The following is a 55,812-nucleotide window of genomic DNA, read 5'->3' on the forward strand; positions in this document are numbered from 1 at the left end:
TTTTCAGCGCGCAAGCGTTCCGTGCTTTCCTGAGCTGCCGCAGAGATGAGGGCTGCCGCTTCTTGGCCCGTTGCCGCGTAGCGATCAACGATCGGGCGAGCCTGTTCGTCGATGAGGCGCGACAGCTCGGTGGAGCGTCCGGCAAGCATCGAATTCAGCTCGCGGGTGCGCTCGTCAAGCGAGGTGCGAATGGAGGAGCCACGGGCTTCCAACGCCTTGTCGACATCGGCAAGCGTCGAGCCGATTTCACGGGCTCGCTCTTCCAGAGAGCTGCGGATCGCTGTGCTGCGCTCGTCGAGCGCGCGCTCGACCTGGGCCATGGAGGCAGCAATCTGCTCGCTGCCGCCGGCAAGCGTGTTGCGAATAGCTGCGCCGCGGGCTTCCAGCGACTGTTCCGCGGAAGACAGGGCTTGCGAAATCGTATTGACCTGATTGCTGACGAGGCCCTCGGCTTCGGCGACCTTGTTGACGATCGCATTACCGGCTTCCGAGAAGGTCTGGGCGACGGCGGCAGCCTGGCTTGCCAACCGGTTCTGCGTTTCCGAGACGCGGTTGACGAGATCGTTGGAACGCTCGGTCATTGCGCGGGCAAAGGCATCGCTGTGGTTGCCGAGGTTTTCGGCGAATTGCTGGCCGGTGTTGGCGAGCAGCTCGGCCGTGCGCGTCGCCTCCGTGTCCATGCCTTGCGCGGCGTCGGCAACGGCCGTGCGCAGCGTGGTGGCCAGATTGGCGGCCTTGCCTTCGATCGTGCGATTGACGGCTTCGAGGCCGACATTGAGGGCACGGTCCATGGTTGAAAGGCGCTCTTCGATGCGGGCGGATGCCTGGCTGCCGCTGTCGTCGATCTTCGCGGCGCCGCTCGCCAGCGTATCGGAGAGGCGGTTGCCGGCAGCGTCGACCTGGGCGGCAACGCCTGTAACACCTTCATTGATGCGGTTTTCAAGAGCCGACAGGCTAGCTTCGACCCGCGAGCCGGTCTCGGCAAAGCGGTTCGTCATACCGTCGATCGACTGGTTGAGGTTCGACGAGAAGGTTTCGGCCGAGCGCGCGATGTCGCCTGCAGCCTGCTGGATACGGCCGGCAATATCGCCTGCACCGCTATTCAGCCGCTCTTCCAACATCCTTGCGCTCGTGTCGATGGTCTGGCGCAGGGAAGCCTCGCGATCTTCTAGCGACATTTCCAGCATGCTGGCGCTGGTGGCGATCGAGGTGCCGATAGCGGTCGTCTGCTCCATCAGCGTATTGTCGATCTGCGCATGGGCGTCGCGCAGGGCCAGATTGATCGCATTGCTGCGATCTTCCAGCGTGGAGCGCATACGCTCGTAGGCCGATGCGAGGTTCTGATCCATCTGCGACAGTCCGGCACCGAGAGTGTTTTCGAGCTGACGGGTGGTGGTGCCGAGAACAGTCTCGACGCGATCGCTGTTGCTGCCAAGCATTTCGGAGAGAGCGTTCGTATGGGCAGCGAGCGAGCGGTCCAGGCGATCCTGGTTTTCGCTATAGGCGGCACGAATGGCATCCGCCTTGTCGCCAAAGGCGCCGGCGACGCGGGACTCTGCGCCGGAGACGCTGTCCAGAAGTGCGTTGGCACGGTCTTCCAGGGCGCTTTCGAAACGGTTCTGGTTTTCGGCGAGCGAGATCGCGAAGGCCATGCTCTTGTCATCGAGCGTGTTGGTCAGTGCCTCATGACCGCTGGTGACGGTATGGGCAATGGCCTTGGCGCTGTTGGAAAGAGTGTCTTCGAGCTTCGCATGGCCTTCCGAAAGGGCGATAGCCAGGGCCATCGTCCGGTCGTCGAGGCTGTTGACAATCTTGTCGTGAGTGCCGGCAACCGTTTCGGAGAGGGCGTCGAGACGGCTCGATACCGCATCCTCGAGGCGTGACTGGGTGTCGGAGAGCGAAATGGCAAGAGCCATCGCCTTGTCGTCCAGTGCGTCTGCCAGCGCGTCGTGGTTGCTCCTGAATGCGTTGGTGATCGCCTCGGCGCGGTTGGCAAGCGTCGCTTCAAGGCGCGACTGGCCGGAGGTCAGCGCATCGGAGAGCGCCCGCGTCTTGCCTTCGAGCGTATCGGCAACGCGTTCGGCGTGGCCTGAGACGGTGTCTTCGAGACGGGCCTGGGCCTCCGACAGCGCGATGGCGAGTGCCATCGTCTTGTCGTCCAGTGTGGCGCCTACGCTTTCCACATGACCGGAAACGGCGTTTTCAAGGCGGGCCTGGCTTTCGGAGAGGGCAACGGCCAAGGCCATCGTCTTGTCATCCAAAGTGCTTGCAACGCTTTCCGTGTGTCCGGCTATGGTGCTTTCCAGACGGGATTGGCTTTCACTCAGCGCGATGGCGAGTGCCATTGTTCTCTCGTCCAGCGCCTCGGCCAAAGCATTGTGGTTGCCTGCAAATGCCTTGATGATCGCCTCGGCGCGGTTGGCGAGGGTTTCTTCGAGACGAGATTGGCCGGAGGTCAGGGCCGCCGCGAGCGCACTGGTCTTGCCTTCGAACGTGTCGGCGACGCGATCGGCGTGACCGGCAACGGTTTCCTCCAGCCGGGCCTGGCTCTCGGAGAGCGCGATAGCGAGCGCCATCGTCCTGTCGTCGAGGGCATTGGTGACGCTTTCGGCGTGACCCGAGACCGTGCTTTCGAGACGAGCCTGACCCTCGGCGAGTGCACGCGCAAGGTCCTTGGTCTTCGTATCCAGCGTGCCGGCAACGTGTTCCGCATGACCGGAAACGGTGTCTTCCAGGCGGGATTGGCCCTCGGAAAGCGCAATAGCAAGCGCCATCGTCTTGTCGTCGAGCGTGTCGGCGAGCTTGCTATGGGTGTCGGCCATGGCGCTGTTGATGGCATCGGCGCGGCTCGCCAGCGTGTTTTCGAGACGCAACTGGCTTTCGGCAAGCGAAATGGCCAGCATCGAGGTGCGTTCGTCGAGGGCGGCGGCCAGATGCTCATGGGAACCGCTAACGGCATTGGTGATCGCTTCCGAACGCTCGGCAAGCGTCTGCTCGAAACGGGACTGGTTGTCTGCCAATGCGCCGAAAAGCGCGTTGCTGCGAGCGGCCATCACGGCATCGACGCGCTCATGGGCGGAACTCAAAGCCTGCGTGATCTCACTGGTGCGGGCAGAGAGGGTATTGTTGATGTCATTGGCGCGGCCGGTGAAGGCCGAGGTCAGTTCTTCCGTGCCACTTTGCAGGGCGGCGGAGACGTCACGCGTGACACCCTGCACGGCGGAGGTGAAGGCGCCGGCATGCGACGCGAGCGTCGTGTTGAGTTCGCTCGTGCCCGAGGTGAGGGCCGAGGAAATGCCCGTCGTGGCGTTCTGCAGTGCCGACGTGATCTCGTTCGCCTTGGAACCGATGGCGCTTTCCAGCACTTCCTGTCCGGTTGCTAGCGTCGTTGCCAGTGCGAGGGACTGATCGGTAAGATGCGAACCCAGGCGCTCGATGCTGGAGGTCAGGATGCCTTCCAGCGCATCGGAATTGCTGCCGAGCGATTGATTGATGCGGGCGAGGCTTTCCGTGAGCTTGGTGTCCAGGGTGCCGGCGCGCTTGTCGAAGGCCGAGGTGAATTCCGATACGCGCTCGTCGAACGCCGTCGAAAGCTGCGCGATGGTCGACTGGAAGCGCTCGTCGAAGAAGCCGGAGCGCAGATCGATGTCCATGATGGCATCATCTGCGGTCGACTGTAGGCTTTGACGGAAGCTCGCGCCCTTTTCGTCGAGGGCCGTGTTGAGGCGCGACAGAACATTGTCGAGCGTGCCGGTAATGGAGCGCTCGCCGCCAGTGAGGCTCTCGCTGATTTCACGGGTGCGGGCAACCAGCGTCTCGTTGAGCTGGCGCGCACGTTCATTCAGTGCAGAGTTCAGCTTTTCGGTGTTCGCATCGAGTGTCGACGCGCGCGTTTCGAATTGGCCCAGCAGCGCGTTGCCGCGTTCGGCGAGGGTCGACGACAGCGATTCCAGGCGGGTGTCGAATTCGTGGCTGAGAGCGAGGCCCGAGGCGTTGAGGTTCTGCAGCAGGCTGTCGGTCTTGGCGGAAAGCAGGGTGCCGAGGGCCTGGACGGCGGAATCCGACTTCTCCATGAGTGCCGCTGCACGCGTGTCGATCATCGATGCGAAGGCTTCCCCCGAAGTGGAGAGGCGCACGGCGATTTCTTCGGTCGCCAGCGAGAGGTCTTCCTTGATCTGATCGTGTACGCCTGAGATCGACGAGCGGATCCGTTCGGCGTGATTGACGATAGCGTCGCGCTCGGTACCCAGCTCGTGGACCAGGCTGCGCACGCGCAATTCGTTGTCGGCGTAGCTGCGCTCCAGCGCATTGACTTCGGTATGGACGAGGGTTTCGAGCTCGGTGGCGCGCGCAATGGTGCGTTCGATGCCTTCGTTCATGGCCGAGACTTCACGGCGTACGGCTTGGCCGACCGTCATAATGCGCTCGGATGCAACGGTTTCCGGCTCGACGAGACGCAGGGCGACTTCCGCCATGGAGCGGGCTGCATTGCGCATGTCGTGCGCACGCGAAATCATCATGCCGAAAGCATAGAAGAGCAGCACCGGAACGATGATGCCGACGATGCAGGCGATGACGCCTGGAAGGGCTGCGAGATCCGCGATCGAATGGATGTTTCGGATCTGCGTGCCGTAGAGCATGAAGGCGAGGCCGGCGCCGCCGATGATCCAGAACAGCGAGAAGATCGTGGCGTTTCGCACCGCGTGGCTCTGCGAGGCTCCGTCGAGCGCTCTCAATATGCTTGCGGAACTCGCCCGGCTGCCGTCATTGGCGGCGGCAAGGTTCGGGTTCTTCGGCGCCTCGGCGGGGCGGGGCGGGATAGCAGGGGCGGCAGTGCTGCGTGCGCCGCCATTCTTGCGGGCGGCATCATCCCTGGTCTGCTTTATCGGCTGTTTCGGCGGCTCAGACACATTTCGCTCCGGGACATCGGGCGTAGTGCCGCTGCGAGACTCCAAGCTCTCGTCACTGAAATCGATCTGCAGAGCTTCGTCCAATGCCTGAAAGGCCTTGTCCTCGACCGACTCGATGTACTTTTTGTTCGCCATGCGGTTACGCCTCGTTACAACTCACTCGGGCTTGCCGTGTCTTTTCCGGTAATTCCGCCGCGTCCGGAAAAGACGACCCCTGCCTCCCGCGGGTCTTCCGTCTTCGATCAACATCGAATTTGGATTTCCCATTACATTCAGAGTGGATAACTGGTTTTTCAAACGGATGTTATGAAAACATTACCATCATCCACTTCCGGGGCAAAGGCATGTGCCATCTACCCAATTTACTAGTATCGTAGTGACACATTCCCCCAGTCATGACAATTAATTCCACCTTAAAGCCAGTGGATCGTTAAGGTGGCATTAACCCTGTTTACCTGTTCAACGCCATGAAAACCTAAGATTTTGAGCATGTTTAACGCACGTTAACCATGTCTGGAGTTTTCGGCCCTCAATGTGCCAAAATTTAACTGGATGGCCATGCCGGGCCGCAACTATGCGGCAGGTCCATAAAACAGTCATAGATAAATGACGGGAGCATTGGCACATGGCAGCTTTGAACATCGCATTTGAATCTCCTGATAATTCGCGGGGCGCGGCCCCGTCGCGGGAGCGGGCGATCGATCTCGTCCACCTCGGCAAGCAGACTATGGGCGACAAGGCGCTTGAGGTCGAGGTGCTGCAGATGTTCGCAAGGCAGGCCCGCTCCTGCCTGCAGGAGATCGGCAGCGGCGATCCCAAGCGGATGGAGGCCGCATCGCACAAGCTGAAGGGCGCTGCCAGCGCCATTGGCGCTTTCCGCGTGGCGGATGCGGCCGGAGCACTCGAAAGCAATGTCGGCGACGCCGCTCACGTGGCAGCGGTTACAACCAGCGTCATCGAGGCTGAAAACTTCATTTTGAAGCTTTCGCGCTGAGCTGATCCGCTCGACGATCAATGATGTGCACCCTTGCGCCGCCAGACGGGACAAACCGTTTCGGCGGCGCAAATGTTGACTGCCCCATCGATTTGTTGGAAGTAAAATTCCGATCACCCTTCATTCACGAAATATCGGAATTCACCCACATGACCAAATTGACCATCGTCGCCTTCGACGGCACGCGCTTTGACCTCAATGTCGACGAGGGCTCCACCGTGATGGAAAATGCCGTACGCAACTCCGTTCCAGGCATCGAAGCGGAGTGCGGCGGTGCGTGCGCCTGTGCCACCTGTCATGTCTATGTCGACGAGGAATGGACCGAAAAGGTCGGCGGCCCGGAAGCCATGGAAGAAGATATGCTCGACTTCGCCTTCGACGTTCGTCCGAACTCGCGGCTCTCCTGTCAGATCAAGATGAAGAGTACGCTGGACGGCCTTGTCGTCCATGTGCCGGAGCGCCAGGCCTGACACCGGACCTCGGGCACGTCCCGTCCTATCCGTCGCGATAATCCCGCTGAGAGTCGAATCTCCAAAAAAGATGCCCCGCTCAGCTGGTGCAGCGAGCGAGGCGAGGCGGGCGCATCACCGCAGGCAAGGGAGGAAACACCTGCGGCTTCAGGACGCGCCAGGAGAACACTTAGCGCATGCTTTGAAAATTAAACCCGACTGCGCCGAAGAGCGAAGAAACCCGCCAGCGCAGGTACTTAAAATCGATCCTTTTGCGACATCCACCCGGTCTTCTTCGAATCAACCAGTGCGTTTGTCTCTGTAATTGATAGGAAAAACCTATTTCAGATTCTCGTAAAGTTCAAAGAACGACGAGATCAGACGATTCACAGGATATAGTGACTGATTTCCCACAGTTGGCGCTGCTGATCGCCTTTTGCGCCGAAAGGTAGTTTTCGGAAGGCTACTACCGGGCGCCTTGGCGGCTGCGATAGTAGAGCAGCCTTTGCATCCGGCTCGTGAAATTGATCGCTTCGATGCGATCGAAGCGCGCCTGATCGGCATCGTGCCGGTCGGTTTCCCGCGACGTCACCTCATTCGCCTTTTCCTGAAGCGCATCACAATTGCTGGCTGACGGCAGAGACAGGATCTGCCTTTCCATCTGCCGCGCATGTTGACGGGCGATTTCGACATGCCGGTCCTCATGGCGCCGGATATCGGCGGCCAATGTATCCCAGATCATAGAAAGCTGCTTGCTGGCATGCCGCCGGTCACGCCAGCGCGGCAGAATGATTTCCGTATCGACCGTAACCTTGACGCCGGAAATATAGCAGCGGCCGTTTGCTTCGCTGTAGGTCGCATTGCCGCCGAAGCGGATCCTCGTCGCACCGGGATGGTGACTGCTGGAGCCGATCGCCAGCGGTCCGCGCTGGTTCAGGGCGGCATCGAGCTCGTCGGCAGTGCTGCCCTTTATGTCGAAATAAGAAATGGATTTGCAGGCGATGACTTCCGCGCCGGCTACATTGGGTATGCAGAACGCGAGCAGCAATGCACACGAAAGACTGAACTTATGGGATGCAAGCGGCATTCGTGTCGCTACCATGTTGAACTTCTGCGAACCTTGCGGCATAGCCACTGTGAGCGCAATATCAAGCGCGAGGTTTTTTCCTTTTCAATGGGATGGACGGTTCGTGACGGAGCTTCGGAGCCAAACTTGGCATGTCGCGCATGGCCGCAGTATCGATGTCGGCGGACAGAGCGTCATCATGGCTATCGTCAATGTGACGCCGGATTCCTTTTCCGACGGCGGGCATTATGAGGCCGTCGATGCGGCTGTTGCCCATGCGCTGGCCTGCGTCGAGGATGGGGCTGCCATCATCGATATCGGCGGCGAATCGACAAAGCCGGGTGCTGCTGCCGTTAATGCCAGCGAGGAGCAGGGGCGGGTATTGCCCGTCATCGAAGCCTTGCGCGGCAGGATCGATGCGCTGATTTCCGTCGATACGTATCGCGCCGATACGGCGCGGTTGGCGATCGGCGCCGGCGCGCATATCGTCAACGATGTGTTCGGTCTGCAGCGAGAGCCAGATATTGCCACCGTGGCGGCGCAAACGGGTGCCGGCCTCTGTATCATGCATACCGGGCGTGAACGGCAGAAGCTGCCTGACGTGATCGATGACCAGCTTTTCTTTCTCAATCGCTCGCTGGAGATTGCCGCTGCGGCCGGTGTCGACCGGCAGACGATCGTGCTTGATCCGGGCTTTGGCTTCGCCAAGGAGAATGCCGAGGAAAATCTGGAGCTGATGGCGCGTTTCAATGCTCTGCTGCGCTTCGAGTTGCCCCTGTTGGTCGGCACCTCGCGCAAGCGGTTCGTCGGCACCATAACGGGCCGCGACGCAGCCGATCGGGATGTCGGCACTGCCGCAACCAGCGCGATCCTGCGGTTGCAGGGGGCTGCGATATTCCGCGTACACAATGTCGCAATCAACAGGGACGCGCTAGCGGTTGCGGATGCTATTCTCAGGACACGCGCGAGACTTAAAGCATAATGCTCGAATTCAGGGAGCGGTTTTCGGACCCGATCGCGCCTGTTCGAAACGGAGAGAGGCTATGAGCGCCGTGACATACACCATTACTTTGCAGAATTGCGCCTTCTTTGCCCGGCATGGCGTCCATGATGAGGAGGAATTCCTTGGCCAGCGCTTCTTCATCGATGCCGAACTCGATGTCGAAGCCGGCGATGCGCTGGAGCGTGATTCGATCGACGACACCGTCAATTACGGCATCGCATTCAGCGTCATCGAGGAAATCGTGACCGGACGTCGACGCTATCTGATCGAGGCGCTGGCGCTTGATGTGGCGAAGGAACTATGCCGTCGTTTTCCGGGTATTCGCCGCGCCAAAATCACGGTACGCAAGCCCAATGCCCCGGTTCCGGGCGTTCTCGATTATGTGCAGGTGAGCATTGAGCATTTTGCCTGAAGGTGTAGCCGTGCGGACGACGCTCGGTTTGGGTGGCAATCTGGACAACCCGGTCCACGCCATGGCGCTCGCCTTGCGCACTCTGGATGCGCGTGCCGATTGTCAGGTGGTTTCGGTATCGCGGCTTTATCGCACGCCGCCCTGGGGCAAGACGGACCAATCCTTCTTCTACAATTCCTGTGCTGCGGTCGATACGACCCTCACGCCGGAAGCCCTGCTCGACGTGTGCCTCGACATAGAGCGGCAGATGAAGCGGGTGCGGATCGAGCGCTGGGGGCCGCGAACGATCGATATCGATGTGCTGACCTATGGAGATCTGGAACAGGCCGAGCCGCTGCTCACCATTCCGCATCCGCGAATGGTCGAGCGTGGTTTCGTGCTGATGCCGCTTGCCGATTTCGCCGCGGATCTCGTGGTCAAGGGGAGGGCAATCTCGGATTGGTTGCAGGATGTTGATGTCGAAGGTATCGAGGTCGCGGACGAAAGCCGCGACTGGTGGCGGGCGGCCTGAACTGGACCATATGTCCATATAAAGAGAAGGCCGGCAAAATTGCCGGCCTTCTCTTTATGAATTGTTGCCCAATGCTTACTGGATCGATCCAACCGCCATCTGGTCGACGTCGGCGCGCTTCAGCGTGACGCCGATGACAGGCACCATCTGGTCGCCGACCTTCACCGAGATTGTGACATTCATCGACTTGCTGTCCGGAACGCGGGCGATCATGGCGCCGTTGAGCTTCTGACGGTTCAGCCCAAGGACGACGGTGTTGTCGTTGACGGTGCCGGATGTGACGTCGAGGCCCTTGCCGGCCGCACCATCCAGGAATTTTCCGCTATAGGAGCCGCCGCTCTGCGTGATCTCGGCTGACATCGGCTGCTGGAAGACGCCGACGCGGCAGGTGCCGTCGAGCTTGACGCCGGCGCTGCCGCCATCGGATGGCTTGCCCGTGAGATTGCAGGTGAACTTCGTGCCTTTGTACTTGCCGGCAACGATCTCGCCGGGGCCGCTCCATGTGCCCGAGATAGACTGGAAGAACGCCTTGTCGCGGGGAGCCGCTTCGGCTGATTGCGTCCAGGCGCCGGTGGAGATGGCTGCGGCGGCAAGGCTGCTTACAAGAAGAAATCGACGCGAAAACATGGACATTCCCTAGCGAGGCGAAACCGTGAAACTGGTTGCCACTTTTGCCCGAGAATGGTTAATGCTTGGTTTCCGAAGGTGCTGAAGTCCCTAATTTGCAGGTCATCACGCGGGGTTGCGGCCGGTGACGTTCGGCGTGAGGTCGCCGGCGAAATCGGTAATGCCCGGTCGCTTGAGTGCCTTGAAGGGGAGCGGTCGGCAGAGATCCATGGCAGCTATTCCGATCCTTGCGGTCATCATGCCATTGACGACGCCCTCTCCAAGACGCGCTGACAGTTTCGACGCCAGTCCGTGGCCGATCAACTGCTGGACGATGCTGTCGCCGACAGCGATGGAGCCGGTGACGGCGAGATGAGCGATCACATCGCGCATCAGTCTGATCATGCCGAGCGTGCCGGGTCTGCCGCCATAGAGTTCGGCCATGGCGCGGACCAGTTTGGCCGCTTCATAGAGAACGTAGAGAATATCGACGAGAGCGCGGGGACTGACGGCTGTTACCATCGACACGCGTTTCGACGCGCCGAGGATTAGCGCCCGGGCGCGGCGGTCGAGGGGGCCGAGGAGCTCGCGCTCTGCAAGGTCGATCAGCTGCGGGGCATCGATGATATCGTCTTCTGCTGCCCTCAGGGTCGCGCGGCCTCTTGCCGTATCGGGATTGGCTTCCAGAATGGTGCAGAGGCGTTTGACCAGAGCTTTGGCACGGGCAGGCCGGGTCTCGACGATAGCGGCTTCCGCCTCGGCCTTGATAGTCTGTACCGCCGCGAGCCGCATCATTCCTGCGGTCTCGCGGATGACGATGGCAAGGACGGCAAGAATGCCGATGGCGACGACCGCAATGGCGGTGTAGCCAAGCCAGTCCGCCCGGCTGAACAGGTCGCGGATGAGCTGATCGGTCCAGAGGCCGAAGGCGAGTGACACCAGAATGCCAAGCGCACCGAGCGCCACCTTGCCGAAGGAGAATCCCTTGCGGCGGGGCTTGGCGATGGCAGTTGCATCCGAATCGGCACCGAGGGCGGGATTGATGAATGGATCTTCCGCGTCGGACGTCAGCACGATGTCGGTATCGAAGCTCTGCGGCTTGCGAACCGCTGGCGAAGTTACCTCTTTTCTGGAGGTTTCCGGTTCCACCGTGAAGGCGCTGGGACGACGATTACCGTTCGGCTCGTTTTCGGTCGATTTCGTCATGCGAGACGGTCTCCGAACAGGAACTGCATGGCGCGGTCGAGGCGGATATGCGGCACCGAAAGCTTGATGCCTTCCCCGGTTTTTTCCAGCTCCGGCGGGCGGAACCGGACAACGTTCACCTCGGGCAGATGGACCTTCGCCCCATCCGATTCAAGGGCTTCGAACAGCCAGCGCGGGTTTTCCGGCAGATCGCCGGGGAAGACCGCCGTCTTGCGATTGCCGTCGAAGGTCTCGCCGGCGATGGTTTCCCCGTCCATCGGCGTGCCTACGATGACGGGAAGCGTCTGGTCGTTACGGGTCACGGTTGCCTCGCGAGTGGCGCGTACCGAAGCGATGGCCATGACATCGATGCCGGCACCGGCCATGCCGATGCGCTCTATGGCGCGGTCGACGAGACGGCGAGTTAATGCCTCCAGCCGGTCATGGCTTTCATGATGGAGATGGTCGGCCTTGGTCGCGGCGACCAGCACGCGATCGATGCGGCGGCCGAGCAGCGAGGATAGGAGGGAGTTGGTGCCTGGGCGAAAACAGGCAAGCACATCCGTCAGCGCTCGTTCCAGATCCTGAACGGCTTCCGGGCCGCGATTGATGGCCTGCAGGGCATCGACCAGAACGATCTGCCGGTCGAGACGGGCGAAATGCTCGCGGAAGAAGGGTTTGACGACGACGGATTTATAGGCCTCATAGCGGCGCTCCATCATGGCCCAGAGCGAGCCCTTCGGCGTGCTGCCTTCGGGCGGCAGCTTCAACGGCGCGAAAGTGAGGGCAGGTGAGCCGTCGAGATCGCTAGGTAGCAGGAAACGGCCGGGCGGCAATGTCGAGAGCGAGCGCTCATCGGATTTGCAGGCTTTGAGATAATCGGCAAAGGCGGTAGCGAGGTCGCGTGCCTTCATTTCATCCGCGGATGCTGCGATGTCTGTCGCCTCCGTCATGGCAAGCCAATGACGTGACAGTTCGGCGCGAATGCCGGTCTCCGCCAGAGTCAGCGTTTCCTCGCTGAAGGTACGGAAATCCTTGGCAAGCAGCGGCAGGTCGAGCAACCATTCGCCGGGATAATCGACGATATCGATGGAGAGGCGACCGGGCGAAAACAGGCGATTCCAGCCGCTGGCGCTTTGATAATCCAGCGTGATGCGCAGCTCGGAAATGGCACGCGTGGAATCCGGCCAGATGCGGTCTTTGACCAGGGCACGGATGTGGTCCTCGTATTGAAAGCGCGGCACGGCATCATCCGGCTGCGGCTCGAGGCGAACGGCGGAGACGCGACCGGATTGCACCGGCTCGAACAGTGGCAGACGGCCGCCATTCAGCAGATTATGCACCAGCGAGGAGATGAAGACGGTCTTGCCCGAACGGGAGAGGCCTGTAACACCCAGACGGATCGTCGGATTGACGAGACCGGCGGCACGATCGGCCAGATTGTCAAAGGCGATGAGGGCGTCGTCGGTAAAAGAGGTCAGGCTTGGGGGCAAGGCGGGATCCCTGGATGACAGCGTGGCCGTGAATATAGGGATCGAAACTCGCGCCGAAAAGGTGAGCGGATATGGCTCTGCAATCACTCGCGAGAGGGATTGCGGCTCATATCGGGAAGTCCCTACTCGGTGACAAAATCCGTCAGGGTCCAGCCTGCAGATGTCGCATCGATCACAGCAAGGCCGGCTGTCGGAAAACCACGTGGGAGCGCATCGACGAAGGCCTCATGTCCGATCAGCGCGGCGAGCGTCAGTTCGATGATCGGATTGTGCGCGACAAGCATGACGGACTCCTGGTCGGTCTGCGTCGAGATGAGTGACAGATAGATATCCGGTGTGCCGTTATAGAGTGCATCGACAAAGCGGAATTCCGTCGAGGGCATGACGGCGCGGCGCATGGCCGCGGCCGTCTGACGACAGCGCAGGGCAGTGGAGGAAATGACGAGGTCCGGCTTATAGCCTTTGCCGATCGCTTTCTCCGCGACGATCTCGGCCGCCGCATAGCCATTATCGCTCAAAGGGCGATCGAAATCCTTCTGTCCGGGCGTAGCCTGCCGGGCCTCGGCATGGCGTAGAAGATAGATCCTGGACGGCGGCGGCGAAATTCTGGTCATGGCGAAATTCCGGGGCTCGATTTCCCCAATGAGGTAGCGTCTGTTCGCATACGCCGTCAACTGCGAGGCGATCCGCGAGAGGGCGAAATGCCCCACCTTCACGGGAAGGTTACGAACGCGGAGAATCGGGGTCGACGAGAAGAAATGATGAAAAAATAGACCCTTAGCCGAATTTTATGACAAATTTAAAAATCAGTTGACAGCATCTATTTGGCTTGAATCGGTACTATTGGTTGGGATATACACCCCAGCCATATGAGATGTTCTTCAGGAGAATCGCGTTGAGTGAGAAGATCGATCTTAGCAACTATGTGCCCTCGGAAGACGAGGAGTTCATGAATCTGAATCAGCGAGCTTATTTTCGAGCGAAGCTGATAGCATGGAAAAACGACATCCTTAGAGAAGCGCGCGAAACCCTGGACCATCTTGCAGAAGAAAGCGCAAATCATCCCGATCTGGCTGATCGGGCTTCCTCGGAAACCGACAGAGCCATCGAACTTCGGGCTCGTGATCGCCAGCGTAAACTCATTTCCAAGATCGATGCCGCCTTGCAGCGTATTGAAGATGGTACTTACGGCTATTGCGAAGAAACCGGCGAGCCGATCGGCTTGAAGCGTCTGGACGCTCGTCCCATTGCCACTTTGTCGATCGAAGCACAGGAACGCCACGAGCGCCGCGAGAAGGTTTATCGCGACGAGTGAATGGTGGTTCGGTTTCGACCGGGCTCATAGAATAAAGGCACGATGGAGATATCCGTCGTGCCTTTTTCGATTCCGACGATTGGGGCCGCGCCCTATTTGTCGCGGCTGACGCTCATTTCCCCGAAGATGCGAGCGACTTCTTTCTGAAGGGCGCTGTCGGCTCCGGTCAGTGGCGCAAGTTCGGGCTCGACGCGCTTTGCCGGGCTTGGGATTGGGGATGGCGTGGCATTTGGCTGCTGCTGCACCTGACGTTGCGCCGGCGCGTTCGGAATGATCCGTTCGGCGGTCAGGTTCTTCGACATTTCAGCTTCCAGTATGCGTTGGAAATCGTTGTCGGGTTCGGCAGTAGGCGTCGGCGCGACCGTGGGTTCGACTACCGCCTGGCGCGCGGGAGCAGGCTGCTGCTGCGGCAGGACAACGTGGCGGGCAGCATCCAGTATGTCGGCTGCTTCAGCCTCGCTGATTGCCGGAGCGGGCTGAAGGGTCGGTTGCGGTGGTTTGACAGTGGCGGCTTGTGGGTGTTCGGCCGCCTGCGCCTGTGGAGCGGGTTCCACTGCTGGTGCAAGGCGGGGTTCGTTGCGCAAATAGGCTTCGATCTTGTCTTCGGCGGATTGCTGTCGCTGCGGAAGTGCTGCGGGAGGAGCTTCCACCCCAGTTGCCTTCTGCTGCTGCGGCTGTCTTTCTTCAAATGCCATGGGGATATCGACCGGCGTCGCGGCGGTCCCGACCCGGGTGGCATCGGAAATGCCCGATTCGATGACGATGTCCGTCGGGCCGCCGATCATGATCAGATGCTCGATCCCATCGCGTCGCACGAGCACGAGACGGCGACGGGCATCGACGGCGGCGGCATCCAGCACCTGCAGGCGAGGCTGACGGTTCTTGCCGCCGCGCACGAAGGGGGAAGGCGCTCGGTTGCGCATGATCCAAAGAATGCCGATGAGCACGAGCAGGGCAATGCCAACTCCACCGGCTGCGAGAAAGAAACGGCTGCCATAGGCTCCGGCGATATCGTCCAACATATCGAGATACTCCGTAATTGTCCCCGATGTCGCGGTTTACAGTGCCGCGCGCCAGATGTGACGCGCAAAGGTCGCTGTAGTACTTTAAATCCGCTGCATAATTTGCCCTTAAATCGAATCCAATTTAGGGAATTACGCAGTAGACGCAACTGTTGCGGGTAATGCTTTGACCGTGACCCTTCTATACGGTGATCATATGAACAGGATTGCGCCGGAGACAAGATGCGATTGCAGGCCGTTGTATTCTATTGCTTGTGAATTCAAGCCTTTCTGGTCCGGCAAAGCTTTTTGCGGATGACGCAAATTGATAAAGAAGATTCGAAAGGTCCGACTCCGGCGACCCCAAGGTGTATGACATGTCGCGAGGAGAACGGCCGATACGAGGGGTTTATGACGAAGCAGCGTCCGTCCGACGAGTATAGCGTGCCGCTGGTGGATCGCGGAGTTCGTTCTGGAACCGTGCTGCGCATCATCCTGCTGGCGCTTGTTCTCGTGGCCGCCGCGGCGGCCTTTGTCGTCTTCAAGAACCAGCTCGACAATGAAGCGGTTCTCGGCGGTCTCGGCATTCTCGCCATGGTCGGCATCTTCTTCCTGGTCTCCTCCATCATCGGTTTTGTCGAGGTTATGCCGCAGCCGCAGTCCGACAGTCTGGCGCGTTCCTTCCTCAACAGCCATCCCGACGGGACGCTGATCACCGACGAGAAGGGCCGCATCGTCTACGCAAATGCCGCTTACGGCCGCCTCACCGGTGCGACGAAGGCGACGGAAGTGCAGTCGCTGGAAATGCTGCTGTCGCGAAATCGCGAGTCCAACGAGGCTCTCTATCGTCTTGCCAATGGCCTGCGCGATGGCAATGAAGGATCGGAAGAATTCCGCCTGCTGAAGCCGCTCGGCCCCGTTGACGGAAGCGGCAATGGTGCGCACTGGTACAGGCTGAAGGCACGAGTGCTGCCGCCGGAGCAGGGCAGCAGCAAGGTACTGCATATCTGGCAGGTCACCGACATCACCTCCGAGCGTGACGATCAGGAACGCTTCTTCAAGGAATTGCAAAACGCGATCGACTATCTCGACCACGCGCCGGCCGGCTTTTTCTCCGCCGGACGTAAGGGCGAGATCTTCTATCTAAATGCGACGCTTGCCGAATGGCTGGGCTTCGATCTGACCAAGTTCGTGCCGGGCTCGATGACCATAGGCGATCTCGTCGCTGGCGAGGGGCTGGCGCTGATCCAATCGGTGCAGGCGGAACCGGGTCTCAAGAAGACTGTGACGCTCGATCTCGATCTGCGCCGGTCCAATGGCCAGAGCCTTCCGGTTCAGATCGTCCACAGCGTCACATCGATGCGCGACGGCGCTCCCGGCGAGAGCCGCACCATCGTCCTGACCCGGCAGAACGGCGGGGATACCGAGCAATCGGCCTCCGCCGCCGCGATGCGCTTCAGCCGCTTCTTCAACAATACACCGATGGCGATCGCGTCCGTCGATGGCAACGGCCGCATTCTGCGGACGAATGCGCCTTTCCTGAAGCTCTTTTCGGAATTGGTATCCCGCGACGATATCGAGCGCGGTGCTGCCCTCGAGAGCGTCGTCAACGAAAGTGACCGGCCGCAGCTACAGCAGGCGCTGGCGGCCGCCAAGGACCGGCAGGGCGACATTCCGCCGATCGACTCCCGCAATCCGAAAGACGAAACACGACATTTCCGCTTCTACGTCAATGCCGTCATCGACCAGACCGACGAGGCGCCGGAAGAAGCTGCCATCGTCTATGCGGTCGAGGTGACCGAGCAGAAGGCGCTCGAAACACAGATGGCGCAGACGCAAAAGCTCAATGCCGTCGGCACGCTTGCAGGCGGTATCGCGCATGACTTCAACAACGTTCTGACGGCGATCCTGCTTTCGTCCGACCATCTGCTGCTGCAGGCGCGGCCCTCCGATGCGAGCTTTGCGGATCTGATGGAAATCAAACGCAATGCCAATCGCGCGGCCGTGCTGGTTCGGCAGTTGCTCGCCTTCTCGCGCAAGCAGACGATGCGGCCAACGGTTCTCAATCTGACCGATGTGATCGGCGATCTGCGCATGCTGGTGGATCGGCTGCTGTCCGGTACGCATGTCAAGCTCGACGTCGATTACGGCCGCGATCTCTGGCCCGTCAAAACCGACCTGTCGCAGTTCGAACAGGTGCTCATCAATTTGTGCGTCAATGCCCGCGATGCCATGCCGGGCGGCGGGACGCTGACGCTGCGCACGCGCAATCTGCTTGCGGCCGATGTCAGCGCCTTCAACTATCCCTATCTTCCGCATGAGGACATGGTGCTCGTCGAGGTCAGCGATACCGGCACCGGCATCGCGCCCGAAATCATGGACAAGATCTTCGAGCCCTTCTTCACGACCAAGGAAGTCGGCAAGGGCACCGGCCTCGGCCTTGCGATGGTCTATGGCATCATCAAGCAGTCCGGCGGCTATATCCAGCCGGAATCGGAAGTGGGCAAGGGAACGACCTTCCGCATCTTCCTGCCGCGGCACATCGTCGAAATGCCAGCGGTGACCGAGACGAAGGTGCCGGAAAGCCGCGATGTCGCGGCCATGGACCAGAGTGTCGGTATAACCACCTCTGCAGAAGAACCGGCCGATCTCACTGGCAAGTCCGCTGTCGTGCTACTTGTCGAGGACGAGGAGGCGGTGCGTCGCGGCGGCAAGCGCATGCTCGAGACGCGCGGCTATACCGTCCACGAGGCCGGGTCCGGCGTCGAGGCGCTCGATATCATGGATGAGCTCGACGGTCAGGTCGATGTCGTCGTCTCCGACGTCGTCATGCCCGAGATGGACGGGCCGTCGCTCCTGCGCGAACTACGCAAGAAATATCCGGACCTGAAATTCATCTTCGTGTCGGGCTATGCCGAGGATGCCTTTGCCCGCAACCTGCCGGCGGACGCCCAATTCGGCTTCCTGCCAAAGCCGTTCTCGCTGAAGCAGCTTGCTGTCGTCGTGCGCGAGACGCTGGACAAGAATTAAGTGAGGGGCGTTTTGCGCCCCTCGATGTTGCCGATTACGGCGCAACGGTGTAATCAACCGCCCATGATCGACCTTGCCAGGCCCAATTGCCAAAAGTGGTGGCGCTCCTTCTAGAAGCGGCAGTCGTCATGTCTTGAAATCGACCCTGCCGCCGTGATCCGGCAGGCATGGTCCATTTCCGTTTTTCCTTCCCGATTGCGGCGGCTCCTTTTGCGGAGCAAAAAATGCATTCTCCTACCGACACTCGCCCCGTCATCCTGACGGGCGACCGGACCACCGGTCCACTCCATCTCGGCCATTATGTCGGGTCGCTGAAGAGCCGCGTCGCGCTTCAGCATAGCCATCGACAATTCCTGCTGCTGGCGGATAGCCAGGCGCTGACCGACAATGCCCATGATCCCGAAAAGATCCGTCGCAACGTTCTCGAGGTCGCCACCGATTATCTTGCCGTCGGCATCGATCCGACGCTGACGACGATCTGCGTGCAATCCGCCTTACCGGCGCTGGCGGAGCTGACACTGCTCTATCTGAATTTCGTCACGGTCAGCCGTCTCGAGCGAAATCCGACGATCAAGACGGAGATCCAGCTGCGCGGTTTCGAACGCGATGTGCCGGCCGGCTTTCTCTGCTATCCGGTCGCGCAGGCGGCCGATATTACTGCTTTCAAGGCGACCGTCGTTCCTGTCGGCGAGGATCAGGCTCCTCTGATTGAGCAGACCAACGAAATCGTTCGCCGCCTCAATCGACAGATCGGGCGTGATGTGCTTGTCGAGGCAGCGGCCTTGGTGCCGACGGTCGGGCGTCTGCCCGGCGTTGACGGCAAGGCGAAGATGAGCAAATCGCAGGGCAATGCGATCCCGCTCTCGGCGTCGCCGGATGAAATAAGCGATGCGGTACGACGCATGTACACCGATCCGGATCACCTGCGCGTCAACGATCCCGGCAAAATCGAAGGAAATGTCGTCTTCACCTATCTCGATGCCTTCTGCGAGGATCGGCAACTGGTCGAAGAGCTGAAGGCACATTATCGCCGCGGCGGGCTTGGCGACATCACCTTGAAGAGACATCTTGAGGGTGTCCTGCAAGCGCTGCTCGCACCGATCCGCGAGCGCCGCGCGCGCTATGCCGCCGAGCCGGACTATGTCATGGGGATCGTGCGTGAGGGGACACGAAAGGCGAGGGAGCGGACGGAGGCGACACTTGCCGAGTTACGCAATGCCTTGGGCCTTTTCGTCCTGTCCTGAAACAAAAACGGCCGGGCGATCTTCTGATGCGCCCGGCCGTTCTCGTAGCTGCTTGTCTGATTATTCCGCCAAAGCGACGGCGATCTCCGCGGCCAAACGCGCATTGTTCTCGACAAGCGCGATGTTGGTCTTGAGGCTGCGGCCCTCGGTAATGTCGAAGATCGTGCTCAGCAGATAGGGCGTAACCGCCTTGCCGCTGATCTCGTCACGCTCAGCGCTGTCGAGTGCGCGCTCGATGTAGATTTCCATCTCCTCTCGCGGGATCTCGTCGGCTTCCGGAACCGGATTGGCGATCAGCATGCCGCCATCGATGCCGAGCTGTTCGCGCGTTGTCTGGAAGTTGGCGATCGCAGCAGGGCTGTTCAGCGTCAGCGGGCTCGTCAGACCGGAGGAGCGCGACCAGAAGGCCGGGAATTCGGTGCTGTCGTAGGTCACGACCGGAACGCCGCGAGTTTCGAGCACTTCCAGCGTCTTCGGAATATCGAGGATCGCCTTGGCGCCGGCGCAAACGACGATGACGCCTGTGCGGGAAAGCTCTTCAAGATCGGCCGAAATATCGAAGCTCTCTTCGGCACCACGATGCACGCCGCCGATGCCGCCGGTGGCAAATACTTTGATGCCGGCGCGGGCGGCCGCGATCATCGTGGCGGCAACGGTGGTCGCGCCCGTGCGGCGCTCGGCGATCGCAAAGGCGATGTCGGCGCGCGAGACCTTCATCGCACCTTCCGTCTTGGCCAGTGCTTCCAGCTCTTCCGGCTCAAGGCCGATATGCAGCGTGCCGTGAATGACGGCGATTGTTGCCGGCACCGCGCCTTCCTGCCGGATGATCGCTTCGACGCTGCGGGCCATCTCGATATTGCCCGGATAGGGCATGCCGTGGGTGATGATCGTCGATTCCAGGGCGACGATCGGCGCACCGCGAAGCTTGGCGGCGGCGACTTCCTTCGAATAGGAGATCGGAAGCAGGGGCGAGATAGGCTGGGTCATTGTCGTTTCCAATTCACTGAAACAATATATGCGTCTTGAGCAGGCTTCATGACAGAATTTCGGCCTCGGGAACAAGGGCCAAAGCCGCCTTTAGCAGCTCGGGAGAGAGATTTTCTGCCGTTGCATAGGGGGACTGGACGGTGATTGCCGCCGCCGCCGCGCCATGACGGACGGCTTCTGCGAGGTCATGACCGGCCATCAGTGCCGAAAGAACGCCGGAAGCAAGCGAATCTCCCGCACCGGTGACATCAGCGACATTTTCGACGATAGGCGGCCGCAGGCTGACGATGGCATCGCGCGAGAATGCGATCAGGGGGCGTTTCCCGCGGGTGATCACGCCATTGCGCAGGCCGAGCGCCCGCAAAGCGCTCACCCATTCGCGTGGATCCTCCGGGCGAATTTCGGTCAGCGCCGCGGCTTCGGCCTCATTGAGGAACAGGTGATCGATGCCGGCAAGGCTTGGCTTCAGCCGCACCACTTTTGCCGGCGAGATGGCAATGGCGGCGACCGGCTTGCCGCATAGGGCAGCTCTTGCCGCAATTGTGCCTAGGGTTTCGGCAGGCAGATTGGCGTCGCAGAGAATGAGGTCGGTCTCATCGAAGGCGTCGCGAACGGCGCGAATCGCCAGGCGTCGAGGAACGAAGAGTTTGTAGAGCTCCATATCCGCGAGCGCGATGACGAGATTGCCGTCATTCTCGAGGATCGCCGTATAGCTCGGCGTTTTGCGATCCAGAAAGACGAAGGGCTTGTCGTCGATGCCGGCGTGGCTTGCAGCCTCGGCCACCATCTCGCCGGAGGGATCGCCGCCGCGCGGCGAGATCAGCTTTACGTCGAAGCCCAGGCGGGAAAGATTTCGCGCGGCATTGAAGCCGCCACCGCCGGGCTCTTCGAACCATGCGCCGGGATTGCTGGCGCCGGGCGCCGTCTCACCGAAGATGCGGCCGCGCCGGTCGATATGGGCGCCGCCGAGAACGAGAATCTTTTTCGCCATATGGTTATCCTCAGCAATCAAAAAGGCGAGTCGAGCGGCGTCGCGACCGGCGCGAACTGATCGTCCCGGAGCCGTAAGTGTCTGGGAAGAAAGAAGAAAACAAAAGTAGAACGGAATTCATTTTACCTTTTTCTTTCAATTGCTTGTTGTGCTCTTGCGATAAGAGAACAAATAGAGTACAGAATTCTCATCGGCGGCGACATTGCTAGAGCGGCTTCAATAACCTAAAGGTGGATCGAATGTCTCAGAATTCTTTGCGGCTTGTAGAGGACAAATCGGTGGATAAAAGCAAGGCACTTGAAGCGGCACTCTCTCAAATTGAGCGGTCGTTCGGCAAGGGCTCGATCATGAAGCTCGGCTCTAACGAGAACGTGGTCGAAATCGAAACGGTTTCCACCGGCTCTCTGAGCCTCGATATCGCTCTCGGCATTGGCGGCTTGCCGAAGGGGCGCATCATCGAAATCTACGGGCCGGAAAGCTCGGGTAAGACGACCCTGGCCCTGCAGACCATTGCAGAAGCCCAGAAGAAGGGCGGCATCTGCGCTTTTGTGGATGCGGAACATGCGCTCGATCCGGTCTATGCACGCAAGCTCGGCGTTGACCTGCAGAACCTGCTGATCTCGCAGCCTGATACCGGCGAGCAGGCGCTCGAAATCACCGATACGCTGGTGCGCTCCGGCGCGATCGACGTCCTCGTCGTCGACTCCGTTGCGGCCCTGACGCCGCGCGCCGAAATCGAAGGCGAGATGGGCGACAGCCTGCCGGGTCTGCAGGCTCGTCTGATGAGCCAGGCGCTGCGCAAGCTTACGGCTTCGATCTCGAAGTCCAACTGCATGGTGATCTTCATCAACCAGATCCGCATGAAGATCGGCGTTATGTTCGGCTCGCCGGAAACGACGACGGGCGGTAACGCGCTGAAGTTCTACGCCTCGGTTCGCCTCGATATCCGCCGCATCGGCGCCGTCAAAGAGCGCGAAGAGGTGATCGGCAACCAGACGCGCGTCAAGGTCGTCAAGAACAAGATGGCGCCTCCCTTCAAGCAGGTCGAGTTCGATATCATGTATGGCGAAGGCGTTTCCAAGACCGGCGAACTGGTTGATCTCGGAGTCAAGGCCGGTATCGTCGAAAAGTCCGGTGCCTGGTTCTCTTATAACAGCCAACGCCTCGGCCAGGGCCGCGAAAACGCGAAGCTTTTCCTGCGCGACAATCCGGATCTCGCCCGCGAGATCGAATTGTCGTTGCGCCAGAATGCCGGCCTGATCGCCGATCGCTTCCTGCAGAATGGCGGTCCCGATGCCGATGATGGCGACGCCTCCGGGGAATAAGGATTTTCGGGAGCAATTCTCCATTCAAGACCGAGACTGAAATTCGAAACCGGCCGCATTGTCCAAGGGATGTGCGGCCGGTTTTGTTCGTGCGGCTGGACAGCGCCGGGAGCGGACGATAAAAGCCACTGACTTTGATGCAAGTTGCTGAGCGCAGGACTGAAGGGCCCCATATGAGCGGTGTGAATGAAATCCGGTCGACCTTCCTCGACTATTTTAAGAAAAACGGTCACGAGATCGTGCCGTCGAGCCCGCTGGTGCCGCGCAACGATCCCACATTGATGTTCACCAATGCCGGCATGGTGCAGTTCAAGAACGTGTTTACCGGTCTGGAGCAACGTCCCTATACGACGGCGTCGACGGCGCAGAAATGCGTGCGCGCCGGCGGCAAGCATAACGACCTCGACAATGTCGGCTATACCGCCCGCCATCACACCTTCTTCGAGATGCTCGGCAATTTCTCCTTTGGCGACTATTTCAAGGAGCGCGCCATCGAGCTTGCCTGGAACCTGATCACCAAGGAATTCAGCCTCGATGCCAAGCGCCTGCTGGTCACGGTCTATCATACCGACGACGACGCCTTTAACCTGTGGAAGAAAATCGCCGGCCTTTCCGATGATCGGATTATCCGCATCGCCACCAGCGACAATTTCTGGGCGATGGGCGATACCGGTCCGTGCGGTCCCTGTTCCGAAATCTTCTACGATCACGGCGATCACATCTGGGGCGGCCCTCCCGGATCGCCGGAAGAGGACGGTGATCGTTTCATCGAGATCTGGAACCTCGTCTTCATGCAGTTCGAGCAGATCACCAAGGAGCAGCGCGTCGACCTGCCGCGTCCGTCGATCGATACCGGCATGGGCCTCGAGCGTGTTGCCGCCGTGCTGCAAGGCAAGCACGACAACTATGACATCGATCTGTTCCGCGCGCTGATCGAAGCTTCGGAAGAGGCAACGGGAGTTAAAGCCGAGGGTGAGCACCGCGCCAGCCATCGCGTCATCGCCGACCACCTGCGCTCCTCCGCCTTCCTGATCGCCGACGGCGTGCTGCCGTCGAACGAAGGTCGCGGCTACGTGCTTCGCCGCATCATGCGCCGCGCCATGCGCCACGCGCAGCTGTTGGGTGCCAAGGAGCCGCTCATGTGGAAGCTGCTGCCGGCGCTGATCCAGCAGATGGGCCGCGCCTATCCCGAGCTGGTTCGCGCCGAGGCGCTCACCTCCGAGACGCTGAAGCTCGAAGAAACCCGTTTCCGCAAGACATTGGAACGCGGCCTGTCGCTGCTGAACGATGCCACGTCGGACCTTCACAAGGGTGATAGCCTGGACGGCGAAACCGCCTTCAAGCTCTACGACACCTACGGTTTCCCGCTCGACCTGACGCAGGATGCGCTGCGTGCTCGCGGCATCGGTGTCGACATTTCCAGCTTTACCGATGCCATGGAGCGGCAGAAGGCCGAAGCACGCTCGCATTGGGCCGGTTCCGGCGACAAGGCGACCGAAACCATCTGGTTCGAGCTCAAGGAAAAGAACGGCGCCACTGAATTCCTGGGTTACGATACGGAATCTGCCGAAGGCGTGATCCAGGCGATCGTCAAAGACGGTGTTGCAGTCGATAGCGCCTCTACCGGCGACAAGGTGCAGATCGTCGTCAACCAGACGCCGTTCTACGGCGAATCCGGCGGCCAGATGGGCGATACCGGCGTGATATCAAGCGATCACGGCAAGCTCGTCGTCAGCGATACGCAGAAGAAGGGCGAGGGCCTCTTCGTTCACAGCTCCGAGGTGTCGGAAGGCAAGATCAAGGTCGGCGACGCCGTCGTCCTGACAGTCGATCACAACAGGCGTTCGCGCTTGCGTGCCAACCATTCCGCCACGCATCTGCTGCACGAAGCTCTCCGTGAAGTGCTCGGCACCCACGTGGCGCAGAAGGGATCCCTGGTTGCGCCGGAGCGTCTGCGTTTCGACGTTTCGCATCCAAAGCCGATGTCGGCTGAGGAGCTGAAGGTCGTCGAAGAGATGGCCAACGAAATCATCCTGCAGAACTCGCCGGTCACGACGCGCCTCATGAGCGTCGACGATGCGATCGCGGAAGGCGCAATGGCGCTGTTCGGCGAGAAGTATGGCGACGAAGTCCGCGTCGTGTCGATGGGGCAGGGTGTTCGCGGTGCAAAGTCCGGCAAGCCTTACTCGGTCGAGCTTTGCGGCGGCACGCATGTCTCCGCCACCGGCCAGATCGGTCTCGTGCGCATTCTCGGCGAAAGCGCCGTCGGTGCCGGCGTTCGCCGCATCGAAGCCGTGACCGGTGAATCCGCGCGTGATTATCTCGCCGAACAGGATGACCGCGTAAAGAGCCTTGCCTCGACGCTCAAAGTTCAGCCGGGCGAAGTCGTTTCCCGCGTTGAAGCGCTGATGGACGAGCGCCGCAAGCTGGAGCGCGAATTGGCTGATGCCAAGCGCAAGCTCGCCATGGGCGGCAGCCAAGGCGGCTCCGCTGATGCGGTCCGTGAAGTCAACGGCGTCAAATTCTTCGGCAAGCCCGTTTCCGGCGTCGACCCCAAGGATCTCAAGGGTCTGGCGGATGAGGCGAAGGCGAGCCTCGGATCAGGCGTCGTGGCGCTGATCGGCGTTTCGGATGATGGCAAGGCCAGCGCCGTCGTCGCCGTCACGGAGGATCTGGTTGGCCGCTTCAGCGCCGTCGATCTCGTCCGCGTCGCTTCAGCTGCCCTCGGCGGCAAGGGCGGCGGCGGCCGTCCCGACATGGCGCAGGCCGGAGGCCCTGATGGTGCCAAGGCCGATGAGGCGATCGAGGCGATTGCTGCGGCACTTGCCGGCTAAAGCACTGATTTCCGATTGGTAATCAAAGATGGCGGATGCTTCGGTGTCCGCCATTTTTCTTTGTCCGGGCAACTCCGCAGGATTTGTCAAATCGGGTTATGCTCTTGTCAGGCCGATCGATTTGCAAGGGGTTAGACATGAGCGGCGGAACGGCGTGGACGCTTTACGAGACCCGGTTGCGGCGGGTTTCGGCCTATATCCACGAGCATCTGGACGATGAACTCGATATGGAAAAGCTCGCCGAGATCGCCTGCATGTCCAGCTATCACTGGCACAGGATTTATCGGGCGATCTACGGCGAGACGGCGGCGGCGACCGTCAAGCGGCTGCGGCTGCATCGTGCCGCCGGCGATCTCGTCAACACCCGTCTATCCGTCAGCGACATTGCAAAGCGGTCGGGCTATCCCAACCTCCAGTCGTTCAACCGCATCTTCAGATCCGTCTACGGCATGCCGCCGGCGCGATATCGGAATGAGGGAAGCCATACGATCTTCGAACCCAGCACCCAAGGAAGGATCACGGTCATGTTCGACGTTACGCTTCGCACGATTTCCCCGATGTCACTGATCGGTGTCGCCCATCGCGGCTCCTATATGCAGATCGGGCAGGCATTTGAAACACTCTTCGGCACCATCTTCGCCCGTGGCCTGGCAGGGCCGGATATGCGCATGATCGGCGTCTATCTCGACGATCCCGATGTCGTGGAAGCGGACAATCTGCGCTCCTATGCCTGTGTTACTGCCAGCGAGGCCGTCGTTGCCAATGCTCCGCTGGAGCGGCGTTCGCTTGATGGCGGCGACTATGCCGTGCTGCGTCACAAGGGGCCTTATGCGAACATGCATAGGGCTTATCAGTGGCTCTATGCGCAATGGCTCCCGGCTTCCGGGCGGCAGCTGCGCGATACCCTCATGTTCGAAGAATATATCAACAATCCGCGTGATGTACCGCCGACGGAATTGCTGACGGATATCTATATGCCGCTTCAGTAGCGGCATAAGATCCCGATAGAGTTTTTCCTTTCAATACCTTGTATTGTCAGGCATTAGTCGGTTTCGGCATGGCGGCATTGTCAATCTCGTTGCCGCGGCGGTAGGCGTCGCGGTCGCTGACGTGGCTCCAGTAGTCGACGAATGCCGGCCGCTTTTCGATGGTACCGAAATTAAGTCCCCAGCCGACATGCGAACCGACATAGACGTCGGCTGCCGTAAAGCGGTCGCCGGCGATGAACGGCGAGGTCGTGACGGCGTACTCCATCGCATCAAGCACGTTCGCAAAGCTGCCGCAGCCGGCCATGCGCAGGCGTTCCGGCGGGACTTCGAAGCCGAGGGCGCGATTGGTGATCGCCATCTCGAACGGCCCGGCCGCAAAGAACATCCAGCGGAAATAGCGGCCGCGCTCGGCAGCCGTCGGAGCAAGCCCCGCCTGCGGAAAAGTTTCGGCCAGATAGGCACAGATGGCGGCACCTTCGGTGACGACGGTATCGCCATGCTTGATGGCCGGTACCTTGCCCATCGGGTTGACCGCGAGATATTCCGGCGATTTCATCGTCGTGCCGTAGTCGAGATATTCGGTGCGGTAGGGCTGGCCGATTTCCTCGAGCATCCAGCGGGCGATGCGTCCGCGCGACATCGGATTGGTATAGAAAACGAGTTCTTCAGCCATCTGCCTCTCCCCTTTGTTGCGGGCATTTTTGCCACCGGTTCGCCCCGGCGGCAAGATTCAGGGCAAAAGAAAACCCGGCGTTGAGGCCGGGTTTTCGTGTCTGCTCATGTCGGCAAGGCTTAGGCAGCCATGGCCTTCTTGAGGTTTTCGTCGATCTTGTCGAGGAAGGCGGTGGTCGAGAGCCACGGCTGATCGGGGCCGATCAGCAGCGCCAGGTCCTTGGTCATGTAGCCGGCTTCAACCGTGTCGACGCAAACCTTTTCGAGCGTGGAAGCGAACTTCGCGAGTTCGGCATTGTCGTCGAGCTTGGCGCGGTGAGCGAGGCCGCGGGTCCAGGCGAAGATCGAAGCGATCGAGTTCGTCGAGGTTTCCTGGCCCTTCTGGTGCTGGCGGTAATGGCGGGTCACCGTGCCGTGTGCGGCTTCGGCTTCGACCGTCTTGCCATCTGGCGTCAGGAGAACCGAGGTCATTAGGCCGAGCGAGCCGAAGCCCTGGGCAACGGTATCGGACTGGACGTCGCCGTCATAGTTCTTGCAGGCCCAGACGTAGCCGCCGGACCACTTCAGGGCGGAGGCAACCATGTCGTCTATGAGGCGGTGTTCATAGGTGATGCCGGCTTCGTCGAACTGAGCCTTGAACTCGTTCTGGTAGACTTCTTCGAAGATGTCCTTGAAGCGGCCGTCATAGGCCTTGAGGATGGTATTCTTGGTCGAGAGATAGACCGGCCACTTGCGCATCAGGCCGTACATCATAGAGGCGCGGGCGAATTCGCGGATCGACTCGTCGAGGTTGTACATGGCCATTGCAACGCCGGCGCCCGGAGCGTTGAAGACTTCCTTCTCGATGACCGTGCCATCTTCGCCGACAAACTTGATGGTGAGCTTGCCCTTGCCGGGGAACTTGAAGTCGGTGGCGCGGTACTGGTCGCCGAAAGCGTGACGGCCGACGACGATCGGCTGCGTCCAGCCCGGAACGAGGCGCGGAACGTTCTTGCAGATGATCGGCTCGCGGAAGATGACGCCGCCGAGGATGTTGCGGATCGTGCCGTTCGGGCTCTTCCACATTTCCTTGAGGTTGAATTCCTTGACGCGGGCTTCGTCCGGCGTGATCGTCGCGCACTTGATGCCGACGCCGTACTTCTTGATGGCGTTGGCGGCGTCGACGGTGACCTGGTCGTTGGTGGCGTCGCGGTTTTCGACCGAGAGGTCGTAATAGTCGATATCGATGTCGAGGTAGGGGAAGATCAGTTTTTCTTTGATGAGCTGCCAGATGATGCGAGTCATTTCGTCGCCATCGAGATCGGCAACAGGATTTGCGACCTTGATCTTCTTCATGCTTCTGCCTCGTTTAAGCTGATGGGACCCGATGGTCCTGTGGGTAATATGGAGTCCCGAGGCTATAGCACCGCAAGTGCGGAACGCAAAGCCGATAGAGCCTCCCGGGTCGCGTTTTTGATCATTCGTGACATCACCCCGCTTTTTACGATCCGGCCATTGCCAAAGCGATTGATGGGTCTAATGTCGCCCAGGTTTTGCCCGTTGCCCCTGCGTCATGGAATCACGTCATGCATAAATTTGCCGCCTCCGCTTTCGCCCTTATGCTTTTTCAGTTCTCGCTTGGCGCGCATGCGGCGTTGGCGGCCGATGCGACGACGCCGGTCAAGGCCATCATGGACGCGACCGTCTCGAACTGGGCGGGCGGCGACAGCGACTGGCAGGATATTTTCGGCGAGGACAAGCTCAAGGATATTTACAGCAAGGATTTTGGAGCGAAATACCAGGCGGCGGCGCAATTTCCCGCCGCCGACGAGGATGGTATCTCGCCCTTCGACTACGATGTCATTGTCAATGCGCAGGATGCGTGTCCGCTGGAAGATGTGAAGATTGCCGCCCAGCCGCCAAAGGGTAATGTGACGGAGGTTCTGGCGACCTTCAAGAAATCGACCTGCATGGGTTCCGACGCCGATTATCAGAAGGTGACGACGGTTCGTTTCGAGGTCATCGAAGAGGGCGGCAGGCCCGTGGTGGACGATATCGTCACAAACGCTGACAATGGCAATCCAAGCTCGCTCAAGAGCGTGATGGTGGATCTTGTCAAACAGCAGCAGCAACAGCCAACAGACCAGACGCAGCAACCGTCGGATCAGCAGAAGCCGGCCAATCCGCAATAGTCGCGCGGGATTCGTTCTGCCGTTCAAGCGCAAAAACCTTGCCGATCGGCTGGCGTCTCGCTATTGCGACCCATGATTTGCGCGAGAAGGTTCGCGCACGGAGAGCAAGACTCATGGCAGGCACGAATAGCGAGCGTCAACTTCTGGCCGAAGGGCCGGCCATCATTCTGGTCGAGCCGCAGATGGGCGAAAATATCGGTATGGTGGCGCGCGCCATGGCGAATTTCGGCCTTGCCGAATTGCGCCTCGTCAATCCTCGCGATGGCTGGCCGAACGAGAGGGCACAGGCGACTGCCTCCAAGGCGGATCATATTATTGAGGCGACCAAGGTCTACGACACGTTGGAGCAGGCGATCGCTGATCTCAATTTCGTCTATGCGACAACCGCGCGGGAGCGGGATGGCTACAAGCCGGTGCGTTCGCCTGTCGTTGCGGCCGAGACGCTCCGCACCAAATTCAAAGCGGGCGAGGGCACCGGCATTCTCTTCGGCCGTGAGCGCTGGGGCCTGACGAACGAGGAAGTGGCGCTGGCCGACGAGATCGTCACCTTTCCCGTCAATCCCGCTTTCGCTTCTTTGAACATCGCGCAGGCCGTGCTGTTGATGTCCTATGAATGGATGAAGTCGGGCATGGAGGATCTCGGCGATGTGCCCTTCCAGGCGATCGAGCAGCGGCCTTCGACGAAGGAGCAGCTTTTCGGCCTGTTCGACCAGCTCGAGGAGGCGCTGGATGCGCGCAATTATTTCCATCCCGCCGGGAAAAAGCCGAAAATGGTCGACAATCTCCGGGCCGTTCTCTCGCGCCGGGCGTTCACCGAACAGGAAATCAGCGTCTTGCGCGGGGTGATCTCGTCTCTCGACCGCTTCTCGCGGAAGTCCCCGCGCGGCAGCGGCTCGCATCCACGATCCTCGAAAGCACCGAAGGAAGCCCCAAGCGATGACAGCAGCGGTGAATGAGCTGAAACCGGTCCTCGTCTTCGATTCAGGGATCGGCGGTTTGACCGTGCTGCGTGAGGCACGCGTGTTGATGCCGGAGCGGGGTTTCATCTATATCGCCGATGATGCCGCATTTCCCTATGGCAGTTGGGAAGAAGCAGCGCTGAAGGAGCGCATTGTCGGTCTCTTCGCAAAGCTGCTTGAGCAATATGATCCGGAAGTCTGCATCATCGCCTGCAACACGGCCTTCACGCTGGCCGGCGCCGCTCTTCGCGCCGCCTTTCCGCAGATGACGTTTGTGGGTACCGTGCCGGCGATCAAGCCAGCTGCGGAGCGCACGCGTTCAGGCCTGGTTTCGGTGCTGGCGACACCGGGCACCGTCAAGCGCGCCTATACGCGCGACCTGATCCAGTCCTTCGCCACGCAATGCCATGTCCGGCTTGTCGGATCGGAAAATCTGGCGCGCCTAGCGGAGAGCTATATTCGCGGCGATGCAATTACAGACGAGGCCGTCATGACCGAGATCGATCAGTGCTTCGTCGAGATGGATGGCCACAAGACCGATATCGTCGTGCTTGCCTGCACGCATTACCCTTTCATGGCGAATATTTTCCGTCGCCTTGCGCCTTGGCCGGTCGATTGGCTCGATCCGGCTGAAGCCATCGCAAGGCGCGCCCGCAGCCTGGTGCCGCAGGTAGCCGATGCTGTGCATCCCGACAATTTCGACTTTGCGGTGTTTACCTCCGGGGCCCCCGATTTCCCCACGCGCCGGCTGATGCAGGGTTTTGGACTCAAGGCTTGATGATGAAAGACAAGGTTTCGCTGCGAAAACTCGATCTCGCGGATATGCCGGCGGCTGCCGCTGTCCATCGCGCTTCCTTCAACGAGCGGCTGCCGACGCTTGCCGGGCTTCATACGCCGGAAGAAGATGTTGGCTTCTGGAGCGCCGTCGTTTTCAAAGATTGCCAGATTTGGGGTGCGGAAGAGGGCGGTCGTCTTGTTGGCGTCATCGCCTTTCTCGAGGATTGGATCGACCAACTCTACGTGTTGCCTGAGGCGCAGGGGCGCGGCATCGGCAGCCGCCTTCTCGATATCGCCAAGTCGACCTATCCGGCGCTGTCGCTCTGGACGTTCCAGAGAAACGAGCCTGCGCGCCGCTTTTACGAGAAGCATGGCTTCTTCGTGGTTGACGAGTCGGATGGGGCAGGCAATGAGGAAAAGGAACCGGATGTGCTTTACAAGTGGGAGGCACGCTTGCATCGGTTGTAATGCAGGATTGGGCTGAGTGGCGGAATATTGGGAGGGCGATATTTGATGTCTTTTGAGATTGATTGCAGTGTTGTCGAGGCAAGCCATGCGTCTGCGTGAATGCCACAACTTCCATGATTTTCGTCTTCTCGCCAAGAAGCGTCTTCCCGGCCCGATCTTCAACTATATCGATGGTGCTGCCGACGACGAAGTGACGCTCCGGCGGAACACAGCCAGCTTCGAAAGCTGCGATCTCGTTCCCAACGTCCTGCGTGGGGTCAGCGAGATTGATATGTCTGTCACCGTCATGGGACAAAAGCTCGCGACACCTTTTTATTGCTCGCCGACGGCGTTGCAGCGGCTCTTCCATCACCAGGGCGAGAATGCGGTTGCTGCCGCAGCTTCCTCGCTCGGCACCATGTTCGGCGTTTCCTCGCTTGGCACTGTCAGCCTCGAGGAAATCCGCAAGAAGCATCAAGGGCCGCAGGTCTATCAGTTCTATTTCCATAGGGATCGTGGCCTGAACCGGGCGATGATGGAGCGGGCGAAGGAAGCCGGCGTCAATGTGATGATGCTGACTGTCGACAGCATTACCGGCGGCAATCGCGAGCGCGATCTTCGCACCGGGTTTTCCATTCCGTTCAAGCTCAATCTGGCCGGGATTACCCAGTTCGCCATCAAGCCTGCTTGGGCGCTGAACTACGTGACCCACGAGAAATTCCGCCTGCCGCAGCTCGACGAGCATGTCGATATGAGCGGTGGCGCCATGTCGATCGGCAAGTATTTCACCGAAATGCTCGATCCATCGATGAATTGGAACGACGTCGCCGAGATGGTGAAGCACTGGAACGGGCAGTTCTGCCTGAAGGGCATCATGTCGATCGAGGATGCCAAGCGTGCTGTCGATATCGGATGTACCGGCATCGTGCTGTCGAACCATGGCGGCCGGCAGCTGGACGGTTCACGGTCCGCATTCGACCAGCTGGCGGAGATCGTTGACGCCGTCGGCCATCGCATCGATGTCATGATGGATGGCGGCATACAGCGCGGCACGCATGTGCTGAAGGCTCTGTCGCTCGGCGCCAAGGCCGTTGGCCTCGGCCGCTTCTATCTCTATCCGCTGGCCGCTGCCGGTCAGGCGGGTGTGGAACGGGCGCTGAGGCATTTGCGCACCGAAGTCGAGCGCGACATGAAACTGATGGGCTGCACTTCGGTCAGTGAGCTGTCGCGCGCCAATCTGCGGTTCAGATAGGTCTCACAATCGCCTGTGGGTTTTTTCAATCCACGGGCGCGAAGCTTGGAAATCTTTGCTAGACGAGGGCGCGTCCTTTCAGAAAGATGGGATGCATCCACATTTGATTCTTGCTCATAGGGGAAGTGCATTGCAGGTCGGCATCGACATGGGAACGGCGTCCGGCGGGACCAGCGCCCAGCTCGATATCGAGGAGCTGCTGGCGACGCGTCTCCTGGTGCAAGGTAATTCCGGCTCCGGAAAATCTCATCTTCTACGGCGGTTGCTGGAGCAATCGGCGCAATGGGTGCAGCAGGTCATCATCGATCCCGAAGGCGATTTTGTCACACTGGCCGACAAGTTCGGGCATGTCGTCGTCGATGGCGAGCGTACGGAAGCCGAACTTGCCGGCATCGCCAACCGCATCCGCCAGCACCGCGTCTCCTGCGTGCTGACGCTCGAGGGGCTCGATATCGAGCAGCAAATGCGCGCTGCAGCCGCCTTCCTGAATGGCATGTTCGATGCCGACCGCGAATTCTGGTATCCGGTGCTTGTGGTGGTCGACGAGGCGCAGATGTTTGCGCCCTCGGTCGGCGGCGACGTTTCGGAAGATGCGCGCAAGATGTCGCTCGGGGCCATGACCAATCTGATGTGCCGTGGCCGAAAGCGCGGCCTTGCCGGCGTCATCGCCACGCAGCGCCTGGCGAAGCTCGCCAAGAACGTTGCCGCAGAAGCCTCCAACTTCCTGATGGGCCGTACCTTCCTCGATATCGACATGGCCCGCGCGGCCGATCTGCTGGGCATGGATCGCAGGCAGGCGGAAATGTTCCGCGACCTGAAGCGCGGTAATTTCGTCGCCCTCGGGCCGGCACTTTCGCGCCGTCCGCTGCCGATCACCATCGGCGCGGTGGAAACCTCGGCGCGCTCCTCCAGCCCAAAGCTGATGCCGCTGCCGGATGCGCCGCAGGATGTCGAAGATCTGATCTTCACGCCGGATCCGGAAGAGTTCGCGCGGCCCGTTGTCCGCCGCACGACGCCGGCTCCCCGCCCAACGACCGATATTCTGGCCGAGCTTTCCCGCTCCGTGCCGGCAGCAAGCCCGGCACCGTCCGAGCCGAAGGTCAGTCAGTCTGAACTATCGAGTGAGGATCGGGAGGCGAGGGTGACTGCCGTGCTTTCCGAAATCCTCGATGATCCGGCTTCGGGCTTCCGAACGGATTCGGTGCTTTATCAGGAGTTTCTTGTACGCTTGCGCATGCGCCGCGTTCCCGGTGCCCCCATGAGCCTGTCGGAATTCCGCCGTCGCGTGGCGATCGTGCGATCCGGTGCGGACGAGGAGGTCATGGCGACGGATCAATGGGCAACGGCGCTTTCCCTGTCCGCTAGTGTCACCGACGATCTGCAGGGCGTATTCCTGATGCTCGCCAAGGCCGCGATCAGCGGCGAGCCGTGCCCGTCCGACGCCCGCATTGCCCGTGCCTATGGCACCCATTCGGCCAGACGCGCACGGCGACTATTGAGCTATTTCGAGGAACAGGGCAGCGTCGTCGTCCACACGGATTTCTCCGGCAAACGTATCGTCGCCTTCCCGGATATGGGTTCGCAGACCGCGCCCGGCGATGCCAATGCGCCGGATATCGAGGGTGGGGAGCAGGCGGCGGCGGAATAGCCGGAATTACGACACCCTTGATACGTATCCGGGGATACGCCTATATTTGTCTCTGCAGGAGATGAATTCATGGCCGCGCGTGACAGGATCCAGCGATATAGGGAAAGTGGTGGAGCATCCGACCTAGTGAGGGTGGAGGTTCTAGTTCCCGCAGCGTGCCGCAATGATATCCTGTCGCAAGCGGCGGAGATGCGTGCAGAACATCGACAAAGGAAAGAGCGTCTTCGAGAGAATGTCGAAGAAGCGCTTGACCGCTACGGCACCCGCCTTCTTGACAATATCGATCTGGATCGGCTGCCCGATTTGGCACAGAAGGCAAGGGTGATAGCCAGCGCCTTGATGGAGCGCGGCGATGCACACGCCTTTGCAATAGGGCGTCGCATGCTTGACGAGGTCGGGCGATAGGCGATGGCGCTGACCAAACTGCAAAAAGAGATTATGGCATCCATCGCGAAAAATCGCTCGGAAACCAGCTATGTTGCAGGTGGGCTTGTCCTTAATATGAATTGGAAGGAGTGGGGTGCAAGGCTTCATCCAGCAGACCTTGCCGTGAATAAGGTTCTCGCGGCATCAACCCGGACAAAGCCTCGGGATTTCGTCGATTTGTTAATGATCGACGAATCAGGATAATTGATGAAATTCGGCGCGAAGAGGGCTATCGGTTTCGACCGAGGATTATGATTCCGTGAGAGGTCTTCCAGTCGATCTTACCGCCAGCGTCATTCGCGACAGGCTTGTGGAGGTGCTGAATGGAGCGGAGCGCTATATTCGATCGGCGCCACCGGATATAGTCGGTCTGCTTGCAGTCAATCCCAGCGGCATCCCAATTCAGATATCGGCTTTGACCGACGATGGCGTGCAGTTTCGAAAGGCGACATCCGAGCCGGACCTAATGCCGTCGTTACCGGATGTGCCGGAGGATTGGCGCGGCCTCGGGAGTGCGGAATGAAACTGCGCTTCTCGCCGATCCTGCTGTTGACATTTTCATGACGACCCCTTACAGACCGCGCCAACGCCGGGCAGAAATGTCCGGTGTTTCATTTGACATGTCCCGTGGCTTCGTCCGTTCGCTAACGTGAGAAGCCTGTCAGAGCTCGAAAACGGAGTTCAGAGGAGGGCGTGTTTCCTTCGCGGTTCGGCAACGGGCCGCCATAACACTTGAAAGGAAATGCGATGAGCAAGCGCGAATCGTCCAAGTACAAAATTGACCGCCGTATGGGCGAAAACATCTGGGGCCGTCCGAAGTCCCCGGTTAACCGCCGCGAATACGGCCCGGGCCAGCACGGCCAGCGCCGCAAGGGCAAGCTCTCGGACTTCGGCGTGCAGCTGCGCGCCAAGCAGAAGCTGAAGGGCTACTACGGCGACCTGCGTGAAAAGCAGTTCCGCGCCACCTTCGACGAAGCCAACCGCCGCAAGGGCGACACCTCGGAAAACCTGATCGGCCTGCTCGAATCGCGTCTCGACGCGATCGTCTACCGCGCCAAGTTCGTTCCGACGGTCTTCGCCGCCCGTCAGTTCGTCAACCACGGCCACGTCACGGTCAACGGCGTTCGCGTCAACATCGGTTCGTACCGCTGCAAGGCTGGCGACGTTATCGAAGTTCGCGAAAAGTCCAAGCAGCTCGTAACCGTTCTGGAATCGGTTTCTCTCGCTGAGCGAGACGTTCCGGATTACATCGAAGTCGATCACAACAAGATGGTTGCGACCTTCGCTCGCGTTCCGGCTCTCGCCGACGTGCCGTACGCCGTCGTCATGGAACCGCATCTGGTCGTCGAATTCTATTCGCGTTAATAAGCGGATAACTTTCTTAATGAATGAAAAGCCGCTCGGTTCGAGCGGCTTTTTTGTCTTTGGAGCGCCTCATGACGGATTTGCAGGCCATTCTCGACGGCATTCATGCGGAGCTTTCGCCGCGCATCGGCGAGGGCAAGGTCGCCGATTACATTCCGGAGCTGGCAAAGGTCGACCCGAAGCAGTTCGGGATGGCAATCGCCACTGTCGACGGCGATGTCTACAGCATCGGCGACGCCGGCGTTCCTTTCTCTATCCAGAGTATTTCCAAGGTCTTCATGCTGACCCTGGCGCTGGGCAAAGTCGGCGAGAGCTTGTGGAATCGTGTCGGGCGTGAGCCATCCGGCACGGCCTTCAACTCCATCGTCCAGCTGGAGCGCGAAGAGGGCATTCCTCGTAATCCCTTCATCAATGCGGGCGCGATCGCCATCAGCGACGTCGTGCTGGCGGGGCACGAGCCGCGCGAGGCGATCGGCGAGCTGCTGCGCTTCGTGCGCTACGTAGCCGACGACGAGACGATCAGCATCGATGACAAGGTGGCCCGTTCGGAGACGCAAACAGGTTATAGAAATTTCGCGCTTGCCAATTTTATGCGCGCCTACGGCAATCTCCACCATCCGGTCGAGCATGTGCTCGGCGTCTATTTCCATCAATGCGCGCTGTCCATGAGCTGCCGGCAGCTTGCCAAGGCGGGGCTCTATCTCGCTGCACGCGGCAGCAATCCGATCGCCGGCCACTCCGTCGTCTCGCCGAAGCGGGCGCGGCGCATCAATGCGCTGATGCTGACCTGCGGCCATTATGACGGTTCGGGAGACTTCGCCTATCATGTCGGCCTGCCGGGCAAGAGCGGCGTCGGCGGCGGCATTCTGGCCGTGGCGCCGGGCATCGGCTCCATTGCCGTCTGGTCGCCGGGGCTGAACAAGGTCGGCAATTCGCAGCTCGGCGCTGTTGCGCTGGAAATGCTGGCGGCGCGCACTGGCTGGTCCGTATTCGGGGATTGATCCCCATGTCTTCTCGAGCCGCTTTCTGCTATCAGCGTGGCGAGATGCAAGGAATGATCGAATGAATATCGCGACGACTGTAAAGGAAGACATCGATATCGAGGTTGAGGATAGCGGTTCCGCCGCGCATCCGATGTTTTCCGATGCGCCGCGTTCGGTCTCCTTCAACAAGCTTCGCAAGCGCCTGTTGCGGCAGGTGCGCCAGGCCATGGAAGACTTCCAGATGCTGAAGGGCCAGAAGCGCTGGCTCGTCGGCCTTTCCGGCGGCAAGGATTCCTATGGGCTGCTTGCACTGCTGCTCGATCTGAAATGGCGCGGCCTGCTGCCGGTGGAGCTGGTCGCCTGCAATCTGGATCAGGGTCAGCCGAATTTCCCGAAGCATATTCTGCCCGAATATCTGACGAAGATCGGTGTCACGCATCGCATCGAATATCGCGACACCTATTCGATCGTGAAGGAAAAGGTGCCGGAGGGGGCAACCTATTGTTCGCTCTGTTCGCGCCTGCGTCGCGGCAATCTCTACCGCATCGCCCGCGAGGAGGGCTGCGATGCGCTTGTGCTCGGCCATCATCGCGAGGACATTCTCGAGACCTTTTTCATGAACTTCTTCCATGGCGGCCGGCTGGCTTCCATGCCGGCAAAGCTGCTCAACGACGAAGGCGACCTCATGCTGCTGCGCCCGCTCGCCTATGCCGCTGAGGACGACCTTGCCAAGTTTGCCGCCGCCATGCAGTTTCCGATCATCCCTTGCGATCTCTGCGGCTCGCAGGACGGATTGCAGCGTAATGCCATGAAGGACATGCTCGCCGATATCGAACGGCGCATGCCGGGCCGCAAGGACACGATGCTGCGCGCTCTGGCGCATGTGAACCCGTCGCACCTGCTCGATCCCAAGCTGTTCGATTTTGCGGGTTTGATGACGCAGGGCTCTTCGAGCGATCCGGCGTAAATTCAGGACTTTTGCCACACCGATGTCATCGAATCGGGCATAAGAGGAAGCCCTTTCAAAACAGAGGCTTCCTATGAATTTCTCCGATGCTGATTTCGACTATGTGATGACGATCGTTGCCGAAGCGGCGTCAAAGGAGATCATGCTGCGCTTCCGCAATCTGGATGCCGGCGATATATCGGAGAAAACCTCGGCTATCGATCTCGTGACCGAGGCCGATCTTCTGGCCGAGCGGCACATCACCGCGGCGCTGAAGGCACGGTTTCCAAGCGCTTTGATCGTCGGCGAAGAGGCCTATGAAGCCGACAAGTCCGTCGTGCCGGCGCTGGCGCATGCCGAATTGGCTTTTACCATCGATCCCGTGGACGGCACCTTCAATTTCGCGGCCGGACTGCCGGTCTTCGGAACGATTGTCGCCGTCATCGCCAATGGCGAGACGATCGGCAGCATTATCCACGATCCCGTATTGGGCGATACCGTGACTGCCATGAAGGGTGGCGGCACTTTCCTGCGCCGGCAAGCTGGGCAGGCGAGGCGGCTTTCCGTCGTCACACCTGCGCCCTTGAGTGCCATGACGGGCGCCATATCCTGGGGGCATATGGATGAGCCCGACCGGTCGCGGATCAACGCCAATCTATCGAAGACCCGCATGGCTTTCTCGTTCAATTGCTCGGCTTACGAATATTGGATGGTGGCGTCGGGTAAGTGGCATTTCATCGGCCATTCCAAATTGATGCCCTGGGATCATCTGGCCGGCGTGCTGGCGCATCAGGAGGCGGGCGGCTATACCGCCAAATTCGATGGCACGCCCTATAAGCCCGGCGAAACGACCGGCGGCATCATTTCTGCGCCTGACGAGGAAAGCTGGCGGATAATCCGCCGCGAGATCATCGGCGCCTGAAGCGAAAGGAAAAAGCATGACATCGCTCGTTGACGTTACCACGCTTGCTCATGTGCTGCGCCGCGCGGCGCAGACGGAGATCCTGCCGCGCTTTCGCAGGCTCGGCAGCGATGATATCCGCGCCAAGAGCGAGGCGACGGATCTGGTGACGGAAGCCGATGAGCGGGCTGAGCGCATGATCAAGGCAGAGGTTTCGCGGCTCTGGCCCGAAGCGCTGTTCATCGGCGAGGAATCGGTTGCGGCCGACCCGTCGCTACTGAAGAAGTTGCAGGATGCCGATCTCGCCATCATCGTCGATCCCGTCGATGGTACGTTCAATTTTGCCGCCGGCATTCCGGCCTTCGGCGTCATGGCCTCGGTCGTGTCGAAGGGCGAGACCGTTGCCGGCATCATTTTCGATCCAATGGGTGATGACTGGGTGCTGGCGGAGCGCGGCAGCGGCGCATGGCTGCGCCGTCCGGATGGCGAGACGCTGCGTCTCAACGTTGCTCCTTCCGTCCCGCTGGAAGAGCTGGTCGGCATGGCGGCCACCGGTTTTCTGCCCAAGGAAAAGCGCGCGGAGATCATGGGTAATCTCGCCAAGGTGCGCTACACGACCTGCTATCGCTGCGCGGCGCATGAATACCGCACGCTCGCGGGCGGCTATGTGCACTATCTCATGTACAACAAGCTGATGCCTTGGGATCATCTGGCGGGAGCGCTGATCTCGGCCGAATCCGGCGCCTATGTTCGCCGTTTCGACGGTTCGCCCTATTTGCCGCATCACCTCGATGGCGGGCTCCTTGTCGCGGTGGACAAGGATACATGGGAACGGCTGCGGCGCGAGGTGTTCACTCTCTAAGGCGAGCCACATGCGAGGATAGCCAGCAAGGCCCCTTGGAAAGTCACGGCCGCGGGGCTATCTTTGCTTCAACAGGCAAGAGCCTCGGTCGGTGCTTGCCGCGGGGATGAGACAGATGTCCGAGACGAGCCGCAAGCTGACCACCATCTTCTGCGCTGATGTGCAGGATTACACGCGCCTTATGGGGAAGGACGAGGAGGGGACGCTTTCCACTCTTCGCCGTTACCGCGATGCGATGAAACGACTGATCGAAGCCCATGGCGGCCGTGTCATCAACACCTGGGGCGATGGCGTCTTTGCCGAGTTTCCAAGCGTCGTCGAAGCCGTGCGCGCTGCAATCGACACGCAGAACGAGCTTGCAGGCTACAATGCGGTGACCGATCCCGACAAGCAGATGCTCTTTCGCATCGGCCTCAATCTCGGTGATGTGATCGCCGATGGCGACGATCTCTATGGTGACGGCGTCAATATTGCGGCCCGGCTGCAGTCGCGCGCTGCTCCGGGTGGCATCGTCATTTCCAACACGGTCTACGATCAGGTCCGCAATAAGGTGGCCGTCGGTTTCGATTTTCTCGGACAGCTCGAGGTCAAGAACATCGAAGGCGGCGTGCCAAGCTATGCAGTGCGGATCGGCGGCGTGCAGGTTGTCGACACCACATCCGATTGTCGGTCGGCCCCCGAACCAGCTCCCGTGCGGGCGCCCGAAGCCGCGATGCGGGAATCCGTGCCGCAGGACTGGCGGCGGAGTTATGGTGTTGCCCTAGTCGTGTGCATCGGCCTTGCCGTTCTTAATGGGTTGACCTGGGGTGGCGAATTTTGGGCGAAATGGCCCATACTCGCGATTTTATGGGTTAACGCGTATCGTTACGTCCGTAGCAATCCGCAGATCGATATGGCGATCGCGAGTCTTGTCATCACAGGTATCGGGATCGTTACCATTAACCTTTTCACCTGGCACGGAACACCATGGGCGATGTGGCCGCTCTTCGGGCTTGCGATCGCTGCGGCGGTACGCTGGGTCAGTCGGCCGCGCAGCGGCGTCTAGAGCAATTCCAGGAAAAGTGCGCAGCGGTTTTCCGTCGGAAATCGCGTGAAAACAAAGAGATAGAGCGATTCAGAGATTCCGTGAAAAACTGAACCGCTCTCTAAGGAAGGGATGCGCGTCGTTCAGACGTGCCCCATGCCCGGCTCCAGCGCCGGCGTATCGCCGGGATGGGTGAAGAGCTTCCCGCGTTCCGCCCACAGCGTTGCGACGATCGACAGCGCGCCAAATACCGTGAAGCCGGCAAGCAGCGGCTGTGCCGTCCCGTCGAACATCTGGCCGACAATGCCGCCGAGCAGGACACCGACCGTCGTGGAGATCGAGCTGGTGATGGCCGCTGCCGTGCCCGCCAGATGTCCCATTGGCTCGAGGCTGATTGCCATGCAATTGGTGGTGATCACTGCAAACATCATCAGCATCACCGAGATCAGCACATAAATGAAGGTGAAGCTCGGTTGGCCGAACATGCCGACGATGTAGCCGATGGCGCCCAAAGCGGTGAAAACGATCATGGCGGCATGGGAAATGCGGCGCATGCCGAAGCTGCGCACGAAATAGCCATTGGCGAACTGCGCGACGGCGGTGCCAGCTGCCGTTGCCGCGAAGGCGATCGGGAAGGTTTCCCCGAGGCCGTAGACCTCGCCGAAGACTTGCTGCACAGAAACGATGTAGGCGCAGATGATGCCGGTGTAGAGCGTCAGACCGATCATGTAGCCGCAGGTGATGCGATTGGTCAGCACGGTCTTGAAACCGGACAGTACGGAAGCGACCGAGAGCGGCAGGCGCTCTTCGACGGGCAGCGTTTCCTTCATGCGAAAGAAGGCAACCAGGAAAAGGCCGGCGCTGACGATACCGAGCAGAATGAAAATCCACTGCCAGTTCGAATAGGCGACGATCATCTGACCGACGAAGGGCGCAACCATCGGCATGATCATGAAGACGATCATGATATAGGACATCACGCGGGCCATTTCGCGACCGCCGAAGCAGTCGCGGACGATGGCGAGCGTGGTGATGCGCACGGCCGCGGCGCCGACGCCCTGCGCAAAACGCATCGCCAGCAGGGCAAACAGGCTGCCGCTCCAGGCTGCGGCAAACAAGGTCACCGTATAGAAGGCCAGACCGCCGAGCAGGATGTACCGCCGGCCATAGGTGTCCGACAGGCTGCCGAAGAAAAGCTGACAGATGCCGAAACCGAGGAAATAGACGCCGATAACGAGCTGGGTGTCGTTCGGATTGGCAACATGAAGCGACTGGCCGATATTCGGTAGCGCCGGCAGCATGCTGTCGATGCCCATCGAAATGCTGGCCGTCATCAGGGCAATCGTGAGGATGAATTCCACGATGCCCAGGCCGATGCGGCTGGAGCCGGACTGTGCAGGCTGCTGGGATTGAGGCGGGGTCGTCATTCGAATATGCCTGTCAATGTAAAGCGAGAGACTGGTCGGCCGGAGGCGGCGCGTTGTGTGGGCGGAACAGCTTTCCCTTTTCGGCAATCAGCACGAAGACGACGCCGATGAGGGAAACGGTGAAATAGCCGATGACCATCGGTGTCGCCGTGCCGTTATAGAACTGCCCGATGCAAGCGCCGATCGATGCGCCGCCGACCGTGCTCATGAAGCCGAGTACGGAGGATGCCGTGCCGGCGACATGGCCGAGGGGTTCCATTGCGAGAGAGTTGAAGTTGGAACCGATCCAGCCGAATTGAAACATGGCCAGTGCGAAAAAGACCATGAACAGCGGGAATGGCATCGGCGCAGGCCCGTAGAGCTGCACCAGCAGCCAACAGAAGGTGATGGCGACAAAGCCGAGCAGGGCCGTGTGCGACAGCCGGCGCATGCCGAACCGGCCTACGAACTGGGAGTTGACGAAAGACGACAGAGCCATGAACGCCGCTACGCCGCCGAATGCCAGCGGCGTATAGACGCCAAGGCCGTAGATGTTGTTGTAGATCTGCTGGGCGGAATTGATGAAGCCGAACAGCGCCCCGAACAGGAAAGTGCTCGCCAAGGTGTAACAGAGTGCTACTCGGTCTGTCAGAACGATCTTGAAGCCGGCGGCAACCGATCTGACGGTTAGGGGGCGGATATTTTCAGGCTTAAGCGTCTCCGGAAGCCGGAAATACATCCAGAGGCCGACCAGTGTTGCCATGGCGCCGATGAAGACGAAGATCATGTGCCAGGTGCTGACCAGCAGGATGATCTGGCCGCTTCCCGGCGCGATGACCGGAACGATCATGAAAACCATCATGATGAGCGACATCACCTCGGCCATCAGGCGGCCGCCGAAGACGTCGCGGACGATGGAGACGGTGATGACGCGGGTTGCCGCCGAGCCGAGGCCCTGAATGAAGCGGAGCGCCAGCAGACCGGCGAAGGACGGGATGAGGGCAATGCCGAATGCCGAAATCACGTAGATGGTGATGCCGATCAAGAGTGGCATGCGGCGGCCGAAGCGATCCGACAGGGGCCCATAGATAAGCTGGGCCGAGCCGAAGCCGATCAGATATGCTGTTACGACATATTGCCGATGGTTTTCGTTCATCACGCCGAGGCTGGAACCGATCTGCTGCAGCGCGGGAAGCATGATGTCGATTGCGAGTGAGTTAATCGCCATCAGGAAGGCCGCGAGTGCGATGAACTCACGTTTGCCCATGGGCAGTTGCCCATGGGACATGGCCTGGGATGAAGTCGTCACGGTTTTATTCCCATAAACATATCAAGGGCGCTGCCCGGCGGCAGCGCCTTATCGATCAAATTGAACTATGGAAACCGGACGGGGAGCCCGGTGCCCGGTCAGGCGGCGCCGCGAACGCTGATGCCGTGTTCCTGAAGGTGTTGCTGCAATTCGCCCGCCTGGAACATTTCGCGCACGATGTCACAGCCGCCGATGAATTCGCCCTTTACGTAAAGCTGCGGAATGGTCGGCCAGTTGGAATAGTCCTTGATGCCCTGACGGATTTCAGCGTCGGCCAAGACATTGATGCCCTTATAATCGACGCCGATATAGTCGAGAATCTGGACCACCTGGCCGGAGAAACCACACTGTGGGAACTGGGGAGTGCCTTTCATGAAGAGAACGACGTCGTTGTTCTTAACTTCGTTGGCGATGAATTCCTGAATGCCGCTCATTGTCCAGTTCCTTTCACATGCGGGGTCAAGGCCCGCAGCGTTACATCTGTCCCTTAAATAGCAAGCGCCCGGCTTGATTTCCAGCGGCAAAACGTAGGTGCCGTCTTTTTCATCGCATGAATGGATTTCCGGCATCAGTCGTTAACAGGAACGTTCAAAACGTGTCGATTGACTGCCTTTTCTGAACAGTGCGTTTTGAAATCGCCTCTTCAACTCCGGGTCTGAACAACACACATCAATTTGAAATAAAAGGGACGATGAATATTAGTATGCTACCTAATTTACAAACCAACGGTATGTTTGTTAGAGTTTGCCGATTGATGCGATTTGGCGCGTATCGGTCCCTGTCGGCATTGCATTCGCATATTTCTTGAGGGAGCGGACTCCATGAGCCACCATCACTATTCCGAAGGGCAAGTTGGTGAAGAGCGGGAATTTTATAGCTCTGAAGATACGAGCGAAGGCGAGCGGGAATATTACGAGCATGTGCGCACACCACGAGCATCGATTCTGAACAGTACCGTGACCGTCAGTGCTATCGTGCTCATTCTGAGCATCGCTTTCGGTTATCGGGCCTCCACCGCAACGACGCCGCAATCGACCACGCCGCCGGCCGCCGAGAAAATCATAACTGCGCCGTCGCCGGACTCCTGTGCCGATATCTCGCCATATCCGCGCCGGGAATGCTGATATGTCGGAATTCGGATTTTACCCTCGGCACAGCAAACGAGCCGGCGGGGGGCTTGTGCGCCCGTCATGCGGTTGACGCGATTATAAACGTTTGACGCTATGTTTTTGTTTTTGGACGATTTGTTGCGGTCTGCCATGAAAAAGCCAGCAGGCCATGGTCTAGGCTGATTTTCAGATTTCATCAGTGCTACTGGCGCCCCGGGGACAGACTACAATATGAATTCTATCAACAAGAGGGTGGTTCTCCACTTCCCTGGCTTCGAGCCGCTGGATGCTGCCGCACATCGGGCTCGTTATGAGCGCTCCGCCCGGCAGAGCGCCGCCACCTGGGATTTTTCCGCGTCGGTCGGAGAGTTGAAGAATTTTGGCAGGGCATCGTATTTCGATGTCACGGCAACGGCTGCGGATTGGCATACCCAAAGCCGCATTCATATCGTCGATCATAACGATCTGGTTGCCGTCCTGAGCGGCAGGCCGTTCTTCACGCGGCTCATCCAGGGCTATCTCGCTGCTGCAATGGTTGCCATTTCCGGCGGTATGGCCGGCTATTTCCGTCATGCGTGGCGCTTCGGCCTGTTCTTCATCTTTCCCTTTCTGCTGATGCTCGTGGGACTGATTCTCAGCCTGTCGATCGCGTTTACGCCGATCCTGTTCGGACTGCCGGCCTGGAGCCATATCGGCAGTATCGCGCTTGCGGTCGCCTTCTTCGTTTATGTCTTCCTGCCGCAGGCCGAGAAGCTGCATACTCTGCATCTCTTCTCCGACTGGGAAATGGCAGTCGCGATGGCGGGGTTGAACGGAATAGGCGCGGAACAATGGCTGGAAGCGAGCGCCGTCAGCGTCCGGCAAGCCTTGGATGAGCCAGACGTGGAAGAATTCGTCATCTCCTCGCATAGCATGGGCTCGTCCGTGGCCGCTCACGTGGTCGGTCTGTTGCTCGAGCGCGAGCCGGACCTGCTACAGGGCAAACGCGTGGTGTTTACGACCCTTGGCAGTGCCATCCTGCAATGTGCTCTCATGCGACCGGCAAAGGTGCTGCGCTCACGTGTGGGATTGATCGCTCGCTGCAAGAACATCTTCTGGCTCGACGTTCACTGTCTGACCGATGCAATCCATTTTTATAAGACCAAAGTCGCCGCTGTTTGCGGGCATGAGGATGCCCCACAGGCTTCGATCCTGTTCATCCGCTTCAAGCAGATGCTCTCGGAGAAGCATTACAAGAAGATCAAGCGCGATTTCCTTCGGGTTCACCGGCAATATGTGCTCGGTCCCGATCTCAGGGCCTTTTTCGATTTCACGCTGATGACTGCCGGTCCGTTGCCGGCTGCGGATTTCGCTGAATTCTCGGTGAAGAGATTGCCGGAGCTGAGCTTCAACTCCGGCGAAGCGGCGCAGGCGCTCTCAGTCGGGCGCTGACGTCTGCAGCGCAAGGGCGTGCAGCACGCCGCCCATATTGCCCTTCAGGGCATCATAGACCATCTGGTGCTGCTGCACGCGACTCTTGCCGCGGAAGGCTTCCGCGACAACTTCGGCGGCATAGTGATCGCCATCCCCGGCCAGGTCGCGAATCGTCACCTTGGCGCCGGGAATGCCGGCCTTGATCATGTCTTCGATATCGCCGGGGTTCATGGGCATGAGTGGTACCTCGATTTATTCCGCGGCAGCGAGCGCGCTGCCGTCCATGAAAGCAGGAAACCACGATTCATGCGCCTCGCGCAACTGTTCAACCGGAAGCGTTAACAGGCCATCGACGACGAGTGCGTCACCGCCAACCGTACCAAGGCGGCGGAAGGGTACGCCGGCGCTTTCCGCGTTGATGCAGACGAAATCGGCGACATCGGCCGGAACAGCGATGACGTAGCGGGCCTGATCTTCCCCGAAAAGTGCTGCATGCGGCGGCGTCCGGCCTTCGCTGAGATCGATACGCAAGCCCTTGCCGGATGCCATCGCCATTTCTGCCAGAGCGAGTGCGAGACCGCCTGAGGAAATGTCGTGGCAGGCCGTGACCTGGCCATTGCGGATGGCGGAGCGGACGAAATCGCCATTGCGGCGTTCGGCGAAGAGATCGACTTCCGGAGCAGGGCCATCCGTCGAGCCGATGATATCGCGAAGATAGATCGACGAGCCGAGATGACTGCCGTCGAGGCCGATCATCAGCACGCGGTCGCCTTCGGAGGCGGAGCCGATGCGCGCCATCGCCTTCCAGTCCGGAAGGAGACCGACGCCGGCAATGGTCGGGGTCGGCAGGATCGCGACGCCATTGGTTTCGTTGTAGAGCGAGACATTGCCGGAGACGATCGGGAAATCCAGCGCGCGGCAGGCTTCGCCGATGCCTTTGATGGCGCCGACGAACTGGCCCATGATTTCAGGCTTTTCCGGATTGCCGAAGTTCAGGTTGTCGGTCGCGGCCAGCGGCTCGGCGCCGGTTGCCGTAATGTTGCGCCAGCATTCGGCGACGGCCTGCTTGCCGCCTTCGAAGGGGTCGGCTTCGACATAGCGCGGTGTAACGTCGGACGAGAAAGCGAGAGCCTTGGTTGGATGGCCTTCGACGCGGACGACGCCGGCGTCGCCGCCGGGAAGCTGCAAAGAATTACCCTGGATCAGCGTATCGTACTGCTCGTAGACCCAGCGACGGCTGGACTGGTTGGCAGAGCCAACGAGTTTCATGAGAGCCTGACCGTAGTCTTCCGGCGCGGCAACGAGGTCGGCCGGTAGGGCGGCGCGCTTGTCTGACTCGCGCCACGGCCGATCATATTCCGGAGCCTGGTCGCCGAGATCCTTGATCGGCAGGTTGGCGACTTCCTCGCCCTGATGGATGACGCGGAAGCGCAGGTCGTCCGTCGTCTTGCCGACGATGGCGAAATCCAGACCCCATTTGACGAAGATCGCCTTGGCGACGGCTTCTTTCTCCGGCTGGAGCACCATGAGCATACGCTCCTGGCTTTCCGACAGCATCATTTCATAAGCCGTCATCCGCTCTTCGCGCACCGGCACCTTGTCGAGATCGAGCTCGATGCCAAGGTCGCCCTTGGCGCCCATTTCGACGGCGGAGCAGGTGAGACCGGCGGCACCCATGTCCTGAATGGCGATGACGGCACCCGTCTGCATCAGCTCCAGGCAGGCTTCCAGCAGGCACTTTTCGGTGAAAGGGTCGCCGACCTGAACGGTCGGACGCTTTTCCTCGATCGATTCGTCGAATTCAGCCGACGCCATGGTCGCGCCGCCGACGCCATCGCGACCGGTCTTGGCGCCGAGATAGACGACCGGCAAGCCAACGCCCTTGGCTTCTGACAGGAAGATGGCATTTGACTTGGCGAGGCCCGCCGCGAAGGCATTGACCAGGATATTGCCGTTGTAGCGCGCATCGAATTCGACTTCGCCGCCCACTGTGGGAACGCCGAAGGAATTGCCGTAGCCGCCGACGCCGGCCACGACGCCGGACACCAGATGGCGGGTCTTTGGATGATCCGGCTCGCCGAAACGCAGGGCGTTCATGGCAGCGACCGGGCGGGCGCCCATGGTGAAGACGTCACGCAGAATGCCGCCGACGCCGGTCGCAGCACCCTGATAGGGTTCGATATAGGAGGGGTGGTTATGGCTCTCCATCTTGAAGACGACGCAGTCGCCATCATCGATGTCGACCACGCCGGCATTCTCGCCCGGACCCTGGATGACGCGCGGTCCCTTGGTCGGCAGGGTGCGGAGCCACTTCTTGGAGGATTTGTACGAGCAGTGCTCGTTCCACATGGCGGAGAAAATGCCAAGCTCGGTGAAGGAAGGCTCGCGGCCGATCAGATCCAGAATGCGCTGATATTCATCCGGCTTGAGGCCGTGGGCAGCAATCAGTTCGGGGGTGATCTGGATCGAATTGGAAATGGTCATGGGCGCTCGAGTGTCCTTGCCTGTAAAGGATTGGAAGACCGGTCAGGGATCGGGGTCTCTTTAGCGCAAGTCTCCCTGTCGTGCGATAGGAAAATCACCGGCGTTCACAACACGCCGGCATTGATGCTGGAGAAATCACGCGTGCGGCCATCGCCGGCCGTTGTGCGAGATCAGAATTTGTAGCCGACCATGACGCCTGCACGCGTCATGCCGCCATTGGGGCCATCACAGAGATTGGCATGCGACGAATGCGCGATCTGCGCCATCACGTTCCAATGGCTGTCGAAATTATAGCCGAGGCCGGCATATTCGTGGAAGAGCAGACGGCAGCCGAGCATCGGGCCATGCTCTCGCCAGTCGTCCAGGTTGCCCGTATGCACCGTGCCGCCGAAGCCGAGTTCGGTGAAGATGCCGTTGCTATGCGTCAGCGTCCAGGAAAGGCCACCATAGACCTGCGTCGCGGAGCCTGACGTGCCGATCGATGTGCCTACGTGGATACGCGGATGCGTCAGCTGATCCTTCCAATCCGCTGTCGGATTATAGCCGAACGGATTGAAAAGTACCTGAACATCCGGGAAGACACCGCTTTCATGCTCGTTGCCGCTCTGGATGGAGCCGCTCGCGCCGAAACGCAGTTCGTCGAAAATCTTGACTGGAGCGGCGGGAGTAGCCGCCACCGTATCTGCAGCGGTTGCGGCCGATTGACCTGCAATAAATACCGAACTGATTACCAGAAAACTCGAAACCAAACGCTTGCTGAAAAAGCTTGCAATAGCCATGCACTCCCCCTGGTGTGGCGGGCGAATCCTCATTCTTCATTGATAGAATGGTAGCGTGCTAAGAGTCGAGACGGCGAAATCGCATTTGCGCAAGATGTACGTCGATAAATTGATAAGGCTTGCTTAAATGTGACTATCGTATCCCGACGAGCCGTTTTCCAGCAACCTGCGTAATGTCATGAAGCCGGCCGCAACATCTTCTCGCTGTGGGGGCGACGAAAAGGCGACTCGGACCCTGTGGAAAACCCGTTCGATTCGCGCCGCCTTGAACTCGTCTTCGTCATCGATCAACACCCCCTCGGTCAGGGCGGCGTTCTTGAATGTGCCAGACAGCCAGGGTTCGGGCAGCTTCAGCCACAGGAATGGCAGATGCGGATGCGAATTGAACTCAAAGCCCGCCAATGCCTCGCGCGCCAGCTGCTCGCGTGCCTTGATTTCCTCGACCGCTTTGCGACGCAATTCCAATGCGTGACCGCCAAGGACGAGCCGCGCGCAGGTTTCGGCCAGGATGAAGGGCAGGCCGCCAGTTGTCATCTTATGGGTGACTTTGATGCGTTGGGCGAAATGCGGCGGGCAGGCGACCCAGCCGCCGCGCACGCCAGCGGTCACCGATTTCGAAAGGCTGCTGACGACAAAAGTTCGCTCCGGCGCAATGGTGGCCATAAGCGGATTCTGGTCGCCGGTCATGCCGCCATAGAGATCGTCCTCGATAAGCCAGACGCTATGTCGGCGCGCAATGGCGGCAATCGCCCGGCGTCTGGATTCCGGCATTGTCACCAGAGTGGGATTATGGGCCGTCGGCATCAGGAAGGCGAGGCGCGGATGCTGCTGCTGGCACAGCCGCTCGAAATCCTCGGGGATCATGCCGTGCTCGTCCGAATCCACCAGGATCGTGCGGCGTCCAAGCAGGCGCGCAGCGCGGCTGATCTGCGTATAGGTCAGGTTCTCGAAGACGATCTTGTCGCCCGGCGAGGTGACGGCGGAAATCACGGCAATGGCGCCGGCATGGGCGCCGAGCGTCGGCACGATCGTCTCGATTGCCGGCTGCCAGCCGTTGCGGGCAAGCCAGATCTGTCCTGCCTCAAACCAGCTCGCCGGGAAGTTCCTTGAATAGGAAGAGATCTCCGTCTGGTGCTCACTGCTGATGTCGGCGAAGAGCTTGCCGATGATCACGCCCTGGCCGATGTCGGGAGCGGCGGTCGTATCGAAGCGGATCTTGGCATCCGGCGTATTCAGGCCGCGGGTGCCGGCAAGCGCCTGGGTGATCGGATCCACGAGTTCGATCTGCTTGCCGTTCGAACGTTCCAGAACATAGGTACCGCGACCGACTTCGCCGGCGACCAGACCGCGTTCATGCACGAGGGCATAGGCCCGGCTGACCGTGCCGATGGTCACGCCGATATCATAGGCGAGATTGCGCTGCGGCGGCAGCTTGGTGCCAGGCGGCAAGACGCCATGGGTAATCGCGTGTTCGATGGCGTCGGCGACGCGGATATAGACCGGGCCGGTTCCGCTAGAAATGTCAGGAAGCCAATTTGTCATAATGACAATTTCCTAGATTGTCCCCGTCATCGAGTCAAGAGTATGAGTCAATTTGCATCGTTTGGCTCGATGCATCAAAATTGTCACCATCATGTGGAAATGAAGATGAGTACAATGACTACAATCCGTTCGACCGAAGCGGGAGACCCCTGCGCGGCGGGCGTGGGAATTAGAGCGGCGCAGCCAAGGCCGCATATGTTGCGCCGGCTCTGGGCGTCCTATCGGGATTGGCTGGAGAAGCGCGAGGGACGGCGTGTTCTAAGAGATCTGACCGATGATCAGTTACACGACATCGGCCTGACGCGTCGCGAGGCGGCAAAGGAAGTCAGTAAGTCATTCTTCTGGGATTGAGTAGGCTGAGCCAATATGGGCATCAAGCTGTCTGGCGTCTAACTGAGGCCCAGAACGGAATGAACAAAATCGGCCCGCTCCTCGACGCCGATTTTCGGCAGGATATGGACTTCATAGCCGAGCGCGGGATAGGCGGCAGTCAGCCGGTCATACTCCGCAACCGCTGCCGTAAAATCGTGCCTTCTTTCGCGGTCGCCGACATAGATTTCCGGCCATGGCGGCGTCAGGAAGACATGTCGGTTGTAGCGGTGCAATTGGCCGAGCGAAGCCAGGGCCGGTTCGCCCGTCAAATGTTCGAGCGCCGATGCGGCATCGATCAAACCTCTGTCGAAAAAGACCAAGCCGGATAATTGCGCCGCTTCCTCGCGGTCAGTCAGCGACATGGCGATCGCTCGACGGGCAAATGCCGGCGCATCGACCCATGGTAGGGCCGAACCGTCACCTTGCAGCTCCTCAATGACGATGCGGCGGCCCGGCTCCTCGACGATGTAGTGACCATGTCGTTTGAGCGCCTCCAGCAACGTCGATTTGCCGCCGCCGGAGCAGCCCGAAAGAATGATAAATCTGTCCATGACAATGATCCCTGATTATGAGGGCACGTCATGCGTTGGCTGCGAGGTTTCCGCATGAAGCGGAAAGCCTCAGGTCATCAGCCTAGCTGCAAGCCTTCGAGCCGGCAGCCCAACGGTTGACGTCGCCTGTGATGCGGCCGCCGGAGGCGCCTGCCATCATCGGACCGAAGGCCTGCAATTGCGCGGGATTGCCTTCCGCCTGAACGACGAGCGAAGGCCGGCCGGTCGGATGTCTCTTGTCGACCACGAGGATGCGCGGACGGCCGGTGAAGGAGTTAAGCTCAGGAGCAAGCTGATAGCTAGCGAAAGCCGGATCCGAAGACTTGAACCAGCAGGCATTGGCATTGAGCATGATGCGCTCCATCGTCGACAGGGCGCTGTGATCGGTCGCGATGATGCTCGGTGGACGCGGGCCACAAGAGGTGACCAACAGACCAAGCATCGCGATGGCAGCGGCGGAATAAAGTCCTGTCAGGAGGCGAGGGCGCATCAATCTCTTTCCAATGAGGCGATTAGGCTGGTCTGCTAAAGTGTACCGGGTCGGTTTGCGGCGCCCTGCTTTTCTATGCAAAGACGCCGATTTTATGGTTCCGATAGTGGGATGGCCGTTATCAGGCTGCGACCACGCCAAGCGCGGAGGCGAAGAGGCCACGGCCATCGCTGCCACCATGGGCAGCTTCGATCAGATTTTCCGGATGCGGCATCATGCCGAGCACGTTGCCCTTGGCGTTCATCACGCCGGCAATGTCGTTGACGGAGCCATTCGGATTGGTGCCTTCAGCATAGCGGAAAACCACCTGGCCGTTGTCCTCGATCGCCTTCAGCGTTTCGGCATCGGCGAAATAATTGCCGTCGTGATGTGCGACGGGGCTGCGGATGACCTGGCCCTTGGCATAGGCGGCCGTGAATTCGGTCTCGGCATTGACGACTTCCAGCTTCACTTCGCGGCAGACGAACTTCAGCGAAGCGTTGCGCATCAGCGCGCCCGGCAGCATGCCGGCTTCCAGAAGGATCTGGAAACCGTTGCAAACGCCCAAAACCTTGACGCCCTTGTCGGCCCTGTCCTTGATCGCTTGCATGATCGGCATGCGGGCCGCGATCGCGCCGCAGCGCAGATAATCGCCGTAGGAAAAGCCGCCGGGAATGACGATCAGGTCGACATCCGGAATCTCGGTCTCCGTCTGCCAGACCGTTACGGGCGCATGGCCGGAAATCTTGGTCAGAGCCGCGATCATGTCGCGATCGCGATTGAGGCCGGGGAGTTGGACGACTGCTGATTTCATGATGCTGTTCCCGCAATAGGCAAAGGGATAATCGCTGGAAGTGCTTCGTGAGCCATACTCCATTGCCTCAGACAAAGGAAGAATGGCTCGCGAAAGAGGACAATCAGTCGATCGAAATGCTGAAGTTCTCGATGACCGTATTGGCGAGAAGCTTTTCGCACATGGCCTTGAGATCGGCTTCCGCCTTGTTCTTGTCAGTGCCTTCAAGCTCGAGATCGAAGACTTTGCCCTGGCGGACCTGATGGACGCCGTCAAAGCCGAGTGCGCCGAGCGCGCCTTCGATTGCCTTGCCCTGCGGATCGAGAACGCCGTTCTTCAGCGTGACGGTTACACGAGCCTTGATCACGATTGTCCTTTCTGAACTTACTTGACGAGAACCGGGCCCGTGCCGCGCACGGGTTCGTTTTCATTGATGATGCCGAGGCGGCGAGCCACTTCGGAATAGGCTTCGAGCAGACCACCCATGTCGCGACGGAAGCGGTCCTTGTCCATCTTTTCCCGGGTTTCGATGTCCCAGAGACGGCAAGAGTCCGGCGAGATTTCGTCGGCGAGGATGATGCGCATCATGTCGCCTTCGAAAAGGCGGCCGCATTCGATCTTGAAATCGACGAGCTGGATGCCGACGCCGAGGAAAAGACCGGTCATGAAGTCGTTGACGCGGATGGCGAGCGCCATGATGTCATCCAGCTCGGCCGGATTGGCCCAGCCGAAAGCCGTGATGTGCTCTTCGGAAACCATCGGGTCTTCGAGCGCGTCGGATTTGTAATAGAACTCGATGATCGAGCGCGGCAGAACCACGCCTTCCTCGATGCCGAGACGCTTGGCGAGGGAGCCGGCGGCAACGTTGCGCACGACGATCTCGAGCGGAATCATCTCCACTTCCTTGATCAGCTGCTCGCGCATGTTGAGGCGGCGGATGAAATGGGTGGGAATGCCGATCTTGTTCAGATGGCTGAAGATATACTCGCAGATGCGATTGTTCAGAACGCCCTTGCCATCGATGACTTCGTGCTTCTTCTTGTTGAAGGCGGTGGCGTCGTCCTTGAAGAACTGGATCAGCGTGCCCGGCTCAGGCCCCTCGTAAAGGATCTTGGCCTTGCCCTCGTAAATACGGCGGCGACGGTTCATTGGTATTGTTCTCTGTCTTTGGCGCTCATGGGACAGCGCAAGTGGATCGTATGTGGGCGTCCCCATAACGGATAAGAAGCGAATTCACAATCCGCCTGCGCCTCCTTCCTCGGAATTCCGGCCTTGGCGGGGTGCCAACGCAAGATTCGGGGTCCAGTCATGGCCTGTTTTACAGGCTTTTATCTGACGATGGAATGAAGGTGCCAGGTACTTCACAGGCTAGTGAGGCGAGGCATGCCTCTATCCATCATCGTTTATGAATAATACTACGGCTTCAGCTGGCTGAGAAACTTCGAAAAGACCATGGTGCCCTCCGGCCAGGGCCCATGACCGGATTCGGTATTGATATGGCCGGATTCGCCGGCATCGATCAGCAGCGAGCCCCAGCTGTTGGCAATATCATCCGCATGTTCGTAACTGCCGAAGGGATCATTGCGGCTTGCGATCGTGATCGACGGAAATGGCAGGGGGTCGCGCGGATAGGGGCCGAACGTCATCAGATGTTTCGGCCGGATGGCCGGATTGGCGACATCGGGCGGTGCGACGAAGAAGGCGCCAGCGACCTTGTTGCGGAAATGCGGGATCGCATGGATCACCGAGGGAACGCCGAGCGAATGCGCGACCAAGATGACGGGCTTGTCCGAGGCATTCACTTCTTCCGCAATGCGGGCCACCCAATCGTCGCGCACGGGCTTCGACCATTCCGCCTGCTCCACGCGCCGTGCGGTCGAGAGCTTCTGTTCCCAGCGCGTCTGCCAGTGGTCGGGGCCGGAATTCGTGTAGCCGGGAATGATGAGGATGTTTGCGTCGGAGGCTTTCATGATTTCGCCGATGTGGAAAAGGTGAGCCCAACTGTCAAGGGAAAAGGCGACAATTGCGGCAAAATTTGCTAGGATTGCGGCTGCCGGTAGCGAATGACGATGTCGGCGCCCCGTTTGCCGCCATCTCAAACCGCCAGCCGAGCACCACGGTTGAGGAGGAGAGCATTATGACGGCCTTTCACGTCATGGCTGGAGCAGGCCACACTTTTACGCGTCCCGCCATCCGTAAGATCGGTATCGCCGATCTCGTCGACGCCCTGAGGATGGGGCTGGACGATTTCAGCGAAAAGCCATCGCATTATGTTTTTCTGTGCCTGATGTATCCGATTGCCGGCATTGCGCTGGCGATCTGGAGTACCGACCAGAATCTGCTGCCATTGCTGTTTCCGCTGATGTCTGGTTTTGCCCTGCTCGGGCCGCTGGCCGCAATCGGCCTCTACGAGATCAGCAGGCGGCGGGAAAAGGAGCTGGATACGTCATGGAGCCATGCGTTCGACGTGCGCTTCTCGCCGGCCCTGCCGTCGATCATTGTTGCCGGCCTCATGCTGTTCGGTCTGTTCATTGTCTGGCTCTTCGTGGCGCAGAGCATCTACTTCATCTATTTCGGCGACGGTGTTCCTCCGACGCTTTCATCCTTCGTGTCGAGCGTGCTGACGACGCGCGAGGGTATGGCGATGATGCTTTGGGGCAATCTGATCGGCTTCCTCTTTGCTCTCGTCGCGCTGGCGACAACGGTCGTTACGTTCCAGCTGCTGCTGGATCGCGACGTCGGTGTCGTTGCCGCGGTCGATGCGAGCATCCGGGCGACGCTGACCAATCCGGTACCGATCGCGGTCT

Annotated in this window: 54 protein-coding genes (2 of these 54 cut by a window edge); 30 read left to right on the forward strand and 24 right to left on the reverse strand. The window is 59.9% G+C overall.

Annotation, left to right across the window (positions count from 1 at the left end; translation table 11 throughout):
- Nucleotides 1-5,045, reverse strand: the 5' portion of a protein-coding gene (locus tag PH558_RS05640; RefSeq protein WP_285202626.1) for an apolipoprotein A-IV repeat region-like domain-containing protein. Its footprint begins 1,849 nt before the window's first position; the window shows 5,045 of its 6,894 coding nt (coding positions 1-5,045); the start codon lies at nt 5,043-5,045; its stop codon lies beyond the left edge, outside the window.
- Between the two features lie 490 nt (nt 5,046-5,535).
- On the opposite strand from PH558_RS05640, the gene PH558_RS05645 reads away from it, so the two are divergent.
- Nucleotides 5,536-5,904, forward strand: a complete 369-nt coding sequence (locus tag PH558_RS05645; protein ID WP_095435040.1) for an Hpt domain-containing protein — start codon at nt 5,536-5,538, stop codon at nt 5,902-5,904.
- 149 nt (nt 5,905-6,053) lie between these two features.
- Nucleotides 6,054-6,374, forward strand: coding sequence for a 2Fe-2S iron-sulfur cluster-binding protein (locus PH558_RS05650; RefSeq protein ID WP_095435039.1), 321 nt, complete (start codon nt 6,054-6,056; stop codon nt 6,372-6,374).
- A gap of 445 nt (nt 6,375-6,819) precedes the next feature.
- Here the strand turns inward: PH558_RS05650 and PH558_RS05655 are convergent, their stop codons facing one another.
- Nucleotides 6,820-7,440, reverse strand: coding sequence for a DUF922 domain-containing Zn-dependent protease (locus tag PH558_RS05655; RefSeq protein ID WP_285202743.1), 621 nt, complete (start codon nt 7,438-7,440; stop codon nt 6,820-6,822).
- A gap of 103 nt (nt 7,441-7,543) precedes the next feature.
- Between PH558_RS05655 and folP the strand changes: the two genes are divergently transcribed.
- The 3 genes from folP (at nt 7,544) to folK (ending at nt 9,345) form a co-directional block, all read left to right on the forward strand.
- Complete coding sequence (gene folP / locus PH558_RS05660) at nt 7,544-8,401, forward strand: dihydropteroate synthase (protein ID WP_483314123.1); 858 nt, start codon at nt 7,544-7,546, stop codon at nt 8,399-8,401.
- Between the two features lie 61 nt (nt 8,402-8,462).
- Nucleotides 8,463-8,834 (forward strand): dihydroneopterin aldolase, encoded by a 372-nt coding sequence (gene folB, locus PH558_RS05665; RefSeq protein WP_095435037.1) that lies wholly within the window; start codon nt 8,463-8,465, stop codon nt 8,832-8,834.
- On the forward strand, nt 8,818-9,345 hold the full coding sequence (gene folK, locus PH558_RS05670; protein WP_483314124.1) for a 2-amino-4-hydroxy-6-hydroxymethyldihydropteridine diphosphokinase: 528 nt from the start codon (nt 8,818-8,820) through the stop codon (nt 9,343-9,345). The genes folB and folK overlap by 17 nt, the downstream gene beginning before the upstream one ends.
- A 75-nt stretch (nt 9,346-9,420) precedes the next feature.
- On the opposite strand, the gene PH558_RS05675 is transcribed toward folK, so the two are convergent.
- The 4 genes from PH558_RS05675 to PH558_RS05690 all read right to left on the reverse strand — a co-directional run bounded on the left by PH558_RS05675 (nt 9,421) and on the right by PH558_RS05690 (nt 13,243).
- Complete coding sequence (locus tag PH558_RS05675; RefSeq protein ID WP_285202629.1) at nt 9,421-9,972, reverse strand: hypothetical protein; 552 nt, start codon at nt 9,970-9,972, stop codon at nt 9,421-9,423.
- Between the two features lie 105 nt (nt 9,973-10,077).
- The gene (locus PH558_RS05680; RefSeq protein WP_285202633.1) at nt 10,078-11,157 is read right to left on the reverse strand and encodes a YcjF family protein; all 1,080 of its coding nucleotides are present in this window, start codon (nt 11,155-11,157) and stop codon (nt 10,078-10,080) included.
- Complete coding sequence (locus tag PH558_RS05685) at nt 11,154-12,629, reverse strand: YcjX family GTP-binding protein (protein ID WP_285202635.1); 1,476 nt, start codon at nt 12,627-12,629, stop codon at nt 11,154-11,156. The genes PH558_RS05680 and PH558_RS05685 overlap by 4 nt, the downstream gene beginning before the upstream one ends.
- Nucleotides 12,630-12,751: 122 nt before the next feature.
- On the reverse strand, nt 12,752-13,243 hold the full coding sequence (locus PH558_RS05690; protein WP_285202636.1) for a SixA phosphatase family protein: 492 nt from the start codon (nt 13,241-13,243) through the stop codon (nt 12,752-12,754).
- 281 nt (nt 13,244-13,524) lie between these two features.
- On the opposite strand from PH558_RS05690, the gene dksA reads away from it, so the two are divergent.
- Nucleotides 13,525-13,944, forward strand: coding sequence for an RNA polymerase-binding protein DksA (gene dksA / locus PH558_RS05695; RefSeq protein ID WP_004109001.1), 420 nt, complete (start codon nt 13,525-13,527; stop codon nt 13,942-13,944).
- Nucleotides 13,945-14,036: 92 nt separating this feature from the next.
- On the opposite strand, the gene PH558_RS05700 is transcribed toward dksA, so the two are convergent.
- Complete coding sequence (locus PH558_RS05700) at nt 14,037-14,966, reverse strand: flagellar biosynthetic protein FliO (protein WP_285202637.1); 930 nt, start codon at nt 14,964-14,966, stop codon at nt 14,037-14,039.
- 390 nt (nt 14,967-15,356) lie between these two features.
- Between PH558_RS05700 and cckA the strand changes: the two genes are divergently transcribed.
- On the forward strand, nt 15,357-17,975 hold the full coding sequence (cckA, locus tag PH558_RS05705) for a cell cycle histidine kinase CckA (protein ID WP_285202638.1): 2,619 nt from the start codon (nt 15,357-15,359) through the stop codon (nt 17,973-17,975).
- A 224-nt stretch (nt 17,976-18,199) separates the two neighbouring features.
- On the forward strand, nt 18,200-19,219 hold the full coding sequence (gene trpS, locus PH558_RS05710) for a tryptophan--tRNA ligase (RefSeq protein WP_285202639.1): 1,020 nt from the start codon (nt 18,200-18,202) through the stop codon (nt 19,217-19,219).
- 60 nt (nt 19,220-19,279) lie between these two features.
- Here trpS and PH558_RS05715 read toward each other — a convergent pair whose 3' ends face one another.
- Together PH558_RS05715 and PH558_RS05720 are read right to left on the reverse strand one after the other, a co-directional pair.
- Nucleotides 19,280-20,206, reverse strand: coding sequence for a pseudouridine-5'-phosphate glycosidase (locus tag PH558_RS05715; protein WP_095435030.1), 927 nt, complete (start codon nt 20,204-20,206; stop codon nt 19,280-19,282).
- A gap of 46 nt (nt 20,207-20,252) precedes the next feature.
- On the reverse strand, nt 20,253-21,197 hold the full coding sequence (locus tag PH558_RS05720) for a carbohydrate kinase family protein (RefSeq protein WP_095435029.1): 945 nt from the start codon (nt 21,195-21,197) through the stop codon (nt 20,253-20,255).
- A gap of 239 nt (nt 21,198-21,436) precedes the next feature.
- Between PH558_RS05720 and recA the strand changes: the two genes are divergently transcribed.
- The 3 genes from recA to PH558_RS05735 all read left to right on the forward strand — a co-directional run bounded on the left by recA (nt 21,437) and on the right by PH558_RS05735 (nt 26,345).
- Nucleotides 21,437-22,522 (forward strand): recombinase RecA, encoded by a 1,086-nt coding sequence (gene recA / locus PH558_RS05725; RefSeq protein ID WP_095435028.1) that lies wholly within the window; start codon nt 21,437-21,439, stop codon nt 22,520-22,522.
- A gap of 173 nt (nt 22,523-22,695) precedes the next feature.
- Nucleotides 22,696-25,356 (forward strand): alanine--tRNA ligase, encoded by a 2,661-nt coding sequence (gene alaS, locus PH558_RS05730; protein WP_285202640.1) that lies wholly within the window; start codon nt 22,696-22,698, stop codon nt 25,354-25,356.
- Nucleotides 25,357-25,493: 137 nt separating this feature from the next.
- Nucleotides 25,494-26,345, forward strand: a complete 852-nt coding sequence (locus PH558_RS05735) for an AraC family transcriptional regulator (RefSeq protein WP_285202641.1) — start codon at nt 25,494-25,496, stop codon at nt 26,343-26,345.
- A 46-nt stretch (nt 26,346-26,391) separates the two neighbouring features.
- Here the strand turns inward: PH558_RS05735 and PH558_RS05740 are convergent, their stop codons facing one another.
- Together PH558_RS05740 and PH558_RS05745 are read right to left on the reverse strand one after the other, a co-directional pair.
- Nucleotides 26,392-27,018: a glutathione S-transferase family protein gene (locus PH558_RS05740; protein ID WP_285202642.1), complete on the reverse strand. Its 627-nt coding sequence runs from the start codon at nt 27,016-27,018 to the stop codon at nt 26,392-26,394.
- Between the two features lie 119 nt (nt 27,019-27,137).
- On the reverse strand, nt 27,138-28,352 hold the full coding sequence (locus PH558_RS05745) for an NADP-dependent isocitrate dehydrogenase (RefSeq protein WP_004108975.1): 1,215 nt from the start codon (nt 28,350-28,352) through the stop codon (nt 27,138-27,140).
- Between the two features lie 230 nt (nt 28,353-28,582).
- Between PH558_RS05745 and PH558_RS05750 the strand changes: the two genes are divergently transcribed.
- The 15 genes from PH558_RS05750 (at nt 28,583) to PH558_RS05820 (ending at nt 40,799) form a co-directional block, all read left to right on the forward strand.
- Entirely contained in the window at nt 28,583-29,188 is a 606-nt protein-coding gene (locus PH558_RS05750; RefSeq protein ID WP_285202644.1) for a hypothetical protein, read from the forward strand.
- Between the two features lie 113 nt (nt 29,189-29,301).
- The gene (locus tag PH558_RS05755) at nt 29,302-30,144 is read left to right on the forward strand and encodes an RNA methyltransferase (RefSeq protein WP_285202645.1); all 843 of its coding nucleotides are present in this window, start codon (nt 29,302-29,304) and stop codon (nt 30,142-30,144) included.
- Complete coding sequence (murI, locus tag PH558_RS05760) at nt 30,125-30,925, forward strand: glutamate racemase (RefSeq protein WP_285202646.1); 801 nt, start codon at nt 30,125-30,127, stop codon at nt 30,923-30,925. Before PH558_RS05755 ends, murI begins: the two co-directional genes overlap by 20 nt.
- Nucleotides 30,926-30,927: 2 nt before the next feature.
- The gene (locus PH558_RS05765; protein WP_095436288.1) at nt 30,928-31,392 is read left to right on the forward strand and encodes a GNAT family N-acetyltransferase; all 465 of its coding nucleotides are present in this window, start codon (nt 30,928-30,930) and stop codon (nt 31,390-31,392) included.
- Between the two features lie 85 nt (nt 31,393-31,477).
- Complete coding sequence (locus tag PH558_RS05770; protein ID WP_285202647.1) at nt 31,478-32,623, forward strand: alpha-hydroxy acid oxidase; 1,146 nt, start codon at nt 31,478-31,480, stop codon at nt 32,621-32,623.
- Nucleotides 32,624-32,753: 130 nt separating this feature from the next.
- Nucleotides 32,754-34,271 carry a helicase HerA domain-containing protein gene (locus PH558_RS05775; RefSeq protein ID WP_285202747.1) on the forward strand — a complete coding sequence of 506 codons (1,518 nt, stop codon included), beginning with the start codon at nt 32,754-32,756 and terminating at the stop codon, nt 34,269-34,271.
- Nucleotides 34,272-34,340: 69 nt separating this feature from the next.
- Nucleotides 34,341-34,676 carry a hypothetical protein gene (locus tag PH558_RS05780; RefSeq protein ID WP_095435019.1) on the forward strand — a complete coding sequence of 112 codons (336 nt, stop codon included), beginning with the start codon at nt 34,341-34,343 and terminating at the stop codon, nt 34,674-34,676.
- A 3-nt stretch (nt 34,677-34,679) separates the two neighbouring features.
- The gene (locus tag PH558_RS05785; protein WP_285202648.1) at nt 34,680-34,901 is read left to right on the forward strand and encodes a hypothetical protein; all 222 of its coding nucleotides are present in this window, start codon (nt 34,680-34,682) and stop codon (nt 34,899-34,901) included.
- Between the two features lie 55 nt (nt 34,902-34,956).
- Nucleotides 34,957-35,220 (forward strand): hypothetical protein, encoded by a 264-nt coding sequence (locus tag PH558_RS05790; RefSeq protein WP_244575203.1) that lies wholly within the window; start codon nt 34,957-34,959, stop codon nt 35,218-35,220.
- Nucleotides 35,221-35,444: 224 nt separating this feature from the next.
- Nucleotides 35,445-36,062: a 30S ribosomal protein S4 gene (rpsD, locus tag PH558_RS05795; protein ID WP_092716378.1), complete on the forward strand. Its 618-nt coding sequence runs from the start codon at nt 35,445-35,447 to the stop codon at nt 36,060-36,062.
- Nucleotides 36,063-36,133: 71 nt separating this feature from the next.
- Complete coding sequence (locus PH558_RS05800; protein WP_095435017.1) at nt 36,134-37,063, forward strand: glutaminase; 930 nt, start codon at nt 36,134-36,136, stop codon at nt 37,061-37,063.
- 61 nt (nt 37,064-37,124) lie between these two features.
- Nucleotides 37,125-38,012 carry a tRNA 2-thiocytidine(32) synthetase TtcA gene (gene ttcA / locus PH558_RS05805; protein ID WP_113410278.1) on the forward strand — a complete coding sequence of 296 codons (888 nt, stop codon included), beginning with the start codon at nt 37,125-37,127 and terminating at the stop codon, nt 38,010-38,012.
- 73 nt (nt 38,013-38,085) lie between these two features.
- A complete protein-coding gene (locus PH558_RS05810; protein WP_285202649.1) occupies nt 38,086-38,913 on the forward strand; it encodes an inositol monophosphatase family protein in 828 nt (275 codons plus the stop codon).
- A gap of 16 nt (nt 38,914-38,929) precedes the next feature.
- Nucleotides 38,930-39,754, forward strand: coding sequence for an inositol monophosphatase family protein (locus PH558_RS05815; RefSeq protein WP_095435014.1), 825 nt, complete (start codon nt 38,930-38,932; stop codon nt 39,752-39,754).
- A gap of 115 nt (nt 39,755-39,869) precedes the next feature.
- On the forward strand, nt 39,870-40,799 hold the full coding sequence (locus PH558_RS05820) for an adenylate/guanylate cyclase domain-containing protein (protein ID WP_285202651.1): 930 nt from the start codon (nt 39,870-39,872) through the stop codon (nt 40,797-40,799).
- Nucleotides 40,800-40,921: 122 nt separating this feature from the next.
- Here the strand turns inward: PH558_RS05820 and PH558_RS05825 are convergent, their stop codons facing one another.
- From PH558_RS05825 to grxD, 3 genes are all read right to left on the reverse strand, one after another.
- Complete coding sequence (locus PH558_RS05825) at nt 40,922-42,205, reverse strand: multidrug effflux MFS transporter (RefSeq protein WP_113229759.1); 1,284 nt, start codon at nt 42,203-42,205, stop codon at nt 40,922-40,924.
- 13 nt (nt 42,206-42,218) lie between these two features.
- Nucleotides 42,219-43,451, reverse strand: a complete 1,233-nt coding sequence (locus PH558_RS05830; protein WP_095435011.1) for a multidrug effflux MFS transporter — start codon at nt 43,449-43,451, stop codon at nt 42,219-42,221.
- A gap of 140 nt (nt 43,452-43,591) precedes the next feature.
- Entirely contained in the window at nt 43,592-43,927 is a 336-nt protein-coding gene (gene grxD, locus PH558_RS05835) for a Grx4 family monothiol glutaredoxin (protein WP_047633128.1), read from the reverse strand.
- Nucleotides 43,928-44,314: 387 nt separating this feature from the next.
- Here grxD and PH558_RS05840 point away from each other — a divergent pair, with 387 nt between their 5' ends.
- Both PH558_RS05840 and PH558_RS05845 read left to right on the forward strand, forming a co-directional pair.
- Nucleotides 44,315-44,617, forward strand: a complete 303-nt coding sequence (locus PH558_RS05840; protein WP_095435010.1) for a hypothetical protein — start codon at nt 44,315-44,317, stop codon at nt 44,615-44,617.
- A 216-nt stretch (nt 44,618-44,833) separates the two neighbouring features.
- Nucleotides 44,834-46,033, forward strand: a complete 1,200-nt coding sequence (locus tag PH558_RS05845) for a hypothetical protein (RefSeq protein WP_285202654.1) — start codon at nt 44,834-44,836, stop codon at nt 46,031-46,033.
- On the opposite strand, the gene PH558_RS05850 is transcribed toward PH558_RS05845, so the two are convergent.
- The 4 genes from PH558_RS05850 to PH558_RS05865 form a co-directional block, all read right to left on the reverse strand.
- A complete protein-coding gene (locus tag PH558_RS05850; RefSeq protein ID WP_004108912.1) occupies nt 46,019-46,252 on the reverse strand; it encodes a BolA family protein in 234 nt (77 codons plus the stop codon). The genes PH558_RS05845 and PH558_RS05850 overlap by 15 nt on opposite strands.
- Before the next feature lie 15 nt (nt 46,253-46,267).
- On the reverse strand, nt 46,268-48,499 hold the full coding sequence (purL, locus tag PH558_RS05855; RefSeq protein WP_285202656.1) for a phosphoribosylformylglycinamidine synthase subunit PurL: 2,232 nt from the start codon (nt 48,497-48,499) through the stop codon (nt 46,268-46,270).
- Nucleotides 48,500-48,669: 170 nt separating this feature from the next.
- Nucleotides 48,670-49,278, reverse strand: coding sequence for an acyloxyacyl hydrolase (locus PH558_RS05860; RefSeq protein WP_244575202.1), 609 nt, complete (start codon nt 49,276-49,278; stop codon nt 48,670-48,672).
- Between the two features lie 123 nt (nt 49,279-49,401).
- Nucleotides 49,402-50,820 carry an aminotransferase-like domain-containing protein gene (locus PH558_RS05865; RefSeq protein ID WP_095435007.1) on the reverse strand — a complete coding sequence of 473 codons (1,419 nt, stop codon included), beginning with the start codon at nt 50,818-50,820 and terminating at the stop codon, nt 49,402-49,404.
- A 105-nt stretch (nt 50,821-50,925) separates the two neighbouring features.
- Here PH558_RS05865 and PH558_RS05870 point away from each other — a divergent pair, with 105 nt between their 5' ends.
- Nucleotides 50,926-51,171 carry a DUF1127 domain-containing protein gene (locus PH558_RS05870; RefSeq protein ID WP_285202657.1) on the forward strand — a complete coding sequence of 82 codons (246 nt, stop codon included), beginning with the start codon at nt 50,926-50,928 and terminating at the stop codon, nt 51,169-51,171.
- 38 nt (nt 51,172-51,209) lie between these two features.
- On the opposite strand, the gene PH558_RS05875 is transcribed toward PH558_RS05870, so the two are convergent.
- From PH558_RS05875 to PH558_RS05900, 6 genes are all read right to left on the reverse strand, one after another.
- The gene (locus PH558_RS05875) at nt 51,210-51,743 is read right to left on the reverse strand and encodes an AAA family ATPase (protein WP_285202658.1); all 534 of its coding nucleotides are present in this window, start codon (nt 51,741-51,743) and stop codon (nt 51,210-51,212) included.
- An 82-nt stretch (nt 51,744-51,825) separates the two neighbouring features.
- A complete protein-coding gene (locus PH558_RS05880; RefSeq protein ID WP_095435004.1) occupies nt 51,826-52,233 on the reverse strand; it encodes a hypothetical protein in 408 nt (135 codons plus the stop codon).
- Nucleotides 52,234-52,354: 121 nt separating this feature from the next.
- Entirely contained in the window at nt 52,355-53,026 is a 672-nt protein-coding gene (gene purQ, locus PH558_RS05885) for a phosphoribosylformylglycinamidine synthase subunit PurQ (protein ID WP_285202659.1), read from the reverse strand.
- Between the two features lie 103 nt (nt 53,027-53,129).
- Nucleotides 53,130-53,372, reverse strand: a complete 243-nt coding sequence (gene purS, locus PH558_RS05890) for a phosphoribosylformylglycinamidine synthase subunit PurS (protein WP_069613006.1) — start codon at nt 53,370-53,372, stop codon at nt 53,130-53,132.
- A gap of 17 nt (nt 53,373-53,389) precedes the next feature.
- Nucleotides 53,390-54,154 (reverse strand): phosphoribosylaminoimidazolesuccinocarboxamide synthase, encoded by a 765-nt coding sequence (gene purC / locus PH558_RS05895; RefSeq protein ID WP_069613005.1) that lies wholly within the window; start codon nt 54,152-54,154, stop codon nt 53,390-53,392.
- Between the two features lie 266 nt (nt 54,155-54,420).
- A complete protein-coding gene (locus tag PH558_RS05900; RefSeq protein WP_095435002.1) occupies nt 54,421-54,975 on the reverse strand; it encodes an RBBP9/YdeN family alpha/beta hydrolase in 555 nt (184 codons plus the stop codon).
- A gap of 167 nt (nt 54,976-55,142) precedes the next feature.
- On the opposite strand from PH558_RS05900, the gene PH558_RS05905 reads away from it, so the two are divergent.
- A protein-coding gene (locus PH558_RS05905) for a DUF2189 domain-containing protein (protein WP_285202661.1) crosses the window boundary here: on the forward strand, nt 55,143-55,812 show its 5' portion. Its footprint extends 131 nt past the window's final position; 670 of the gene's 801 nt are visible here — the first part of the coding sequence; its start codon is at nt 55,143-55,145; its stop codon lies off the right edge, out of view.

This window comes from Rhizobium pantanalense, assembly GCF_030182525.1.
Taxonomy (GTDB): Bacteria; Pseudomonadota; Alphaproteobacteria; order Rhizobiales; family Rhizobiaceae; genus Rhizobium.

What these genes read in the sequence shown, in the direction of transcription:
- PH558_RS05645 (WP_095435040.1), top strand. Translation starts at nt 5,536, where the DNA reads ATGGCAGCTTTGAACATCGCATTTGAATCTCCTGATAATTCGCGGGGC.
- PH558_RS05650 (WP_095435039.1), top strand. Translation starts at nt 6,054, where the DNA reads ATGACCAAATTGACCATCGTCGCCTTCGACGGCACGCGCTTTGACCTC.
- PH558_RS05655 (WP_285202743.1), bottom strand. Translation starts at nt 7,440, where the DNA reads ATGCCGCTTGCATCCCATAAGTTCAGTCTTTCGTGTGCATTGCTGCTC.
- folB (WP_095435037.1), top strand. Translation starts at nt 8,463, where the DNA reads ATGAGCGCCGTGACATACACCATTACTTTGCAGAATTGCGCCTTCTTT.
- PH558_RS05675 (WP_285202629.1), bottom strand. Translation starts at nt 9,972, where the DNA reads ATGTTTTCGCGTCGATTTCTTCTTGTAAGCAGCCTTGCCGCCGCAGCC.
- PH558_RS05680 (WP_285202633.1), bottom strand. Translation starts at nt 11,157, where the DNA reads ATGACGAAATCGACCGAAAACGAGCCGAACGGTAATCGTCGTCCCAGC.
- PH558_RS05690 (WP_285202636.1), bottom strand. Translation starts at nt 13,243, where the DNA reads ATGACCAGAATTTCGCCGCCGCCGTCCAGGATCTATCTTCTACGCCAT.
- PH558_RS05700 (WP_285202637.1), bottom strand. Translation starts at nt 14,966, where the DNA reads ATGTTGGACGATATCGCCGGAGCCTATGGCAGCCGTTTCTTTCTCGCA.
- cckA (WP_285202638.1), top strand. Translation starts at nt 15,357, where the DNA reads ATGACGAAGCAGCGTCCGTCCGACGAGTATAGCGTGCCGCTGGTGGAT.
- trpS (WP_285202639.1), top strand. Translation starts at nt 18,200, where the DNA reads ATGCATTCTCCTACCGACACTCGCCCCGTCATCCTGACGGGCGACCGG.
- PH558_RS05715 (WP_095435030.1), bottom strand. Translation starts at nt 20,206, where the DNA reads ATGACCCAGCCTATCTCGCCCCTGCTTCCGATCTCCTATTCGAAGGAA.
- PH558_RS05720 (WP_095435029.1), bottom strand. Translation starts at nt 21,197, where the DNA reads ATGGCGAAAAAGATTCTCGTTCTCGGCGGCGCCCATATCGACCGGCGC.
- recA (WP_095435028.1), top strand. Translation starts at nt 21,437, where the DNA reads ATGTCTCAGAATTCTTTGCGGCTTGTAGAGGACAAATCGGTGGATAAA.
- alaS (WP_285202640.1), top strand. Translation starts at nt 22,696, where the DNA reads ATGAGCGGTGTGAATGAAATCCGGTCGACCTTCCTCGACTATTTTAAG.
- PH558_RS05735 (WP_285202641.1), top strand. Translation starts at nt 25,494, where the DNA reads ATGAGCGGCGGAACGGCGTGGACGCTTTACGAGACCCGGTTGCGGCGG.
- PH558_RS05740 (WP_285202642.1), bottom strand. Translation starts at nt 27,018, where the DNA reads ATGGCTGAAGAACTCGTTTTCTATACCAATCCGATGTCGCGCGGACGC.
- PH558_RS05745 (WP_004108975.1), bottom strand. Translation starts at nt 28,352, where the DNA reads ATGAAGAAGATCAAGGTCGCAAATCCTGTTGCCGATCTCGATGGCGAC.
- PH558_RS05750 (WP_285202644.1), top strand. Translation starts at nt 28,583, where the DNA reads ATGCATAAATTTGCCGCCTCCGCTTTCGCCCTTATGCTTTTTCAGTTC.
- PH558_RS05755 (WP_285202645.1), top strand. Translation starts at nt 29,302, where the DNA reads ATGGCAGGCACGAATAGCGAGCGTCAACTTCTGGCCGAAGGGCCGGCC.
- murI (WP_285202646.1), top strand. Translation starts at nt 30,125, where the DNA reads ATGACAGCAGCGGTGAATGAGCTGAAACCGGTCCTCGTCTTCGATTCA.
- PH558_RS05765 (WP_095436288.1), top strand. Translation starts at nt 30,928, where the DNA reads ATGAAAGACAAGGTTTCGCTGCGAAAACTCGATCTCGCGGATATGCCG.
- PH558_RS05770 (WP_285202647.1), top strand. Translation starts at nt 31,478, where the DNA reads ATGCGTCTGCGTGAATGCCACAACTTCCATGATTTTCGTCTTCTCGCC.
- PH558_RS05780 (WP_095435019.1), top strand. Translation starts at nt 34,341, where the DNA reads ATGGCCGCGCGTGACAGGATCCAGCGATATAGGGAAAGTGGTGGAGCA.
- PH558_RS05785 (WP_285202648.1), top strand. Translation starts at nt 34,680, where the DNA reads ATGGCGCTGACCAAACTGCAAAAAGAGATTATGGCATCCATCGCGAAA.
- rpsD (WP_092716378.1), top strand. Translation starts at nt 35,445, where the DNA reads ATGAGCAAGCGCGAATCGTCCAAGTACAAAATTGACCGCCGTATGGGC.
- PH558_RS05800 (WP_095435017.1), top strand. Translation starts at nt 36,134, where the DNA reads ATGACGGATTTGCAGGCCATTCTCGACGGCATTCATGCGGAGCTTTCG.
- ttcA (WP_113410278.1), top strand. Translation starts at nt 37,125, where the DNA reads ATGAATATCGCGACGACTGTAAAGGAAGACATCGATATCGAGGTTGAG.
- PH558_RS05810 (WP_285202649.1), top strand. Translation starts at nt 38,086, where the DNA reads ATGAATTTCTCCGATGCTGATTTCGACTATGTGATGACGATCGTTGCC.
- PH558_RS05815 (WP_095435014.1), top strand. Translation starts at nt 38,930, where the DNA reads ATGACATCGCTCGTTGACGTTACCACGCTTGCTCATGTGCTGCGCCGC.
- PH558_RS05820 (WP_285202651.1), top strand. Translation starts at nt 39,870, where the DNA reads ATGTCCGAGACGAGCCGCAAGCTGACCACCATCTTCTGCGCTGATGTG.
- PH558_RS05825 (WP_113229759.1), bottom strand. Translation starts at nt 42,205, where the DNA reads ATGACGACCCCGCCTCAATCCCAGCAGCCTGCACAGTCCGGCTCCAGC.
- PH558_RS05830 (WP_095435011.1), bottom strand. Translation starts at nt 43,451, where the DNA reads ATGGGCAAACGTGAGTTCATCGCACTCGCGGCCTTCCTGATGGCGATT.
- grxD (WP_047633128.1), bottom strand. Translation starts at nt 43,927, where the DNA reads ATGAGCGGCATTCAGGAATTCATCGCCAACGAAGTTAAGAACAACGAC.
- PH558_RS05840 (WP_095435010.1), top strand. Translation starts at nt 44,315, where the DNA reads ATGAGCCACCATCACTATTCCGAAGGGCAAGTTGGTGAAGAGCGGGAA.
- PH558_RS05845 (WP_285202654.1), top strand. Translation starts at nt 44,834, where the DNA reads ATGAATTCTATCAACAAGAGGGTGGTTCTCCACTTCCCTGGCTTCGAG.
- PH558_RS05850 (WP_004108912.1), bottom strand. Translation starts at nt 46,252, where the DNA reads ATGCCCATGAACCCCGGCGATATCGAAGACATGATCAAGGCCGGCATT.
- purL (WP_285202656.1), bottom strand. Translation starts at nt 48,499, where the DNA reads ATGACCATTTCCAATTCGATCCAGATCACCCCCGAACTGATTGCTGCC.
- PH558_RS05860 (WP_244575202.1), bottom strand. Translation starts at nt 49,278, where the DNA reads ATGGCTATTGCAAGCTTTTTCAGCAAGCGTTTGGTTTCGAGTTTTCTG.
- PH558_RS05865 (WP_095435007.1), bottom strand. Translation starts at nt 50,820, where the DNA reads ATGACAAATTGGCTTCCTGACATTTCTAGCGGAACCGGCCCGGTCTAT.
- PH558_RS05870 (WP_285202657.1), top strand. Translation starts at nt 50,926, where the DNA reads ATGAGTACAATGACTACAATCCGTTCGACCGAAGCGGGAGACCCCTGC.
- PH558_RS05875 (WP_285202658.1), bottom strand. Translation starts at nt 51,743, where the DNA reads ATGGACAGATTTATCATTCTTTCGGGCTGCTCCGGCGGCGGCAAATCG.
- PH558_RS05880 (WP_095435004.1), bottom strand. Translation starts at nt 52,233, where the DNA reads ATGCGCCCTCGCCTCCTGACAGGACTTTATTCCGCCGCTGCCATCGCG.
- purQ (WP_285202659.1), bottom strand. Translation starts at nt 53,026, where the DNA reads ATGAAATCAGCAGTCGTCCAACTCCCCGGCCTCAATCGCGATCGCGAC.
- purC (WP_069613005.1), bottom strand. Translation starts at nt 54,154, where the DNA reads ATGAACCGTCGCCGCCGTATTTACGAGGGCAAGGCCAAGATCCTTTAC.
- PH558_RS05900 (WP_095435002.1), bottom strand. Translation starts at nt 54,975, where the DNA reads ATGAAAGCCTCCGACGCAAACATCCTCATCATTCCCGGCTACACGAAT.